General features: G+C 71.0%; 49 protein-coding genes (1 of these 49 running past the window's edge). 33 read left to right on the forward strand and 16 right to left on the reverse strand.

The genetic code is table 11. The annotated features are described in order from the left end of the window. Positions 1-759 precede the first annotated feature (759 nt). Entirely contained in the window at positions 760-1935 is a 1176-nt protein-coding gene (locus ACWGDB_RS23845; RefSeq protein WP_453824250.1) for a cysteine desulfurase family protein, read from the forward strand. 4 nt (positions 1936-1939) lie between these two features. Here the strand turns inward: ACWGDB_RS23845 and ACWGDB_RS23850 are convergent, their stop codons facing one another. Further along, complete coding sequence (locus ACWGDB_RS23850) at positions 1940-2605, reverse strand: N-acetylmuramoyl-L-alanine amidase (RefSeq protein ID WP_383628578.1); 666 nt, start codon at positions 2603-2605, stop codon at positions 1940-1942. A gap of 60 nt (positions 2606-2665) precedes the next feature. Between ACWGDB_RS23850 and mnmA the strand changes: the two genes are divergently transcribed. Then, positions 2666-3796, forward strand: a complete 1131-nt coding sequence (gene mnmA / locus ACWGDB_RS23855; RefSeq protein WP_427839816.1) for a tRNA 2-thiouridine(34) synthase MnmA — start codon at positions 2666-2668, stop codon at positions 3794-3796. A 61-nt stretch (positions 3797-3857) separates the two neighbouring features. On the opposite strand, the gene ACWGDB_RS23860 is transcribed toward mnmA, so the two are convergent. Next, positions 3858-4637: an alpha/beta fold hydrolase gene (locus ACWGDB_RS23860; protein WP_453824251.1), complete on the reverse strand. Its 780-nt coding sequence runs from the start codon at positions 4635-4637 to the stop codon at positions 3858-3860. 37 nt (positions 4638-4674) lie between these two features. After that, complete coding sequence (locus tag ACWGDB_RS23865; protein ID WP_383607507.1) at positions 4675-4998, reverse strand: DUF427 domain-containing protein; 324 nt, start codon at positions 4996-4998, stop codon at positions 4675-4677. Between the two features lie 50 nt (positions 4999-5048). Between ACWGDB_RS23865 and ACWGDB_RS23870 the strand changes: the two genes are divergently transcribed. The 5 genes from ACWGDB_RS23870 to ACWGDB_RS23890 all read left to right on the forward strand — a co-directional run bounded on the left by ACWGDB_RS23870 (position 5049) and on the right by ACWGDB_RS23890 (position 12183). Beyond that, the gene (locus ACWGDB_RS23870; protein ID WP_328879048.1) at positions 5049-5588 is read left to right on the forward strand and encodes an LOG family protein; all 540 of its coding nucleotides are present in this window, start codon (positions 5049-5051) and stop codon (positions 5586-5588) included. 27 nt (positions 5589-5615) lie between these two features. Then, positions 5616-6305 carry an SDR family oxidoreductase gene (locus ACWGDB_RS23875; RefSeq protein ID WP_453824252.1) on the forward strand — a complete coding sequence of 230 codons (690 nt, stop codon included), beginning with the start codon at positions 5616-5618 and terminating at the stop codon, positions 6303-6305. Positions 6306-6457: 152 nt separating this feature from the next. After that, positions 6458-7468: a methionine synthase gene (locus ACWGDB_RS23880; RefSeq protein ID WP_453824253.1), complete on the forward strand. Its 1011-nt coding sequence runs from the start codon at positions 6458-6460 to the stop codon at positions 7466-7468. Positions 7469-7483: 15 nt separating this feature from the next. Continuing rightward, a complete protein-coding gene (gene ligA, locus ACWGDB_RS23885) occupies positions 7484-9676 on the forward strand; it encodes an NAD-dependent DNA ligase LigA (RefSeq protein WP_453824254.1) in 2193 nt (730 codons plus the stop codon). Positions 9677-9948: 272 nt separating this feature from the next. Beyond that, positions 9949-12183, forward strand: coding sequence for a putative bifunctional diguanylate cyclase/phosphodiesterase (locus ACWGDB_RS23890; protein ID WP_453824255.1), 2235 nt, complete (start codon positions 9949-9951; stop codon positions 12181-12183). Between the two features lie 51 nt (positions 12184-12234). Here ACWGDB_RS23890 and ACWGDB_RS23895 read toward each other — a convergent pair whose 3' ends face one another. Beyond that, positions 12235-12822, reverse strand: a complete 588-nt coding sequence (locus ACWGDB_RS23895) for a TetR/AcrR family transcriptional regulator (protein ID WP_453824256.1) — start codon at positions 12820-12822, stop codon at positions 12235-12237. Between the two features lie 87 nt (positions 12823-12909). Here ACWGDB_RS23895 and ACWGDB_RS23900 point away from each other — a divergent pair, with 87 nt between their 5' ends. From ACWGDB_RS23900 to gatB, 6 genes are all read left to right on the forward strand, one after another. Next, positions 12910-13281, forward strand: a complete 372-nt coding sequence (locus ACWGDB_RS23900) for a DUF4267 domain-containing protein (RefSeq protein WP_453824257.1) — start codon at positions 12910-12912, stop codon at positions 13279-13281. Positions 13282-13321: 40 nt separating this feature from the next. Then, a complete protein-coding gene (locus ACWGDB_RS23905) occupies positions 13322-13816 on the forward strand; it encodes a cupin domain-containing protein (RefSeq protein WP_453824258.1) in 495 nt (164 codons plus the stop codon). Positions 13817-13909: 93 nt separating this feature from the next. Then, on the forward strand, positions 13910-14206 hold the full coding sequence (gene gatC / locus ACWGDB_RS23910) for an Asp-tRNA(Asn)/Glu-tRNA(Gln) amidotransferase subunit GatC (protein WP_007384860.1): 297 nt from the start codon (positions 13910-13912) through the stop codon (positions 14204-14206). Between the two features lie 5 nt (positions 14207-14211). Continuing rightward, the gene (gene gatA / locus ACWGDB_RS23915) at positions 14212-15705 is read left to right on the forward strand and encodes an Asp-tRNA(Asn)/Glu-tRNA(Gln) amidotransferase subunit GatA (RefSeq protein ID WP_451177390.1); all 1494 of its coding nucleotides are present in this window, start codon (positions 14212-14214) and stop codon (positions 15703-15705) included. Then, the gene (locus ACWGDB_RS23920) at positions 15702-15941 is read left to right on the forward strand and encodes a hypothetical protein (protein ID WP_328423132.1); all 240 of its coding nucleotides are present in this window, start codon (positions 15702-15704) and stop codon (positions 15939-15941) included. Before gatA ends, ACWGDB_RS23920 begins: the two co-directional genes overlap by 4 nt. Positions 15942-15956: 15 nt before the next feature. Next, positions 15957-17471, forward strand: a complete 1515-nt coding sequence (gene gatB, locus ACWGDB_RS23925) for an Asp-tRNA(Asn)/Glu-tRNA(Gln) amidotransferase subunit GatB (RefSeq protein WP_453824259.1) — start codon at positions 15957-15959, stop codon at positions 17469-17471. A gap of 57 nt (positions 17472-17528) precedes the next feature. Here the strand turns inward: gatB and ACWGDB_RS23930 are convergent, their stop codons facing one another. Then, positions 17529-18335 carry an SAM-dependent methyltransferase gene (locus ACWGDB_RS23930; protein WP_453824260.1) on the reverse strand — a complete coding sequence of 269 codons (807 nt, stop codon included), beginning with the start codon at positions 18333-18335 and terminating at the stop codon, positions 17529-17531. 187 nt (positions 18336-18522) lie between these two features. Here ACWGDB_RS23930 and ACWGDB_RS23935 point away from each other — a divergent pair, with 187 nt between their 5' ends. From ACWGDB_RS23935 to ACWGDB_RS23965, 7 genes are all read left to right on the forward strand, one after another. Beyond that, entirely contained in the window at positions 18523-18948 is a 426-nt protein-coding gene (locus tag ACWGDB_RS23935; protein WP_453824261.1) for a hypothetical protein, read from the forward strand. Between the two features lie 212 nt (positions 18949-19160). Beyond that, on the forward strand, positions 19161-21389 hold the full coding sequence (locus ACWGDB_RS23940) for an MMPL family transporter (RefSeq protein ID WP_453824262.1): 2229 nt from the start codon (positions 19161-19163) through the stop codon (positions 21387-21389). Next, positions 21367-21942 (forward strand): GNAT family N-acetyltransferase, encoded by a 576-nt coding sequence (locus tag ACWGDB_RS23945; RefSeq protein ID WP_453824263.1) that lies wholly within the window; start codon positions 21367-21369, stop codon positions 21940-21942. The genes ACWGDB_RS23940 and ACWGDB_RS23945 overlap by 23 nt, the downstream gene beginning before the upstream one ends. A gap of 55 nt (positions 21943-21997) precedes the next feature. Further along, positions 21998-22576 (forward strand): hypothetical protein, encoded by a 579-nt coding sequence (locus ACWGDB_RS23950; RefSeq protein ID WP_453824264.1) that lies wholly within the window; start codon positions 21998-22000, stop codon positions 22574-22576. A 215-nt stretch (positions 22577-22791) separates the two neighbouring features. Next, positions 22792-22974 (forward strand): hypothetical protein, encoded by a 183-nt coding sequence (locus tag ACWGDB_RS23955; RefSeq protein ID WP_383607493.1) that lies wholly within the window; start codon positions 22792-22794, stop codon positions 22972-22974. A gap of 101 nt (positions 22975-23075) precedes the next feature. Continuing rightward, positions 23076-26150 carry a helix-turn-helix transcriptional regulator gene (locus ACWGDB_RS23960; RefSeq protein WP_453824265.1) on the forward strand — a complete coding sequence of 1025 codons (3075 nt, stop codon included), beginning with the start codon at positions 23076-23078 and terminating at the stop codon, positions 26148-26150. 44 nt (positions 26151-26194) lie between these two features. Further along, positions 26195-26410, forward strand: coding sequence for a DUF6191 domain-containing protein (locus tag ACWGDB_RS23965; protein ID WP_453824266.1), 216 nt, complete (start codon positions 26195-26197; stop codon positions 26408-26410). Positions 26411-26447: 37 nt separating this feature from the next. On the opposite strand, the gene ACWGDB_RS23970 is transcribed toward ACWGDB_RS23965, so the two are convergent. Further along, positions 26448-27587, reverse strand: coding sequence for a PQQ-dependent sugar dehydrogenase (locus tag ACWGDB_RS23970; protein ID WP_453824304.1), 1140 nt, complete (start codon positions 27585-27587; stop codon positions 26448-26450). A 404-nt stretch (positions 27588-27991) separates the two neighbouring features. Beyond that, positions 27992-28990, reverse strand: coding sequence for an aldo/keto reductase (locus ACWGDB_RS23975; RefSeq protein ID WP_453824267.1), 999 nt, complete (start codon positions 28988-28990; stop codon positions 27992-27994). A 76-nt stretch (positions 28991-29066) separates the two neighbouring features. Between ACWGDB_RS23975 and ACWGDB_RS23980 the strand changes: the two genes are divergently transcribed. The 6 genes from ACWGDB_RS23980 to serA all read left to right on the forward strand — a co-directional run bounded on the left by ACWGDB_RS23980 (position 29067) and on the right by serA (position 39096). Next, entirely contained in the window at positions 29067-30017 is a 951-nt protein-coding gene (locus ACWGDB_RS23980; protein WP_453824268.1) for a 2-hydroxyacid dehydrogenase, read from the forward strand. A 453-nt stretch (positions 30018-30470) separates the two neighbouring features. After that, positions 30471-33509, forward strand: coding sequence for a putative bifunctional diguanylate cyclase/phosphodiesterase (locus ACWGDB_RS23985; RefSeq protein ID WP_453824269.1), 3039 nt, complete (start codon positions 30471-30473; stop codon positions 33507-33509). A gap of 237 nt (positions 33510-33746) precedes the next feature. Beyond that, entirely contained in the window at positions 33747-35603 is a 1857-nt protein-coding gene (locus ACWGDB_RS23990) for an acetolactate synthase large subunit (RefSeq protein WP_383607487.1), read from the forward strand. Positions 35604-35624: 21 nt separating this feature from the next. After that, positions 35625-36149, forward strand: coding sequence for an acetolactate synthase small subunit (gene ilvN / locus ACWGDB_RS23995; protein WP_030051183.1), 525 nt, complete (start codon positions 35625-35627; stop codon positions 36147-36149). Between the two features lie 128 nt (positions 36150-36277). Further along, positions 36278-37276, forward strand: coding sequence for a ketol-acid reductoisomerase (gene ilvC / locus ACWGDB_RS24000; protein ID WP_328879026.1), 999 nt, complete (start codon positions 36278-36280; stop codon positions 37274-37276). A 230-nt stretch (positions 37277-37506) separates the two neighbouring features. Next, positions 37507-39096, forward strand: coding sequence for a phosphoglycerate dehydrogenase (serA, locus tag ACWGDB_RS24005; RefSeq protein WP_453824270.1), 1590 nt, complete (start codon positions 37507-37509; stop codon positions 39094-39096). Between the two features lie 63 nt (positions 39097-39159). On the opposite strand, the gene ACWGDB_RS24010 is transcribed toward serA, so the two are convergent. Continuing rightward, complete coding sequence (locus ACWGDB_RS24010; protein WP_453824271.1) at positions 39160-40713, reverse strand: MFS transporter; 1554 nt, start codon at positions 40711-40713, stop codon at positions 39160-39162. A gap of 83 nt (positions 40714-40796) precedes the next feature. Here ACWGDB_RS24010 and ACWGDB_RS24015 point away from each other — a divergent pair, with 83 nt between their 5' ends. Next, complete coding sequence (locus ACWGDB_RS24015; protein WP_427839795.1) at positions 40797-41375, forward strand: TetR/AcrR family transcriptional regulator; 579 nt, start codon at positions 40797-40799, stop codon at positions 41373-41375. Here ACWGDB_RS24015 and ACWGDB_RS24020 read toward each other — a convergent pair. From ACWGDB_RS24020 to ACWGDB_RS24040, 5 genes are all read right to left on the reverse strand, one after another. Continuing rightward, on the reverse strand, positions 41329-42042 hold the full coding sequence (locus tag ACWGDB_RS24020) for an ATP-binding cassette domain-containing protein (protein ID WP_453824272.1): 714 nt from the start codon (positions 42040-42042) through the stop codon (positions 41329-41331). The genes ACWGDB_RS24015 and ACWGDB_RS24020 overlap by 47 nt on opposite strands. Beyond that, positions 42035-43000, reverse strand: a complete 966-nt coding sequence (locus ACWGDB_RS24025) for an ABC transporter ATP-binding protein (protein WP_453824273.1) — start codon at positions 42998-43000, stop codon at positions 42035-42037. The genes ACWGDB_RS24020 and ACWGDB_RS24025 overlap by 8 nt, the downstream gene beginning before the upstream one ends. Further along, the gene (locus tag ACWGDB_RS24030) at positions 42990-44738 is read right to left on the reverse strand and encodes an ABC transporter permease subunit (RefSeq protein WP_453824305.1); all 1749 of its coding nucleotides are present in this window, start codon (positions 44736-44738) and stop codon (positions 42990-42992) included. The genes ACWGDB_RS24025 and ACWGDB_RS24030 overlap by 11 nt, the downstream gene beginning before the upstream one ends. 17 nt (positions 44739-44755) lie before the next feature. Continuing rightward, a complete protein-coding gene (locus ACWGDB_RS24035; protein ID WP_453824274.1) occupies positions 44756-46255 on the reverse strand; it encodes an ABC transporter substrate-binding protein in 1500 nt (499 codons plus the stop codon). 134 nt (positions 46256-46389) lie between these two features. Further along, on the reverse strand, positions 46390-47628 hold the full coding sequence (locus tag ACWGDB_RS24040; RefSeq protein WP_453824275.1) for a PucR family transcriptional regulator: 1239 nt from the start codon (positions 47626-47628) through the stop codon (positions 46390-46392). A gap of 173 nt (positions 47629-47801) precedes the next feature. Between ACWGDB_RS24040 and ACWGDB_RS24045 the strand changes: the two genes are divergently transcribed. Both ACWGDB_RS24045 and pruA read left to right on the forward strand, forming a co-directional pair. Then, positions 47802-48728 (forward strand): proline dehydrogenase family protein, encoded by a 927-nt coding sequence (locus ACWGDB_RS24045; protein ID WP_369273588.1) that lies wholly within the window; start codon positions 47802-47804, stop codon positions 48726-48728. Positions 48729-48761: 33 nt separating this feature from the next. After that, a complete protein-coding gene (gene pruA / locus ACWGDB_RS24050; RefSeq protein ID WP_453824276.1) occupies positions 48762-50393 on the forward strand; it encodes an L-glutamate gamma-semialdehyde dehydrogenase in 1632 nt (543 codons plus the stop codon). Positions 50394-50460: 67 nt separating this feature from the next. Here pruA and ACWGDB_RS24055 read toward each other — a convergent pair whose 3' ends face one another. Next, positions 50461-50667, reverse strand: coding sequence for a DUF5988 family protein (locus ACWGDB_RS24055; protein ID WP_453824277.1), 207 nt, complete (start codon positions 50665-50667; stop codon positions 50461-50463). Positions 50668-50751: 84 nt separating this feature from the next. Here ACWGDB_RS24055 and ACWGDB_RS24060 point away from each other — a divergent pair, with 84 nt between their 5' ends. Continuing rightward, positions 50752-51309, forward strand: coding sequence for a GNAT family N-acetyltransferase (locus tag ACWGDB_RS24060; RefSeq protein WP_453824278.1), 558 nt, complete (start codon positions 50752-50754; stop codon positions 51307-51309). Positions 51310-51568: 259 nt separating this feature from the next. Continuing rightward, positions 51569-51709 (forward strand): hypothetical protein, encoded by a 141-nt coding sequence (locus ACWGDB_RS24065; RefSeq protein ID WP_383827991.1) that lies wholly within the window; start codon positions 51569-51571, stop codon positions 51707-51709. A 37-nt stretch (positions 51710-51746) separates the two neighbouring features. On the opposite strand, the gene ACWGDB_RS24070 is transcribed toward ACWGDB_RS24065, so the two are convergent. After that, complete coding sequence (locus tag ACWGDB_RS24070; protein ID WP_453824279.1) at positions 51747-53321, reverse strand: purple acid phosphatase family protein; 1575 nt, start codon at positions 53319-53321, stop codon at positions 51747-51749. Positions 53322-53463: 142 nt separating this feature from the next. On the opposite strand from ACWGDB_RS24070, the gene ACWGDB_RS24075 reads away from it, so the two are divergent. After that, positions 53464-54507 (forward strand): 3-isopropylmalate dehydrogenase, encoded by a 1044-nt coding sequence (locus ACWGDB_RS24075; RefSeq protein ID WP_453824280.1) that lies wholly within the window; start codon positions 53464-53466, stop codon positions 54505-54507. A 275-nt stretch (positions 54508-54782) separates the two neighbouring features. Next, complete coding sequence (locus ACWGDB_RS24080) at positions 54783-55871, forward strand: branched-chain amino acid aminotransferase (RefSeq protein WP_453824281.1); 1089 nt, start codon at positions 54783-54785, stop codon at positions 55869-55871. Positions 55872-55933: 62 nt separating this feature from the next. Here the strand turns inward: ACWGDB_RS24080 and ACWGDB_RS24085 are convergent, their stop codons facing one another. Beyond that, positions 55934-57269, reverse strand: partial view of a cytosine permease gene (locus ACWGDB_RS24085; RefSeq protein ID WP_453824282.1) — the 3' portion only. The gene runs 107 nt beyond the window's last position; only the last 1336 of its 1443 coding nucleotides appear in the window; its start codon lies off the right edge, out of view; its stop codon occupies positions 55934-55936.

The following is a 57269-nucleotide window of genomic DNA, read 5'->3' on the forward strand; positions in this document are numbered from 1 at the left end:
CGGTTGCTCGCCGCCCACCGCGGCCGACCAGCAACCTCGGCCCGCTGTCTGCCGTCCGTCGGTCAGGCTGCCGGGACTGCGGGTGCGTGTCGCGCGCTGCCTGCCGCCCGCGGTCGGCCCGCCACGAGGCGCTGCCTGCTCTCCATCGTCCGCGCGCCTGCTGGCTGCTGGCTGCCGCGTGCCGTCGGGGTCGAGCGCCGACCGGACTGCCGGAGTTCTGCGGGAGTGGTGTGTGCGCTGCCTGGTGCCCGCCGTCGGTTGCTCGCCGCCCACCGCGGCCGACCAGCAACCTCGGCCCGCTGTCTGCCGTCCGTCGGTCAGGCTGCCGGGACTGCGGGTGCGTGTCGCGCCTTGCCTGCCCCATCGTCAGCGGCGCCGCCAGTAGCGACCGTGCCGTCTCCCGGGCCTCGGCTGCCGGTCGCGTACCTAGCCCTGATGTCCGCCGTGGCCATGGCGCCCTCGGCCGGCAGATACAGCTGCGCCCCCGGCGCGTCGGGCAGCCCGGTCGCCGTCGTCAGTGAGTCGAGGTAGTCCCGGAACCCCCGCGCGCCCCGTCGGCTGACCGTCGCGGGCCGTCGCCCGGACCCTCAACCCCCGGCCCCCACCCGTTCCGCGGGGCGGAACGGGTGGGGGCGGGGCTGCAGTGCCGGGTGGGGTGCCACCGAGGTCGGCCGGAACGGGGCAAGGCGCAATCCGGCCACACCCCGCGGCAACCTGGGCACGAGGCCACGTGGCGGCGCCCGTAGAATCGGGCTCACCATGGCTTACCTCGACCACGCCGCGACGACCCCCATGCTCCCGGAGGCGGCAGAGGCCCTGACCGCCCACCTGAGCGTCACCGGCAACGCCTCCTCCCTCCACGCATCCGGCCGCCGCGCGAGGCGATCCGTCGAGGAGGCCCGCGAGACCCTCGCGGAAGCGCTCGGCGCCCGCCCCAGCGAGGTCGTCCTCACCTCCGGCGGCACCGAGGCCGACAACCTCGCGGTCAAGGGCCTGTACTGGTCCCGCCGGGACGCCGACCCGGCCGGCACCCGCACCCGCATCCTGGCCAGCCCCGTCGAACACCACGCCGTCCTCGACGCGGTCCACTGGCTCGGAGAGCACGAGGGCGCCGAGGTCGAATACCTCCCGGTCGACTCCCACGGCCGGGTCCACCCGGAGGCCCTGCGCGAAGCCGTCGCCCGCGACCCCCACGACGTCGCCCTCGCCACCGTGATGTGGGCCAACAACGAGATCGGCACCGTCATGCCGATCCGCGAACTGGCCGACGTGGCAAAGGAGTTCGACATCCCCCTGCACGCCGACGCCGTCCAGGCCTTCGGCCAGGTCCCCGTCGACTTCGCCGCCTCCGGCCTCGCTGCGATGACGGTCTCCGGCCACAAGATCGGCGGCCCGTACGGCATCGGCGCCCTGATCCTCGGCCGTGATCACACCCCCGTCCCCGTCCTGCATGGCGGCGGCCAGGAACGCCACGTCCGCTCCGGCACCCTCGACGTCCCCGCCATCGCCTCCTTCGCGGTCGCCGGCCGCCTCGCCGCCGAGCAGCGCGAGTGGTTCGACCGGGAGATCGGCGCCCTGCGCGACGCCCTGGTCGACGCGGTCCGTACGGCCGTCCCGGACGCGATCCTCGGCGGTGACCCGGCACCCGGCGGCCGTCTCCCGGCCAACGCGCACTTCACCTTCCCGGGCTGCGAGGGCGACTCCCTGCTCCTGCTGCTCGACGCCCAGGGCATCGAGTGCTCCACCGGCTCCGCCTGCACCGCGGGCGTCGCCCAGCCCAGCCACGTCCTCCTGGCCACCGGCACCGACCCCGACCTGGCCCGCGGCACCCTCCGCTTCTCCCTCGGGCACACCTCCACGGAGGCCGACGTCGAGGCGGTCGCCAAGGCGATCGGCCCGGCGGTGGAACGCGCGCGGGCGGCCGGCCTCACCTAGAGCGCTATGCGGGCGCCGTACGCGCCGCCCGCACCAGTTTCATGTACCGGTCCCAGTCCCAGTGCTTCCCGGGGTCCGTGTGGTCGGTCCCCGGCACCTCCACGTGCCCGATGATGTGCTCGCGGTCGACGGGGATGTCATAGCGCGCGCATATGCGGGCCGTCAGCCGCGCCGAGGCCTCGTACATCTCGTCCGTGAGGTCCTGCGGCCGCTCCACGAAGCCCTCGTGCTCGATGCCGACACTGCGCTCGTTGTAGTCGCGATTGCCCGCGTGGTACGCCACGTCCAGCTCGCGGATCATCTGCGTGACGTGACCGTCCTTGCGGACGATGTAGTGCGCGGCCGCCCCGTGTTCCGGGTCCTGGAACACCTTCACCGCGCTGTCGAAGCTGCCCTGGGTGACATGGATGATCACCATGTCTATGCCGTAGTCGTCGGGCCGGTCAGCCCGCCGCCAGTTCGCGTCCGACGCCGCCACCCACCGCGCGCCGGTGTAGTCGACCTCGCCCTCCTTGCGCGGCTTCTCCACGCCCGGCACCCGCCACCACAGCCGCGCGAGCTCGTCGCGGGCCAGCACGGCCGAGCCCGCCGCCGCCACTGCCCCACCGATCAGCAACGCGCGACGGCCGACCTTCCGGTCGCCGTCCTTCGGAGCCTTCCGCTGTCCCATGTGATCGTCAACGGATACTCGCGGGTCCTGGTTCCCACGCCCCCGTACCCTGGAAGGGTTATGACTGACACCGCGCAGCCCTCCCGCCCCCTCCGTGTCCTCGCCGCCATGTCCGGCGGGGTCGACTCCGCCGTCGCCGCCGCCCGCGCGGCCGAGGCGGGCCATGACGTCACCGGCGTCCACCTCGCGCTCTCCGCGAACCCCCAATCCTTCCGCACGGGCGCGCGGGGCTGTTGCACCATCGAGGACTCCCGCGACGCCCGCCGCGCCGCGGACGTCATCGGCATCCCGTTCTACGTGTGGGACCTCGCCGACCGCTTCCGCGAGGACGTGGTCGAGGACTTCATCGCCGAGTACGAGGCCGGCCGCACCCCGAACCCCTGCCTGCGCTGCAACGAGAAGATCAAGTTCGCGGCCCTGCTGGACAAGGCCCTGGCCCTCGGCTTCGACGCGGTCTGCACCGGCCACTACGCGACGGTCGTGCTGACCGAGGACGGCACCCGCGAGCTGCACCGCGCCTCCGACATGGCCAAGGACCAGTCGTACGTCCTCGGCGTCCTGGACGAGCAGCAGCTCGCCCACGCGATGTTCCCGCTCGGCGACACCCTGACGACGAAGGACGAGATCCGCGCGGAGGCGGAGCGCCGCGGCCTGGCGGTCGCGAAGAAGCCCGACTCGCACGACATCTGCTTCATCGCCGACGGTGACACCCAGGGCTTCCTCGCGAACCGCCTCGGCAAGGCGGAGGGCGACATCGTCGACGAGGCGGGCGCGAAGCTCGGCACCCACGAGGGCGCGTACGGCTTCACCATCGGCCAGCGCAAGGGCCTGCGCATCGGCACCCCGGCCCCCGACGGCAAGCCTCGCTACGTCCTCGACATCTCGCCGGTCAACAACACGGTGACCGTCGGCCCGGCGGACTCCCTCGACGTCAGCGCCCTCACCGCCATCAAGCCCCGCTGGTGCGGCACCGCCCCGACCGGCCCCGGCACCTACACCGCCCAGCTCCGCGCCCACGGCGGCGAGACCGAGGTGACCGCCGAGCTGGTCGACGGCACCCTGGAGGTCACCTTCACGGACCCGGTCCGCGGAGTGGCCCCCGGCCAGGCGATCGTCCTGTACGACGGCACGCGCGTGGTGGGCTCGGCGACGATCGCGTCGACTCAGCGGGCGACGACGGCGGCCGTCTGAGGCGAGGCGCCCGGGCGCGGCCGGACTCCAGGCACACGCGTGTGCCCGTATCCGGCCGCGATCACGCCCCGAAGAACTCCGCGAGCACCGGCCCGAGAACGTCCGGCTCCACCATGTGGGTCTGCCCCTCCAGGCTTCGGTACGTCCCCTCGGGCACGGTCTCCGCGACCGTCCGCGTCGCCTCACGCATCCACGCGGGGCTCACGCTGCCCGCGACCGCCAGCACCGGCACCCCGATCGAGGCCAGCCGGTCCTGGGGCAGCAGACCGTCGCCCATCACGGCGTCGTCGTACGCCAGGCTCGGCGCGATGGTCTCCAGACCGGGCCACATGGGCGACTGGCGGGCACCCTGGATCATCTGCTCGGCCATGCCCGTGAGCCGCAGGAAGAGCTCGACGGCGTCCCCGCGCCGGTCTTCCGCCAGCGCCTCGGTCAGCCGCTCGGTGTACTCCGCCCGCTCCTTGGCGCCGCCCTCGTAGACGGCGAACGGCACCTCGTACACGGCGACCTGGCGCACCGGCAGCCCGCTCGCCGCCGCCTCGAGCGCCAGGGCGCCGCCCGACGAGACACCGTAGAGCGCCGCCTCGCCGCCCACCGCCTCGATCAGCGCTGCAAGATCCTCGACCTCGCGCTCCACCGCGTACGGCTGGGTGTCACCGCTCTCGCCGCGCCCCCGACGGTCGTAGGAGACGACCCTGAAGCGATCCGCGAGAGGCACGGCCAGCGGCGCGACAGTGGCCCCGGTGGACATCGCCCCACTGACCAGGATCACCGCCGGCCCCTGCCCGCTGCTCTGGTACGCGATGGAGGTGCCGTCGTGCGAAATGGTGTTCTTGTCCATGCCTGTGGAGATTGCCGTATGGGGCGGCCCTAATCGTTTACGACACCTCGACTTCGTAGAAGCACAGGTGGTCCTTGATCTCGGCCACGTCCGGCTTCGGGTCCGGATAGGCCCAGACGAGGTCGGCCGCGTCGGGCAGCGACCAGTAGGAGGCCGTTCCCTTGAAGGGGCAGTAGGAATGGGTCTCCGAGGGCGTCAGCAGGTCCAGGCGTACGTCCTCCGGCGGGATGTAGTAGCGCACGGGACAGCCCGTCTCCCGCAGGAGGAGAGGGCGGTCGGATTCAGCCAGGATCTGGTCGCCGCGGACGACCCGCACCCGTCGCGTGCCCTGCTCGATAGTGATCGTGTGTCCTTGAGCCATATCGGAAAAGCACTCGCGGGCCCCCGGTTCTTCCCGCGTACGGTGGCTGCATGCGTATCTGCGTCTTCCTTTCCGCCGCCGACCTCGACGACCGTTACACGCGACCCGCGCGTGAGTTCGCGAAACTGCTGGGCAAGGGCGGGCACACGCTCGTGTGGGGCGGCTCCGACGTCGGGCTGATGAAGGTCGTCGCCGACGGGGTGCAGGAGGCGGGCGGCCGGCTGGTCGGGGTCTCCGTGCAGTTCCTGGCCTCCAAGGTCCGGCCGGGCGTCGACGAGATGGTGATCGCGAAGGACCTGGCCGAGCGCAAGAAGCTGCTGCTGGAGAAGGCCGACGCAGTGGTGATCATGGTCGGCGGCACCGGGACCCTCGACGAGGCGACGGAGATCCTTGAACTGAAGAAGCACGGCCACACGGACAAGCCGGTCGTCCTGCTCAACACCGCGGGCTTCTACGACGGCCTGAAGGAGCAGTTCCGCCGCATGGACGACGAGGGCTTCCTGCCCCGCCCCCTGACCGACCTGGTGTTCTTCGCGGAGGAGCCGGTGGGGGCGCTGGCGTACCTGGAGGAGAGCCAGGGAGTGGAGTGACCGGGCACTGATGCGAGCATGGCGGGCATGGCAACTCATGTGATCACCGGAGCGGGCTCCGGCATCGGCGCGGCCGTCGCCCGCCGTCTGCACGCGCGCGGGGACGATCTCGTCCTCCACGCGCGCGACGCGGGCCGTGCGAAGGAGCTGGCGGCGGAGTTCCCCGGCGCGAAGACGCTGGTCGGCGACCTGGCGGACCCGGACAAGCTGTCCTGGGCCTTCTCCCACCAGACGCTCCCGGGCCGGGTGGACTCCCTGCTCCACATCGCCGGGGTCGTGGACCTCGGCGCGGTGGGCGACCTGACCCCGAAGTCCTGGCGCCATCAGCTGAACGTCAACCTGATCGCCCCGGCGGAACTGACCCGCCACTTCCTTCCCCAGCTCCGCACCGCCCGTGGCCACGTGATCTTCGTGAACTCGGGCGCGGGCCTGCGCGCGAGCGCCGAGTGGTCCGCGTACGCCGCGTCCAAGCACGGTCTGAAGGCCCTGGCCGACTCCCTGCGCAACGAGGAGCACGGCAACGGCGTCCGGGTCACGTCCGTCTACCCCGGCCGCACCGCCAGCCCGATGCAGGCGAAGGTCCACCAGCAGGAGGGCAAGGAGTACGACGAGTCGCAGTGGATCGACCCCGAGTCGATCGCCACGACGATCCTGATGGCCCTGGACCTCCCGAGGGACGCGGAGGTCAACGACCTGACGGTCCGGCCGGGAAACTGACGGCACCATCCGGATACTTCAGCCCGTCCGGCGTTTGAGGATGAGGCCCGCAGGGCCGAAGCGGGGGTCTGGGGGCGGCAGCCCCCAGGCACGGCCCCACCGCGCAGGCCCACCGCGCAGGAACCCCCGGAGGGGTTACGTAGGCTTCGGGGGTGAGCGACAACACCACCCAGGCCGGCTTCGGCGGAGCCACCGGCATCGGTTCCATGCCCGGCGGCGATGCCCGTGAGGCCGCCAAGACCGTCACCGGGTCCTTCGAGGACTTCCCGTTCCTCGCCGAGCTGCCCGCCCGCGGCCCCGGCGCGGACATGATCGGGCGGACCGCGGGGATGCTCGTCGAGCTGTACGCGCGCGTGGAGCCCAGCGGATGGCGGATCGGGGACCGGCCGGGGCGGGACACCAGGCGGGCGAGGTCGTGGCTGGGGGAGGACCTCGACGCGCTGGAGGAGTTCACCCAGGGATACGAGGGGCTGCTCAAGGTCCAGGCCGTCGGGCCCTGGACCCTGGCCGCGGCCCTGGAGCTGAGGAACGGCGAGGTCGTTCTCTCCGACGCCGGCGCCTGCCGCGACCTCGCCGCCTCGCTCGCCGAGGGGCTGCGGCAGCACCTGGAGGAGGTCGCGCGCCGGGTGCCCGGCGCGCAGCTCGTCCTCCAGCTCGACGAGCCCTCCCTCGTCGCCGTACTGCGCGGGCAGGTCAAGTCGGCCAGCGGCTACCGGACCCACCGTGCCGTGGACCGGCAGATCGTCGAGGCCACCCTCCGCGACGTCGTCGGGGTTCACGGCGGCGGCCCCGTCGTGGTCCACTCATGCGCACCGGACGTCCCGTTCGCCCTGCTGCGCCGGGCGGGCGCTGCGGCGGTCTCCTTCGACTTCTCGCTCCTCACCGAACGTGACGACGATGCGATCGGCGAGGCCGTGGAAGGGGGCACCCGGCTCTTCGCAGGTGTCGTCCCCGGCACGGACGGCCCGTTGTCAGACCCTGCCGGTAGCGTCATGGGTGTCAGGACGTTGTGGCGCAGGCTGGGGCTGTCACCGGGGCTTCTCGCGGAGGCTGTCACGGTCACGCCGTCGTGCGGACTCGCGGGGGCCTCCCCGGAGTACGCGCGCAAGGCACTCGCGCACTGCGCCCGGGCGGCGAGATCCCTCGCGGACAACCCAGAGTAACGGGAGGACCATACGGTGGCCGGCGACAAGCAAGCGGAGACGACGGTGCCCGCAGAGGCACGGGAGAAGCACGCGAAGCTCGCTGAGCAGATCGAGGAGCACCGCTTCCGGTACTACGTGAAGGACGCTCCGGTCATCAGCGACGCGGAGTTCGACGAGCTCCTGCGCTCGCTCGAAGCGCTGGAGGACGAGTATCCGGAGCTGCGCACCCCGGACTCGCCGACCCAGAAGGTCGCCGTCGAGTACGAGACGGACCTCGCCGAGGTGGAGCACCGCGAGCGCATGCTCTCCCTGGACAACGTCTTCGACGACGCGGGCCTCGCGGCCTGGGCGGAGAGAGTGGCCAGGGACGTCGGCGGTCCCGACTACCACCTGCTGTGCGAGCTCAAGGTCGACGGGCTCGCGGTCAACCTGACGTACGAGGACGGCCGGCTCACCCGGGCCGCCACCCGGGGCACCGGACGGATCGGCGAGGACATCACGCCCAACGTCATGACGATCGCGGAGATCCCGCACCGGCTGCAGGGCGACCGTGTGCCGCGGCTCGTCGAGATCCGCGGCGAGGTCTACTTCCCGATGGAGGCCTTCGCGGACCTCAACGCCCGGCGTGTGAAGGCCGGGGAGAAGCCGTACGCCAACCCGCGCAACTCCGCCTCCGGTTCGCTGCGGCAGAAGGACCCCAAGGTCACGGCCACGCTGCCGCTGCACATGGTGGTCCACGGCATCGGCGCCCTGGAGGGGTACGAGGGCATGACCCGCCTCTCCGAGGCCTACGACCTGCTCAAGAGCTGGGGCCTGCCCACCTCCACGCACGCCCGGGTGGTCGACGGCCTCGACGGCGTCCGGGAGTTCATCGCGTACTACGGCGAGAACCGCCACTCCGTGGAGCACGAGATCGACGGCGTCGTCGTCAAGCTCGACGAGATCCCGCTCCAGGGCCGCCTCGGTTCGACCTCGCGCGCGCCGCGCTGGGCGATCGCGTACAAGTACGCGCCGGAAGAGGTCAACACCAAGCTCGTCAACATCCGTGTGGGCGTGGGCCGTACGGGCCGGGTCACGCCGTACGCCCAGGTCGAGCCGGTCACGGTCGCGGGCTCGGAGGTCGAGTTCGCCACCCTGCACAACCAGGACGTCGTCAAGGCGAAGGGCGTCCTCATCGGTGACACGGTGGTGCTGCGCAAGGCCGGTGACGTGATCCCGGAGATCCTCGGGCCCGTGGTGGACCTGCGTGACGGCAGCGAGCGCGAGTTCGTGATGCCGTCCGAGTGCCCGGAATGCGGTACGGCGCTCAGGCCGATGAAGGAGGCCGACGTCGACCTGCGCTGCCCGAACGCCCGCAGCTGTCCGGCCCAGTTGCGTGAGCGCCTGTTCTATCTCGCGGGCCGCAAGGCGCTGGACATCGAGCATTTCGGCTATGTCGCCGCCGCCGCGCTCACCAAGCCGCTGGAGCCGTCCGAGCCGCCGCTGCTGGACGAGGGCGACCTGTTCGACCTGACCGTCGAGCAGCTGCTGCCCATCAAGGCGTACGTCCTGGACCAGGACAGCGGCCTGCCCAAGCGTGACCCGAAGACCGGCGAGGAGAAGATCGTCACGATCTTCGCCAACCAGCAGGGCGAGCCCAAGAAGAACGCGGTCGCGATGCTGGAGAACATCGCCGCCGCGAAGGCCCGTCCGCTCGCCCGCATCCTCACCGGCCTGTCCATCCGTCACGTCGGACCGGTCGCCGCCGAGGCGCTGGCCCGCGAGTTCCGCTCGATCGAACGTATCGAGCAGGCCGGCGAGGAGGAGTTGGCGAACACCGACGGCGTCGGCCCGATCATCGCCGCGTCACTGAAGGAGTGGTTCGCCGAGGAGTGGCACCAGGAGATCCTGCGCAAGTGGAAGGCGGCCGGCGTACGCACGGAGGAGGAGGGCTCCGGGGAGGACGAGGGACCGCGTCCGCTGGAAGGGCTTACCGTCGTCGTCACCGGCACTCTGGAGCACTTCACGCGCGATGGCGCCAAGGAGGCGCTGCAAACTCGCGGAGCGAAAGTGACCGGTTCCGTTTCGAAGAAGACATCTTTTGTTGTCGTAGGTGACAACCCTGGGTCCAAGTACGACAAGGCAATGCAGGTCAAGGTGCCAGTTTTGAACGAGGACGGCTTCAACGTCCTCCTGGAGCAGGGGCCCGACGCGGCGGCCGAAGTTGCGCTACCCGCAGAGGAGTAGCGGTTGAAGGCGCCCCGATCGGCGCATATCAGATGCATACGGGTGGCTGGGGCGCATTCGGGCAACCGTCGACGACCGCTGCCCGTGGAAGCCTTCTGCGGCCTACTGTTGAGGTGTGCGCCTGCCGTGCCCAGCTGCGGTCGGGGCATCCCCTTGGCTCTGCAGAGCTTTGAAGGGCGAGGGGAAGGGTTTTCCAACGCGGTGCCGTTGAAGGTTGTTGTCGGGCATCGGGCCGCGTGGCGTGGGCACCGCCGGCTGTGAGAGGGACGGGAATGGAACCGACCGAGAGCGCCGCCCCCGACTCACGGCTGCGCCGGATGGCCGGCGCGTGGCGGGGGTGGGCGGCACGGACCGCGGAGCGTTCGCGGGCGGAAAGAGGTGCGGGGAGCGCCGCCGGGCGGAAGGTCATGACGGAGGACCGCACCGCCGTGCCATTCAACGCCGAGCGCGCCGACGGGTTGCCCGGCGCGGATCACGAACGGCACCTGTCCTGGCCCGCGCTGCCCGCGGCGGTCGTCGCTGCGGCCGGGTTCGTTCTCGGCGCCGGGTTCTACCGGGCGTTCTCCGGCGACCACGCCCTCTTCCCGTCCGGCACCGTCGGCTGGTCCCTGGCCGTGCTGACCGGCATCATCGTCGGCCACCTGGTGGCCCTCGGCCGCGCCCGCTGGTGGGGCGGCACCGGATCCGGCGCCGCCCTCACCCTCGCCGTGCTGATGCTGTACGGCTGGGTGCCCGCCGGGATGGTCAGCCTCACCGTCGTCGTTCTGGTCGGCATCGCCCGGCGGGGGCGCTGGCTGCAGGGTGTGCTGCACGGCGCGGTGGACATCCTCGGCATCGCCGCGGGAGCCCTCGTGCTGGCCGCCTTCGGCCGGGTGCCGACCGTCGAGCACCCCTGGGACCCGGACACCTGGACCCTCTACACCGCGCCCGGCGTGGTGCTCGTCGCCGTCTCCTATCTCGCGGTCACCCGGGTCCTGCTCTGGTACCTGCACGCCCCGCGCGGCGGCCTGCCCACCGTCGCCCGCACGGCCCTGGTCAGACAGGGGCTGGTCGCGGTCGCGCTGCTCGGCATCGCCCCGCTGGTGTGCGTGGTCGCCACCGCCAAGCCCCTGCTGCTGCCGCTGTTCTCCATCCCCCTCGTCGCCCTCGACTCCACCCTGTGGATCGCCCGGGCCCGGGCGGAGGAGCAACTGCGCGACCCGCTGACCGGGCTGCCCAACCGGCAGTGGCTGCTGGAGCGCATCTGGACCGCGCTCGACGACGCCGAGCGCATCGGCGCCCGGTCCGCCCTGATGCTGATCGACCTCGACCGTTTCCGGTCGGTCAATGACACGCTCGGTCATCTCGCCGGTGACCGGTTGTTGTTGCAGATAGCCGACCGGCTGCGGCTCGCCCTGCCGCGCGGAGCGGAGGCCGCGCGGCTCGGTGGTGACGAGTTCGCCGTCTTACTGCCGGTCGCCGACTCCACGACGTCCGCGACCCGGGTGGCCCGCAGCCTCGTCGCCGCCCTCAGCTCCCCGCTCGATCTCGACGGCCTCACCCTGGTCCTGGAGGCCAGCGCCGGTGTCGCGGTCTTCCCCGACCACGCGCCCGACGCCGAGGGGCTGCTGCGCCGCGCGGACGTGGCGATGTACCAGGCGAAGCGGGACCGTACCGGCGTGGAGGTCTACGAGTCGAAGCGGGACTCCAACACCCCGGACCGGCTGGGCCTGCTGGGAGATCTGCGCCGGGCGCTCGACGCGCACGAGGTCGAGCTGCACTACCAGCCGAAGGTCCGCTTCGACGGACAGGTCGCCGGCCTGGAAGCCCTGGTCCGCTGGGTGCATCCCGAGCGCGGGAAGGTTCCGCCGGACGAGTTCATAGCGATCGCCGAGTCGTCCGGGCTGATGCCGCATCTGACGGAGTACGTGCTGGAGACGGCGCTCGGGCAGGTGGCCCGGTGGCGGTCCCAGGGGCTGTTCGTGCCCGTCGCCGTGAACGTCTCGCCGCGTGACGTCCACACCCCCGGATTCGCCGGCTCCGTCGCCGCCCGGCTCGCCCGCCACGGCGTTCCCGCGGGAGCGCTCCAACTGGAGATAACGGAACACGTCCTGCTGGAGGACCCGCAGCGGGCCGCGGACACGCTCGCCGGGCTGACCGGCCACGGCGTGAAGATGTCCCTGGACGACTTCGGCACCGGGTACTCGTCCCTCGTGCACCTCAGACGGCTGCCCGTGAGCGAACTGAAGATCGACCGCTCGTTCGTGGCCCGGCTCGCGGTGGACAACGAGGACGCGGAGATCGTGCGCTGCACCGTGGACCTCGCGCACTCGCTGGGCCTGCTCGTGGTCGCCGAGGGCGTCGAGGACGACGAGACCTGGGAACGCCTGCGGGATCTGGGCTGCGACGCCGTACAGGGATGGCTGGTCGCCGCGGCGATGCCGCCCGAGGAGACCACGGCCTGGCTGCTGGCGCGGGGATCGCGCGGGTGGCAGCGGCCGCGTGCGGCGCTGCCGGCCGCCGAATGAAGTGCCCTGCCGTGCGGGTCGGCTGAAGACAGGCCGTTCCGCGCGGGGCGGCTAGCTGTCCGCCCCCGCCGTGAAATGCCCCGTCAGCAGGTCCAGCCGTCGCGCGTGCGCCTCCTCCGGCAGCCGCCCGCTCCGCATCAGCGTGACCAAACCGTGCAGGCCCGCCCAGTACGTCTCCGTGAGCAGGCCCGGGTCGTCCCCCTCGACGGCGATCGGCTCGACCGCGGCCAGCAGTTCGGCGAAGGCCCGCTGCAGCGGCTCGGGGGCCTCGGGGGTGGCAAAAGGCAGGTCCACCCGGTGCGTGAACATCGCGTCGTAGAGCGCCGGCCGGCGACGTGCGAACGCCGTGTACGTCTCGCCCACCGCCGCCAGCGCCGCGCGCCTGCCCTGCGCCGCCGTACGGGCCGTATGCAACTCGTCGGCCAGGTCCGCGCAGCCCTGCACCGCGACCGCGGCCATGATCGCGTCCTTGCCCTTGAAGTGGCTGTAGAGGACCGGCTGGCTGTACTCGATCTCCGCCGCCAGCCGGCGGGTCGTCACCGCGTCCCAGCCCTCGGCCTCCGCGAGTTCCCGCGCGGCCGTGACGATCAACCGCTCGCGTTCCGCTCGTTCGCGCTCCCTGCGCGTCTGGATCGACATGCCAGAAATTCTAGCAGCGCTAGCACAGCTGTCGATGCTCTGCTAGCTTCGCTCTTGTCCCTAGCAGTGCTAGCGAGGAGTGAAGACATGACCGTGACCGCCTACACCCTGGCCGTCGTGCTCAACCTGTTCTGCGTGTTCCTCGGGTACCGGTTCCTGTTCCAGCCCGCCTCCGCCGCCACCGGTTACGGCGTTCCGGCCCGGCCGGACGGCGACGCCGGCGCCTATCTCTCGATCAAGGGTCTGAGGGACGGCACCTTCGGCCTGCTGGGCCTGGCGCTGCTGTTCTTCGTGGGCGCCCGCGCCGAGGCCTGGTTCATGCTCGCCGTGGCGATCGTGCCGCTCTGCGACACACTGATAGTGCTGCGGCACGGCGGAACGAAGGCCGTCGCGTTCGGGATCCACTTCGCCACGGCGATCGTCGTCCTGATCTCCGCAGCCCTGCTCTTCCTCGTCTGACCTCGCCCGAGTACGTCAAGACCGGCACCGGGGGTTCGACATGTCGCTGTTCGTTCCGAAGTTCGACGAGTCCGTGATCGTCCGCGCGGCCGAGGCGGAGGTCGTCGGCCGCGCGCCCACCACCATGCGGCTGCTGGCCGACAGCAGCCGGACGGGCGGTGCGCTGTCCACCCAGCGCGTCACGCTCGCGAGCGGTGCCGACGGCGCCAAACCGCACTGGCACGCCAACTCCGCCGAGATGTTCTTCCTGCTCGACGGCGCCGCCGAGATCCTCTCCGGCGACGACGTCGTCACCGCCGGCCCCGGCGACCTCGTCGTCGTACCCCCCGGAAAACCGCACGCCTTCGGCGCCGTGCCGGGCGCCGACGCCGACCTCCTGATCGTCATCACCCCCGGCGTCGAGCGCTTCGAGTACTTCCGCCACCTCCAGCGCATCGCCCTCGGCGAGGCCACCCCGGAGAGCCTGCTGGAGGTGCAGGAGCTGTACGACAACCACTTCATGAGGAGCGCGGTCTGGGAGGGGCGCCGTCACTGACGGACGAGGCCCTGGGAAACCGTTTCACGGGCACAGGTCCCCGACCCATAGGATTGGGCCAAACCACACACACTCACCCCAGAGGATCGCTGCATGCCTGGCATCACGCGCGAGGAGGTCGCCCACCTCGCCCGGCTGGCGCGTCTGGAGCTGAAGCCCGAAGAGCTCGAGCACTTCGCGGGACAGCTGGACGACATCATCGGCGCGGTCGCCCGCGTCAGTGAGGTCGCCGACCAAGACGTACCGCCGACCTCGCACCCGCTCCCGCTGACGAACGTCATGCGGGCGGACGAGGTCCGTCCGTCGCTCACCCCCGAGCAGGCGCTCTCCGGCGCCCCGGCCCAGGAGCAGCAGCGTTTCAAGGTGCCGCAGATCCTGGGGGAGGACTAATCGCCATGACGGACATCATCAAGCTCACGGCCGCCGAGACCGCCGCGAAGATCGCCTCCGGCGAGCTCACCGCGGTCGAGGTCACCGAGGCCCACCTGGCCCGCATCGAGGCCGTCGACGAGAAGGTGCACGCCTTCCTGCACGTCGACCGCGAGGGCGCCCTCGCCCAGGCGCGTGCCGTCGACGAGAAGCGGGCCAAGGGCGAGAAGCTCGGCCCGCTGGCCGGCGTCCCGCTCGCGCTCAAGGACATCTTCACCACCGAGGGCGTGCCCACGACCGTCGGCTCGAAGATCCTCGAGGGCTGGATCCCGCCGTACGACGCGACGCTCACCAAGCGGCTGAAGGCCGCCGACGTCGTCATCCTCGGCAAGACCAACATGGACGAGTTCGCCATGGGGTCCTCCACCGAGAACAGTGCCTACGGCCCGACCGGCAACCCCTGGGACCTCACCAAGATCCCCGGTGGATCGGGTGGCGGCTCCTCCGCCGCGCTCGCCTCCTTCCAGGCTCCGCTCGCCATCGGCACCGACACCGGCGGCTCCATCCGCCAGCCGGCCTCCGTCACCGGCACGGTAGGCGTGAAGCCGACGTACGGCGCGGTGTCCCGCTACGGCATGGTCGCCTTCTCCAGCTCCCTCGACCAGGGCGGCCCCTGTGCCCGTACGGTCCTGGACGCGGCCCTGCTGCACGAGGTCATCGCCGGGCACGACCCGATGGACTCCACCTCGATCGACGCGCCGGTCCCGCCGGTCGTCGAGGCCGCCCGCAACGGCAGCGTCGAGGGCATGCGCGTCGGCGTCGTCAAGCAGTTCCGCGGCGAGGGCTACCAGGCCGGCGTCATCCAGCGCTTCGACGAGTCCGTCGAGCTGCTGAAGGAGCTGGGCGCGCAGATCGTCGAGCTGGACTGCCCGTCCTTCGACCTGGCGCTCTCGGCGTACTACCTGATCGCGCCCTCCGAGTGCTCCTCCAACCTCGCCCGCTTCGACGGCCTGCGCTACGGCCTGCGGACCGGCGACGACGGCACGAACTCCGCCGAGGCGGTCACGTCGATCACCCGTGAGGCGGGCTTCGGCCCCGAGGTGAAGCGCCGCATCATGCTCGGCACGTACGCCCTGTCGAGCGGGTACTACGACGCGTACTACGGCAGCGCCCAGAAGGTCCGCACGCTCATCACCCGCGACTTCGAGAAGGCCTTCGAGCAGGTCGACGTGATCGTCTCCCCGACGACGCCGACCACCGCCTTCGCGATCGGCGAGCGTGCCGACGACCCGATGGCGATGTACCTCGCCGACCTGTGCACCATCCCGACCAACCTGGCTGGCAACGCGGCCATGTCCCTGCCCTGCGGTCTGGCTCCGGAGGACAACCTCCCGGTCGGCCTGCAGATCATCGCTCCGGCGTTGAAGGACGACCGGCTCTACAAGGTCGGCGCTGCTGTCGAGGCCGCCTTCGTGGAAAGGTGGGGGCACCCGCTGATCGAGGAGGCTCCGTCGCTGTGAGTGCACTGACCAAGGCCAAGGGCTTCAAGAAGTCCAAGTCCGGTACGTACCTGTCCATGGCCGCCACCGCGTTCGGCGCGTTCGGCGTCGCAAAGCGGCTCAAGACGGCCCGCGCCGAGAAGGACACCCTGGTCCTGATCGACGCCACCGTGTCCGCCGCCGCCATCGTCACCGGCCTCGCCATCCTCTACCGCGAGCTGAAGCGGCTGGGCGACGACGACGTCCTGCTGGGCTGAGAGGGAAGTTTCACCGTGACCACCACGACCGACCTGGTGTCGTACGAGGACGCGCTGGCGTCGTACGACCCCGTCATGGGCCTTGAGGTCCATGTCGAACTCGGCACCAAGACCAAGATGTTCTGCGGCTGTTCGACCGAACTCGGTCAGGACGCCAACACGCAGACCTGTCCCACCTGCCTCGGCATGCCCGGCGCGCTCCCGGTCGTCAACGCGATCGGCGTGGAGTCGGCGATCAAGATCGGTCTCGCGCTGAACTGCGAGATCGCCGAGTGGTGCCGTTTCGCCCGGAAGAACTACTTCTATCCGGACATGCCGAAGAACTTCCAGACCTCCCAGTACGACGAGCCGATCGCCTTCAACGGCTACCTCGACGTCCAGCTGGAGGACGGCGAGACCTTCCGCGTGGACATCGAGCGCGCCCACATGGAGGAGGACACCGGCAAGTCGACGCACGTGGGCGGTGCCACGGGCCGTATCCACGGCGCCTCGCACTCGCTCCTCGACTACAACCGCGCCGGCATCCCGCTCATCGAGATCGTCACCAAGCCGATCGTCGGTGCGGGCGAGCGTGCCCCCGAGGTGGCGAAGGCGTACGTGCGTGAGCTGCGCGAGCTCATCAAGGCGCTCGGCGTCTCCGAGGCCCGTATGGAGATGGGCCAGATGCGCTGCGACGTGAACCTGTCGCTGCGCCCGCACGGTCGCGAGAAGTTCGGCACCCGTTCCGAGACGAAGAACGTCAACTCCCTGCGGTCCGTGGAGCGTGCGGCCCGCTACGAGATCCAGCGGCACGCCGCCGTGCTGAGCGGTGGCGGGACGATCATCCAGGAGACGCGGCACTTCCACGAGGACACCGGGTCGACGACCTCGGGCCGCGTGAAGGAAGAGGCCGAGGACTACCGGTACTTTCCCGAGCCTGACCTGGTGCCGGTGGCCCCCTCGCGCGAGTGGGTCGAGGAGATCCGGGCGGGCCTCCCGGAGCTGCCGCTGGTCCGCCGTACCCGACTCCTGGCGGAGTGGGGCATCTCGGCCGTCGAGATGCAGGCGATCCTCAACGCCGGCGCGCTGGACCTGATCGTCGCGACGATCGACGCCGGTGCCGACGCCGCCTCCGCCCGCAAGTGGTGGATGGGCGAACTCGCCCGCAGCGCCAACGAGTCGGGCAAGGCGCTCGACGAGCTGGCCATCACGCCGGCGCAGGTGGCCCGCGTCACCGAGCTGGTCTCGAAGGGCGACCTGAACGACAAGCTGGCCCGCCAGGTCATCGAGGGCGTCCTCGCGGGCGAGGGCACCCCGGACGAGGTCGTCGACAAGCGCGGTCTGAAGGTCGTCTCGGACGAGGGTGCGCTCACCACGGCCGTCGAGGAGGCCATCGCCGGCAACCCGGCCATCGCGGACAAGATCCGCGGCGGCAAGGTGGCCGCGGTCGGCGCCCTGGTCGGCGCGGTCATGAAGGCCACCCGCGGCCAGGCCGACGCGGCACGCGTCAAGGAGCTGATCCTTCAGCAGCTGGGCGTCAGCGAGGGCTGAGCCGAAGCGCGTACGGCCCCGGAGGCAAGTCCTCCGGGGCCGTCGCCTTGCGCGGCGCTACGGCTTACGGCGTCCTACGAGCCGTACGAAGCCCAGCGCGCGGCCCTCGTCATGGCGCAGCATCTCGCCGACCTGGCGGGCCATCGTGCGATGCCACTCCTCCGGGCTCTCCTCGGCGATCACCTCGCACCACAGCAGCCAGTCCCGCCAGCCGTCGTCCAGCCAGTCGGCGGCCTCGACCTCGACGGCGCCGCTGCGGGTCCACTGGCGTCGCCACCAGTCGGCGGAGTGGAAGCACCAGTAGTCAGGCTCCCACCACGGCTGGAGATGCTCCGGCGGCTCGAGCCCCTCCGGCTCCTCCCGCAGCGCGGGTACGACGACGCCGATCCGCCCGCCGGGCCTCAACAGCCGCGTCAGGGTGGGCAGATAGAGGTCGTCGGTGCCGAAGTACTGGTACGCGTCGACGCTCACGATCGCGTCGAAGCTGCCCTCGGCGAACGGCAGGTCGTGCGCCTCGGCGTGCACGGGCAGCACGCGGTCGGCGAAACCGGCCTCGGCGATGCGCCGGGCGTTGTCGTCGGGCTTGATCCACAGGTCGGCCGCGGTGACCTGGGCGTCGTACTCCCTGGCCAGGAAGACCGAGGTCATCGCCCGTCCGCAGCCCAGGTCGAGGACGCGCGCGCCGGGGCGCAGGGCGTCCAGGCCGAGGGCGGGGGCGAGCCACTCCAGCAGCCAGAGGGCGTTCGGACCCATCTGGTTCTCAACGACCCAGCGGGGGTCGTAGCTGGTGCTGCGTGGATAGCGAGCGTGGGTCAGCCGCTCGGTGAGGTCCTCACTCGAGGTCCTCGGGGTGATGTCCGGCATCGGTGAACGGGCTCCTTGAGTCCGGGAAGGCGGAATGGGATACGGAGGAGCTCGGCCGGACGCTCAAACAATGCACCTGCTCAGGTCGGCGGCGGTGTGCCGCAGCATGGCTGACCTCCGGAAACTAGCAGTGGCAGGTACGGCCCGGCATCCGGTTTCCCGGCGCGACCCGCTACGCTCGCCCGCCATGAGTGGACGCGGTGATTCCGAGATATCCGAGACGGGGGAGGACCGGACCGAGACGCCCGAGGACCCGGACGACGGCAGGGACTTGGAGGATGTCGAAGACCTGGACGACGTCGAAGACCTGGACGACGTCGAAGACCTGGACGACGTCGAAGACTTGGACAACGTCGAGGATCCGGCGCAGGTGGCGCGGCGGGCCCGCTGGACGGCGGCCGGGACCGGGGCGCTGCTCGCCCTTGCCGGACTGGCCGCCGCGATGCTCCGCGCCACCGGCACCGCGCCGGCCCTCGTCCCGGCCGCCTACGCCGTCGGCGCGGCCTTCTGCGCGCTCGCCGCGTTCCTCGGCTCGCGGGGTCGCACCCGGCGGGCGCTGTGGCTGCTCGTCACCGGGGTGATGGTGATGGCGCTGGGGGATCAGTTCGACTGATGTGAACGGCGGCACTCGTGAGCTACAGAGTGACCGTTACTGTCCTGTGATCTGCCTCCCACTCGTGTGAATAAACGCACGAACGGGGCAAACGATCATTTCCGCCTGCGAGAGTTTGCTTCACATCGCTCACGCGTTCTTTGCGGGCTGTTCACTTCACATGAACGACTGTTCCCGGTCAAAGATCCACATATAGCCCTGGGAGCACGTTCGTGGCAGCCCTTGCACGCTGGTGTGTCCAGCGCCGCCTCGTCGCCGTACTGCTCTGGCTCCTTGCCTTCGGCGGGGTGAGCGCGGCCGCCGCCGTGACCGGCTCCGCGTACTCGAACGACTACCAGGTCCCCGGCACCGAATCGGGCCGCGCCACCCAGCTGCTGGAAGACGGCTTCCCCGGGCTCGGCGGCGACAGCGGCACCGTCGTCTGGCACACCACCTCCGGCACCGTGCGCGCCGCCGACGTCGAGCAGACCATGACGCGCACCCTGGACGAGATCGCGGAACTGCCCGGAGTGGCGGCCGTGAGCAGCCCGTACGACAAGCAGGGCGCCGCGCAGATCAGCGAGGACGGGCACACGGCGTACGCCACCGTGACCTTCCACGCCGGAGCCGCGAGCCTCGACGAGGGCGACGCACAGGCCGTCGTGAGCGCGGCCAAGGACGCCGAGGCCGGCGGGCTCCAGGTGGAGCTGGGCGGCAGCGCCGTCGGGCTCACCGAGGCGCCGGGCGGGCACATCGCCGAGGTCGTCGGGGTGGCCGTGGCGGCCGTCGTGCTCTTCCTCGCCTTCGGTTCGCTCGCCGCCTCGCTGCTGCCCATCGCCACCGCGCTGGTGAGCGTCGGCACCGCGTACGCCGGGATCGCGCTGCTCGGGCACGCCATGACCGTCGCCGACTTCGCGCCGATGCTCGGCATGCTCATCGGGCTCGGCGTCGGCATCGACTACGCGCTGTTCATCGTCACCCGGCACCGGCGCGGGCTGAAACGCGGGCTGCCCGTCGCCGAGTCGATCGCGAACGCCGTCGCGACCACCGGACGGGCCGTCGTGTTCGCGGGTGCCACGGTGTGCATCGCCCTGCTCGGCATGCTGATCCTGCAGCTGAGCTTCCTCAACGGCGTCGCGATAGCCGCCTCGCTGACCGTGGTCCTGACGGTCGCCGCCTCCGTGACCCTGCTGCCCGCCCTGCTGTCCTTCATCGGCATGCGCGCCCTGAGCCGTCGCGAGCGGCGCCGGCTGGCGGAGCACGGACCTCAGCCCGAGCTGCCGACCGGGTTCGCCGCCCGCTGGTCGGCGTTCGTGGAGCGCCACCCCAAGGCGCTCGGCGCGATCGCCCTGGCCCTCATCACGGTCCTCGCGCTGCCCACCCTCGGCCTGCGCCTCGGCACCTCCGACCAGGGCAACAACCCCCAGTCCGCCACCACCCGCCAGGCCTACGACCTCCTCGCCGACGGCTTCGGACCCGGCGTGAACGGCCCGCTCACCCTCGTCACCCAGGTCGACGGCGGCGACGACAAGCTCGCCCTGGACAACCTCGACGCCACCCTGCGCACCACCGAGGGCATCGCGGCCGTGACCCCGGTGACGTACAACAGCGGCGGGAACACCGCCTACCTCACCGTCGTACCGGAGTCCTCGCCGCAGTCGCAGCAGACCAGCGACCTCGTCGACCGGCTGCGCTCCGAGGTTCTGCCGCGCGCCGAGACCGGCACCTCGCTCGATGTGCAGGTCGGCGGCATGACGGCCGGCTACGACGACTTCGCCGACGTGATCGTCGGCAAGCTGCCGCTGTTCGTCGGTGTCGTCATCGGCCTGGGCTGTCTGCTGCTCCTGCTCGCCTTCCGGTCCGTCGGCATACCGCTGAAGGCCGCCGCGATGAACGTCGCCGCGGTCGCCGCCGCCTTCGGTGTCGTCGTCGCGATCTTCCAGTGGGGCTGGGGGAGCGAGCTGCTGGGACTGGGCCGCGCCGGGCCGATCGAGCCCTTCCTCCCCGTGATCATGGTGTCGGTGCTGTTCGGCCTCTCCATGGACTACCAGGTCTTCCTGGTCAGCCGGATGTACGAGGAGTGGCTGGAGACCGGTGACAACCGGCGGGCCGTGCGGATCGGCCTCGCCGAGACCGGGCGGGTGATCAACTCCGCCGCCGTCATCATGATCTCGGTCTTCCTGGCCTTCGTCCTCAGCGGCGACCGCGTGATCGCCATGTTCGGCATCGCGCTCGCCGCCGCCGTCGCCCTCGACGCCTTCGTCCTGCGCACCCTCCTCGTCCCCGCCCTGATGCACATGCTCGGCGGCGCCAACTGGTGGCTGCCCCGCTGGCTCGACAGGCGCATGCCCCGCATCAGCATCGAACCGCCCGAGTCCCGCGCCGCCCATGAGAGGCTCACCGACGTCGTGGCGGAACTGGAGAAGGAGCAGCGGGGCGATGTACGCGATATCGCTGGGTGACGACGGAGCCGAGTTGCGGCCCCTGGAGCCGTGGCACGCCGAGGAGTTCCTGGCCCATCTGGAGCGCGGGCGGGAGTTCATCAACGAGTACGTCCCCTTCGGCTCGAAGGCCACGGACGTGGACGCCGCGCGTGCGGTGCTCCAGCGGTACGCCGACATGCGCGCCGCCGACACCGGGTCCCTGCACGGCCTGTGGCTGGAGGGCAAGCTGGTCGGCGGGGTGCTCTTCCTCAACTTCGACGCCGAGAACGCCAACTGCGAGGTCGGCTGCTGGCTGGAGCCCGCCGGCACCGGGCGGGGGCTCGTCACGCGCGCGATGCGCGTACTCGTCGATTTCGCGGTCGAGCAGCGCGGCATCCACCGCGTCGAGTGGATCGCCTCGGCCGGGAACACGGCCAGCCTGAACGTGGCGCGCCGCCTCGGCATGACCCGCGAAGGGGTGCGCAGGGAGAGCTACCCCTATCGTGGGGTGCGGCACGACCTCGAGGTGTGGTCGATCCTGGCCCCCGAGTGGCGTGAGGCACGCACGCGTGCCGTCCACAATGATCAGTAAGAGGCCTCAACGATCATTAAGAGACCTCTCATACTGCGTCCGTACGGTGCGAGGCATGGGAACGAAGACAGTGGACGAGACCGGCGCCGACCGAGGCACTGAGGCGAAGACCGACGAGGAGAAGGTGGACGTCGTCAAGGCGGGCGACGCCACTGACGCCACCGGCTCCGACGAGGTCGAGGAGAACGACGACATCGAGGCCGAGGACGAGGTGACCGCTCAGGCCACGGAAGCGACCCCCTCCGCTGTCGGCCAGGGCGCGGCCGCGGTCGTCTCCGCGGCGCTCGGCCTTGTCTCCCTGACCGGTGGCTGGATCGGTACGGTCGCCGCCGCGCGCGAGACCCTCGTGGGCCAGCTGGAGACCGCCTCGAACGCGAGCGTCTCCCAGCAGATCAAGGAGGTCTACGGCGACGCCTGGCAGACCTCCGCCCTGTGGGCCGGCGTGTTCGCACTGGCCGCGCTGATCGTCGGCGTCGTCGTGCTCGCCCGGCCCGCGTTCGGAGCGCCCGGCAAGCCGCAGGCCCCGTGGATCAAGTCCGTCGCCTGGGGCGGTGTCGCGCTCGGCGTCATCGGCCTGCTGCTGGCGGTGCTCAAGTACACCGACGCCCTGCTCGGCCTGCCCTCAGCAAGCTGAACCACCTGAATCACCGCAGGTCCCGAGGGGCCTCAGGACCGCCGTAGGTACCTTAGACGGCGCCCTGAGGCCCCTCAGGCGCGTCTAAGGCCTCTCGGCCGCCGAAGATGCGGAACTCTCCCGATGTGGCGGACCCGCCTTGGAGACGAAGGTTGACCCATCGCACAAAGCGATGTCGGAGATCGCGTCTCACCAGGGAAAACGAGGGTCCTGTCATGTACGAGTACGAACTTCACCACATCCGCTCCGCCGACCTGATCCGCGAGGCCGAGCACGAGCGCATGGTCCGCGAGGCCATCCGCCTCCGCCGCGCCGCGAAGCGCTCCACCAAGGGCGCGACGGAGGCGGAATCGCATACGTCCCGCCTCCGCAGGTCCCGGCATCCGCGCGCCGCGTGACGGCGGCGGTCACGGGGGCCGACGGTCGCCTCCCGGCGCAGGGGTTTTCCGGGGGCGGCAGCCTCCGGAAAACCGATGCCGGACCCGCAGCGGCGCGTGCGATGCTCGGACCCGTGGAGAGCCGGTCCGTCAGTCCCGTGTTCGTCGGTCGCGCAACCGAGTTGGAGACTCTGAACGACGCCCTCGCCCGCGCCGCCGCGGGCGAACCGCAGGCGTTGGTGATCGGCGGCGAGGCAGGGGTCGGCAAGACCCGCCTCGTCGAGGAGTTCGCCACCGCCGCGGGCGAGGGCGCCGCCGTGGTCGCGCTGGGCGGCTGCGTCGAGATCGGGGCCGACGGGCTGCCGTTCGCCCCGTTCTCCACCGCGCTGCGCGCCCTGCGCCGGGAACTGCCCGGCGAGCTGGCCGCCGCGGCCGCCGGCCAGGAGGAGGAACTGGCCCGGCTGCTGCCCGAGTTGGGCGAGACGGCCCCGACCCGCGGCGCGGACCGTTCCGACGAGGAGGGCATGGCGCGGCTCTTCGAACTCACCGCCCGCCTGCTGGAGCGTGTCGCCACCGGCCGCACGGTCGTCGTCGCCCTGGAGGACCTGCACTGGGCCGACGCCTCCACCCGCCACCTCCTCGCCTATCTCTTCCGCACGCTGCGCACCGGCCGCCTCGTCGTCCTCGCGACCTACCGCTCCGACGACATCCACCGCCGCCATCCGCTGCGCCCGCTCCTCGCCGAACTCGACCGGCTGCGCACGGTCCGCCGCATCGAACTCGGCCGCTTCAACCGCGCCGAGGTCGGCCGCCAGATCACCGGCATCCTTGCCACCGAGCCCGACCCCGCCCAGGTCGACGAGATCTTCGAACGCTCCGACGGCAACGCCTTCTTCGTCGAGGAACTCGCTGTCGCCGCCCACGAGGGCAGTTGCGTCGGGCTCACCGACTCGCTGCGCGACCTGCTCCTCGTCCGGGTCGAGGGCCTGCCCGAAAGCGCCCAGCGGGTCGCCCGGATCGTCGCCGAGGGCGGCTCCACCGTCGAGTACCGGCTGCTCGCCGCCGTCGCCCAGCTCGCCGAGGACGACCTCATCGAGGCGCTGCGGGCCGCCGTCAACGCCAACATCCTCATCGCCGCGCCCGGCGGCGACGGCTACCGCTTCCGGCACTCCCTGGTCCGCGAGGCCGTCGGTGACGACCTGCTGCCCGGCGAGCGCTCCCGCCTCAACCGCCACTACGCCGAAGCCCTGGAGGCCGACCCGACGCTCGTCCCCGCCGGCGAGCGCGTGATGCGGCTGGCCAGCTACTGGTACCACGCCCACGACCCGGCCAAGGCCCTGCCCGCCGTCCTGGACGCCTCCGTCACCGCCCGCCGACGGCACGCCCGCTCCGAGCAACTGCGGCTGCTGGAACGCGCGATGGAGCTGTGGGACTCCGCCCCCGAGGACATCCGGGCCACCCTGCGCCCCGTCGACTACACCGAGGTCTACCCTCCCCCACTGTCCGAAAGACGTGGGGGGACCCCCAGCGGCTGCGACCCCGACACCACGCCCCTGCGCTACCTCGACCTGATGGCCGAGGCCGCCGTCGCCGGACGGCTCTGCGGGGAGCGCGAACGCGCCCTGAAGATCACCAAGCGCGCCCTGCACCTGCTGCAGGACGAGGGCGATCCGATGCGCGCCGCCTGGTTCTGGGTCCAGCGCTCCCGACTCGTCCAGTCCCTGGCCCGCGGTGACGGCTGGAAGGAACTCGGCACCGCCCAGCAACTGGTGCGTGGCCTGCCCCCGTCCGAGGTGCACGCCGAGGTGCTGGCCGCCGCCGCCAACTGGTCGATGCTCCGCGCCCCCGGCCCCGACGCCATGTCCGCCGCCGAACGCGCCGTCGAGTACGCACGCATGGTCGGCGCCGAGGACATCGAACTGAACGCACGCCTCACGCTCGGCAACCTCATGGTCGACGCAGGGCACATCGAGTCCGGACTGGCCCAGATGTACGAGGCCAGGGACGAGGTGCTGGCCCGCGGACTGACCTCCGTGGTGGGCCGCAGCCATGTGAACCTGCCCTCCGTCCTGGAAGGGATCGGCCGCTCCGAGGACGCGGTCGGCATCCTGCGCGAGGGCCTGCGCCTCACCCAGCAGTGGGGACTGCGCGACTCCGAGGCCTGGGTGTGGGCGAATCTCGCCAAGTCGCTGATCTCCTTGGGTCGTTGGGACGAGGCCGACGCGGCCGCGGTGAACGCCCAGCGCACAGGACAGTCCGCCAAACCGCTCGGCGGCGGCTCCAACAGCCTCGCCCACCTCGCGCTCGCCCGCGGCGACACCGCCGCTGCCGCCCGCCATCTGGCCACCAGCCGCGCCTCCTACGGCACCCACGACCCCATGCCGCAGAACGACCTGCGCATGTCCTGCCTCGCCCTCGGCATAGCCGCCGCCGAGGGCCGCCTCCTCGACGCCCGCGCGGAAGCCGACCGGGTCCTGGACGCCGGCTTCCCGCCCGGCACTCAGCGCTACGTCTGGCCCCTGCTGCTGGCCGCCGCCATCGCCGAATCGGACGCCCGCGCCCAGGCACTGCCCGCCGCGCAGGAGGGCCGCCCCGCCTTCCTGGAACGGCTCGGCGACGCCGTCCGCAAGCTCACCACCGGCGCACCCCTGTGGCTGGCCTACGAGAAGTGGACCCGGGCCGAACTCGACCGCGCCGAGGACCGGGCCAACCCCGACACCTGGTCGGACGTGGTCACCGCCTTCGAAGCCCTGGAGCGCCCCTACGACCTCGCCCAGGTCCGCCACCGCCTGGCGGAGGCGCTGCTCGCGATCGGCGGCGACGACGAGCGCGCCCGCGCCACGGAACTGCTCCGCCTGACCCGGGCCGCCGCCACCCACCTGGACGCCCGCCCGCTAGTCGACGCCACGACGCACCTGGCCCAGCGAGCCCGCCTCGCCCTCACGACAGCCCCGCCCCCGACCGACCCGGCCGAATCCCTCGGCCTCACCACCCGCGAACGAGACGTCCTCCGCCTGGTCTCCGCAGGCCGCACCAACCGCCAGATCGCCGAGGAACTCTTCATCTCCCCGAAGACGGCCAGCGTCCACGTGTCGAACATCCTGGGCAAGCTCGGCGTCTCCGGGAGGGGCGAGGCTGCGGCCGTGGCCCATCGGACGGGGATGTTCGCGACCGAATCGCTCCCGTCCGGGACCTGAGCCCGAGGTTTACGCTGTAAGGGACGTTGGCCCAGGGAGGTTGCGTGTTCAACACGTTCGAGGAACTCTTCGCGCCCGGCCGTAAGCACACCCGTGACGAAAAGAACCGCCTGGAACTCACCCGCGTGGACGTCGGGGACAACGACCCCGGGCGCGGACCGATAGATCTCGCGTCCGGGAAGGTCGTCGTACGGCCGCCCGAACCGTCGGCCGAGGGGGACGACGACGATGGTGACGGGAGGCGCGACGGAGAGGGGTGAGGCGGCCGCCCAGGTCGCCTGCGCCTTCAGGATCCGCTCAGGTCACCCGCACCTCCAGGATCCGGTCGTCCCCGTCCTTCGGGCTGCCCCGGCCGTCCGTGTTGCTCGTCGTCACCCACAGCTTGTCGCCGCCCGCCGAGACAACCGTCCGCAGCCGGCCGTACTCGCCCTCCAGAAAGGCCTGCGGGTCGGCTGATACCTCGGTCCCGTCGAGAGGGACGCGCCACAGACGCTGGCCCTTCAGGCCGGCCATCCAGACGGAGCCCTCGGCGTAGGCGATGCCACTGGGGGAGGCCTCGTCGGTGCCCCACTGGGCGAGTGGGCTGCGGTACTTGGCGTTGTCGGACTTGCCCTCGACTTCCGGCCATCCGTAGTTGTCGCCCGGCTTGATCGCGTTGAGCTCGTCCCAGGTGTCCTGGCCGAACTCCGCCGCGAACAGGCGCTGTTTGGCGTCCCAGGCGAGGCCCTGCACGTTGCGGTGGCCGTACGAGTACACGGGGGAGTCGGCGACCGGGTTGCCCGGAGCCGGTTCGCCCTCCGGCGTCATGCGCAGGATCTTGCCGCCCAGGGACTCCTTGTCCTGCGACAGGCCTGTGTCACCGCTCTCACCCGTGCCCGCGTACAGCATCTTGTCGGGGCCGAAGGCGATCCGGCCGCCATTGTGGATGAAGCCCTTGGGGATGCCCCTGAAGATCGTGTCAGGTGCGCCCAGCTGCTCGCCGGTGGGCCGCTGCTCGTCGTACAGCACGCGGACTATGCGGTTGTCCGAGGCCGAGGTGAAGTACGCGTAGATCATGTGGTCCGAGGCGTAGTCCGGCGACAGCGCCAGGCCCATGAGGCCGCCCTCACCCGCTGGGGACACCCCCGGTACTTCGCCCAGCTCGGTCTTCTTGCCCGTCTTCGCGTCGACCCGCGTGATCGTGGCCTCGTCGCGGGAGGAGACGAGCAGGTCGCCGTCGGGGAGAGGGGCCAGGCCCCAGGGGGTGCTCAGACCCTCGGCGACCGTGCGCAACACCTTGACGGAGCCCTTCGCCGGCGGGGTCTCCTGCGCGGCCCGACCGGAGGGCGACGACCCCGCGGCCGTACTACTGCTCGGCGCCCCGGCTCCGCCCTCGGCCGGAGATCCCCCTTCGTCGGAGGAACAGCCGGCCGTCAGCACGAGCGCGGCCGCGGCCATCACGGCCGTCACAACTCGACGTTGCACGATCAAGGTCCCTTCGACGCGGCGGCTTCTACTTTTCTTACACCGCTCGCGCCTCACAGGTTCCCGATCCATCAACCTCGAACCACCGCCGTGCGGGCGTCGCGTCCGTGTTTGGTCGGGATTCGGTGCCTGTGACCTGTGGTCGAGCCCATGCGGAGCGTCGGCGGGGGCAGGGTCCGGCGGCCGAGACTTCGGGACGGGACGGAGCCGCAGCCAGGGCGCGCGGGCCGGCGGGAGGGGTTCGCGGCGGCCCGCAGGTGCGCCCGGCCCCCATCCGATCTGGGTGTCCGGCCGATCTGGGTGTGCGGCTGATCCGGCTTTCCGGCCGATGTCCGCTTCCCGAGCCCGGCGATTGTCGGGTCAGGATCCTCGCATCGTCAGTCCCACGACCCCAACGCCCCCGGCAGCTCCGCCACTTCCGCCAGATCCGTCTCCGTCAGCCGCAACTTCCCGGCCGCCGCGTTCTCGCTCACCCAGCGCTCCTGCTTCGCGCCCGGCACGGTGACCACGTGCCGCCCCTGCGCCAGGACCCACGCCAGGGCCACCTGCGCCGGGGTGACGCCCTCCCCGTGGCGGGACGCGATGCGGCGCAGGCCGGAGACTATCGGCTGGTTCGCCGCCATCATCTCCGCGGTGAAGCGCGGATGGCGGGCGCGGACGTCGTCCGGTTCGAAGCCCTCGCCGGGGGTCAGTCTGCCGCTGAGGAAGCCGTTGCCCAGTGGCATCGCGGCCAGGAAGCCGATGCCGCGGGCCTCGCACCACGGCAGCAGCCCCTCCAGCGCCTCCGGCGACCAGACCGACAGTTCCGCCTGTACGGCGCTCACCGGGAAGACCTGCTGCACCCGCTGCAGCTGGCGGATCGTCATGTCGTGCAGACGGTTTCCCGAGCGGCGGCCACCCCGGGCGCCCACCGCGCACAGTCCCAACGCCCGTACTTTTCCGGCCCGAACGAGCTCCGCCATCGCGCCCCAGGTCTCCTCGACCGGTATTTCGGGGTCCGCGCGATGCAGTTGGTAGAGGTCGATGACGTCCGTCTGCAGGCGGCGCAGAGAGGCGTCGCAGGCGCGCTTCACGTAGCCGGGACGGCCGTTGGCCACGATGTGCTGTTCGCCCACGAGCAGGCCGACCTTGGTCGACACGAACGCGTCCTGGCGGCGCTCCTTCAACACCCGCCCCAACAGCAGCTCGTTGGTGAACGGGCCGTACATGTCGGCCGTGTCCAGCAGCGTCGAGCCCAGATCGAGCGCCCGGTGCACCGCCCTGAGCGACTCCTCGCCCCGCTGCCGCGACGAGCTGTAGGCCCAGCTCATCGGCATGCACCCGAGTCCGACGGCTCCCACCGCGAGCGCCGCCGCGCCGATCGTCCTGCGCTCCACCTGGCCGTAACCCTCCCTCTTTCGGCACCCCAACCTAACCTCTGCACTCCTGTTCGCCTGACATAGCCTCCAAGGCATGACTGCTGACGTGTGGCTCCCCATCCCGCCGGAAGAGATCGAGGGCCTCCCGCAGGGCCCGCGCTACCGCTTCTGGAACGGCGAGGAGACGTTTCCCGCCGACCCGGCCGAGTGCGCCTTCTACGTCGTCCCCTACATGAAGCCGCCGGGAATCGGACAGCGTCCCCTGCCGGAGATGAGCTCCGTGGAGGTCGTGCAGACGCTCTCCGCCGGCATCGATCACGTGGAGTCGGGCCTGAAGCACCTGCGTCCGGGCGTGCGGCTGTGCAACGCGCGTGGAGTGCACGAGGCGAGCACCGCCGAGCTCACGCTCACGCTGATCCTCGCCTCGCTGCGTGGCGTCGCCGACTTCGTGCGGGCCCAGGACAGAGGGGAGTGGCTCAGCGGATTCCGGCCCGCGCTCGCGGACAAGAACGTCCTCATCGTGGGATACGGCTCGATCGGCGCCGCCATCGAAGACCGGCTCGCGCCCTTTGAACTCGCGCGGGTGGCGCGCGTCGCGCGCTCTGAGCGCACCACGGCGCGCGGACCCGTGCTTCCGCTCACCGAACTGTCCGCCCTGCTTCCGGAAGCGGACGTTGTCATCCTCTCCACGCCCCTCACGGCGGCCACCCGGCACCTGGTCGACGCCGACTTCCTCGCCCGTATGAAGGACGGCGCGCTGCTGGTCAACGTCGCACGTGGCGGCGTCGTGGACACGAAGGCGCTGCTGGCGGAGCTGGAGGCCGGGCGCATCACCGCGGCCCTGGACGTCACCGACCCCGAGCCGCTGCCCCGGGAGCATCCGCTGTGGCGTGCGCCGGGCGTACTCATCAGCCCGCACGTGGGCGGACCCACGTCGGCATTCCTGCCGCGCGCCAAGCGGTTGCTGGTGGACCAGCTCACTCGTTACGTGAACCGTGAGCCCCTTCGCAACGTGATCCTTACGACGGGCGCGGCAGGCGCGTGACGCTCGCGGGCTGAGCTTCCCGCGCGTGCCGTGTGCGCCGCGCGCAACAGGTCCGAAACCCGTTTCGAGTACAGTCCGCAACCTTCCGGAAGCGGTCCGTACTCGCATATGCGCTGATCGTTACGGAGCGTAGAGGTGCTATGTCCCTGAGTGACGAGACTGGTGTATCGTCGCCGACAGGGGCTGCGCCGTGCACCTTTCGGCGCCGGGGATGGATATTGCAGATTTGTGAGGGGGGCGACGGGCGATGCACGGCCTATGGACGAGCAATCCGACGCGGCGGGGCCGTCGGCGGCGACCCTGGCGAACGGCCGCGCGCAGACGCGGCCACCACGGCACTCACGGCTGTCGTCACAGCCATCACCACCGCAGGCACAGCAGCCGCAGGCGGCATGCGCACCCAGCGCACCGGGACCCTCGGGACCCGCGAGCGGCGCGGACCGGGAGGGCCCGGTGAGCTCGCCACCGCCCTCCACGACCACGCTGGACGCGGGGCTGCGGGCTCAGCCCTCGTCGGCGGCGCTGCTGCCCCGTCCGTCGTCCTTCGGTGGCGGCTCGGGGCTGGTTCCGCAGCTCGTTCTGGCCCTGGTGTGCGCGGGATACGCCGTCGGTTCCGCGCTCGGCTGGGGTTCGGAGCAACTCGCGCTGATCATGGGCGACTTCGGGCTGGCCGCCGCGGCGGGCGCCGCCGCCGTGTCCTGCTTCCGCTACGCCCGTAGCCGCCGTATCCGCTTCCGACCCGCCTGGCTGCTGTTCGCGCTCTCCTCGGCGATGGCCGCCCTCGGCAACCTGGTCTGGGGATGGTACGAGGTCGTCCTGCAGCGCCCCGTGCCCAGCCCCTCCTACGCCGACGGGTTCTTCCTGTGCTTCGCGCCGCCCGCCATCGTGGGACTCCTGGTGCTCGCCAAGCGGCCGGTGACGAGGGCCGGCTGGGTCTGCCTCGTGCTGGACGCGTGGCTGATCGGCGGCTCGCTGCTGACGCTGGCATGGAGCCTCGCCCTCGCCCAGGCGGCGAAGATCGACTCGAACGGCGGGGCCAGCGTGGCGCACACCGCGCTCTCGCTCGCCTACCCGCTGCTCGACATCGCTCTGGTCAGCATGGTGCTCGCGTTGCACTTCCGCCGCTCGTCGGCGAACCGCACCGCGGTCAACACCGCGATCGGCGCGCTCGCGCTGACCGTGATGTGCGACGCCCTGTTCACCTCGCCGCTGATGCACAACAGCTACCGCTCCGGCCAGTTGCTCGACGCGGGCTGGTTCGCCGGCTCGCTGCTTCTGGCGTACGCCCCGTGGGCCGCGCCCCGGCACGGAGACTGTGAGCGGCAGGAAAGCACGGGGCACACGCGCGTGGTGCACGAGCACGTACCCGGACAGCGTGGCGGAAGCCATCACCACACGCCCGCGCAGGGAGGTGAGCACAGCCGGTACCCGGTCACCCGGCCGATCGCCGGTTCCCTCGCCGCCCTCACGCCCTACCTCGCGGCCGCCGTCTGCACGCTGGGGATCCTCTACAACGTCCTCAACGGCCGCAGTGTCGACCGAGTCGTGCTCATCACCGGCGGCACGGTCGTGCTCGCCCTCGTGATGCGCCAGGGCATCATGCTGCTCGACAACATCACCCTCACCCAGGAACTGGCCCAGAAGGAGAACCACTTCCGCTCCCTGGTGCAGGGCTCCAGCGACGTCATCATGATCGCCGCGCCGAACGGCATCCTCCGGTACGTCTCCCCGGCCGCCGCCGGGGTCTACGGCCGCTCCGCGGAGGAGCTGGTGGGCACGGAACTGGCCAATCTCATCCACCCGGAGGATCTGGGCTGCGTGGTGCACGAGGTGCGCCGCTTCCTCGCCGTCAGCCCACTTGAGGAACCCACTACGCGCATCGAGTGCCGTTTCCGGTCCGGCGACGAGGGCTGGCTCAACGTCGAGTCGACCGTCAACCGTCACCACGGCGGCCTCATCTTCAACAGCCGGGACGTGACCGAAAGAGTGCGCCTGCAGGCGCAGCTTCAGCACAACGCCGAGCACGACCCGCTCACCGACCTGCCCAACCGCGCGCTGTTCACCAAGCGGGTCCAGCAGGCCCTGTCCGGCCGCCGCGCCTCCGACCGGGGCATCGCCCTGCGCAACACCGCCGTCCTGTTCATCGACCTCGACGGCTTCAAGGGCGTCAACGACACGATCGGACACCAGGCAGGGGACGAACTGCTCGTCCAGGCCGCCCGCAGACTCCAGGACGCGGTGCGGGGCGGGGACACGGCCTCCCGGCTGGGCGGCGACGAGTTCGCGGCCCTGATCGCCGGGGACAACACCCGTGATCGCACCGCCCGCGAACGACACATCCTGGAGCTCGCCGACCGCCTCAGGGTGACGCTGTCGCAGCCGTTCCTCATCGACGGCAACGATGTCCGTGTCAACGCCTCCATCGGCGTCGCCTTCGCCGAGCCCGGCCTCGGCGCGGGGGAGCTGCTGCGCAACGCCGACCTGGCGATGTACCGCGCGAAGGCGGGCGGCAAGGGCCGGGTCGAGCTGTACAAGCCGCAGATGCAGCAGGACGTCGTACGGAAGGCGGAGCTGGCCACGCGTCTGCGGGCCGCGCTGCACGACGGGGAGTTCGCGCTGCTGCACCAGCCGGTGGTGTGTCTGGACAGTGGCCGGATCGCATCCGTCGTCACCCAGGCGCGCTGGCGGTCCTCGCAAGGGGTGCTGTTCACGCCCGCCGAGTTCCTGCGGGTGGCCGAGGACAGCGACAAGACCGCCGAGCTGGGCCGCTGGATGCTGGAGGAGGCCGTGGAGCAGGCCGCCGAGCGCACCGCGACTGGCCTCGCCGTACCCGTCGCCGTGCGGGTGGGCGCGCGCCGGCTGCTGGACCGGTCGATGCCGCTCGGCTCGATCGAGGCGTTGCTGACCCGCCACGGGCTGCCGTCCGGGTCGCTGATCATCGAGTTGTCCGATCTGGACCCGCGCGTCTCACTGGACGAACTGGAGCGCCGCCTGAGCGGTCTGCACCGCCTCGGCGTCCGGGTCGCCCTGGACGGCTTCGGCAGCGGATACGCGGCGATCACGGCCCTGCGCCGGCTCCCCGTCGACGTGCTCAAGCTCGACCGAGGTCTGGTCGAGGGTGTCGTCGAGTCCGCGCGGCTGCACAAGATCACCGGTGGGCTGCTGCGGATCGCCGGCGATCTGGGGGTGCAGTCCGTGGCCGACGGCGTGGACCTGCCGGAACAGGTGGTCGCCCTGCGCGCGATGGGGTGCACGCACGGGCAGGGCATGGCGTTCTCCGGGCCGCTGGACGAGTACCGGCTGCGCCGGGCGCTGAGTGCCGGTCACTATCCGGTGCCGCACGGGCCGGCCGAGCCGGCGTTCGCGGGCGGCGTGAGAGGTGAACGAGGCATGGAGAGGGGTGCGGGGGCGTACACCGGTGGTGTGCCCGCTGTTCTCGGAGGCGGAAGTGGCCTGCGCTCACATAATGAGACTCCCGTCCCACCCACTTGACAGTGGATGCGTGCCGGGGGGAGGGTCTGTGCCATGCGCACCCGAATTCTCGTACTTGGAAAGCGCGTCGGCTGAAGCTGGTGACGTCCGGGCAGATCCGGAACTCCCAGCGACCCCACCCGGCGCGCTCCCCTCGCTTGCCTTATGGCACGAGGGGTTTTTTGTTGCACAGGCACCAGTCGTGCAGCACCGAAACTCCGCTCAAACTTCGCAAAAACCCTCAGCATCGAGAAGAGAATGCCGATGACCGAGCAGGCCACCGGGGCCCATCACCCGCAGCCCCGGCCCCGATCCGGAGGACACCAGTCCGCCCCCGAGCACGTCACGGGTGCGCAGTCCCTCATCCGTTCGCTCGAGGAGGTCGGCGCCGACACGGTATTCGGCATTCCGGGTGGTGCGATCCTTCCGGCGTACGACCCGCTGATGGACTCCACCAGAGTGCGCCACGTCCTGGTCCGCCATGAGCAGGGCGCAGGTCACGCCGCCACCGGCTACGCGCAGGCCACCGGCAGGGTCGGCGTCTGCATGGCCACCTCGGGACCGGGCGCCACCAACCTGGTCACGCCGATCGCCGACGCGCACATGGACTCGGTGCCGCTCGTGGCGATCACCGGGCAGGTGGCCTCCAAGGCGATCGGTACGGACGCCTTCCAGGAGGCGGACATCGTCGGCATCACGATGCCGATCACCAAGCACAACTTCCTCGTCACCAAGGCCGAGGACATCCCGCGGGTGATCGCGCAGGCGTTCCACATCGCCTCCACCGGCCGCCCGGGCCCGGTGCTGGTCGACATCGCCAAGGACGCCCTGCAGGCGAAGACCACGTTCTCCTGGCCGCCCGTGATGGACCTGCCCGGCTACCGGCCCGTCACCAAGCCGCACGCCAAGCAGATCCGCGAGGCCGCCAAGCTGATCACCGCCGCCAAGCGGCCCGTGCTCTACGTCGGCGGCGGCGTCCTCAAGGCCGGTGCCACCGCCGAGCTGAAGGTCCTCGCCGAACTCACCGGAGCGCCCGTCACCACCACCCTGATGGCGCTCGGCGCATTCCCCGACAGCCACCCGCTGCACGTGGGAATGCCGGGCATGCACGGTGCGGTCACCGCCGTCACCGCGCTGCAGAAGGCCGACCTGATCGTCGCCCTCGGAGCCCGCTTCGACGACCGCGTCACCGGCAAGCTGGACAGCTTCGCCCCGTACGCCAAGATCGTCCACGCCGACATCGACCCGGCCGAGATCGGCAAGAACCGCGACGCCGACGTGCCGATCGTCGGTGACGCCCGCGAGGTCATCGCCGACCTGGTCCAGGCCGTGCAGAAGGAGCACGCCGAGGGCCACCAGGGCGACTACAGCGCCTGGTGGAAGGACCTGAGCCGCTGGCGCGACACCTACCCGCTCGGCTACGACCAGCCCGGCGACGGCTCGCTGTCCCCGCAGCAGGTCATCGAGCGCATCGGTCAACTCGCGCCGGAGGGCACGGTCTTCGCCGCGGGCGTCGGCCAGCACCAGATGTGGGCCGCGCACTTCATCCAGTACGAGAAGCCGGCCACCTGGCTGAACTCCGGCGGCGCCGGGACGATGGGCTACGCCGTTCCGGCCGCGATGGGCGCCAAGGCCGGCGCGCCGGAGAAGGCCGTCTGGGCGATCGACGGTGACGGTTGCTTCCAGATGACCAACCAGGAGCTCACCACCTGCGCCCTGAACAACATCCCGATCAAGGTCGCCATCATCAACAACGGCGCCCTCGGGATGGTCCGCCAGTGGCAGACCCTCTTCTACAACCAGCGCTACTCCAACACCGTGCTGCACAGCGGCCCGGAGGCGGACGGCAAGCAGCCGAGCGCCGGCACCCGGGTCCCCGACTTCGTGAAGCTGTCGGAGGCCATGGGCTGCTACGCGATCCGCTGCGAGTCGCCTGAGGACCTCGACAAGGTCATCGAAGAGGCGAACTCCATCAACGACCGCCCCGTCGTCGTCGACTTCATCGTCCACGAGGACGCGATGGTCTGGCCGATGGTCGCCGCCGGCACCTCCAACGACGAGATCATGGCCGCCCGGGACGTCCGCCCCGACTTCGGCGACAACGAAGACGACTGAGCGAGAGAGACGTAAAAGATCATGTCCAAGCACACGCTCTCCGTCCTGGTGGAGAACACGCCCGGCATCCTGGCCCGGATCGCCGCCCTGTTCTCCCGCCGCGGCTTCAACATCGACTCGCTCGCGGTCGGCGTCACCGAGCATCCCGACATCTCCCGCATCACCATCGTGGTGAGCGTCGCGGACCTGCCGCTGGAGCAGGTGACGAAGCAGCTCAACAAGCTCGTCAACGTGCTGAAGATCGTCGAGCTGGAGCCGGGTTCGGCCGTTCAGCGCGAACTCGTTCTGGTGAAGGTGCGCGCCGACAACGAGACCCGCTCCCAGATCATCGAGATCGTCCAGCTGTTCCGCGCCAAGACCGTCGACGTCTCCCCGGAGGCCGTCACCATCGAGGCCACCGGCTCCAGCGACAAGCTGGAGGCCATGCTGAAGATGCTGGAGCCCTTCGGCATCAAGGAGCTCGTCCAGTCCGGCACGATCGCCATCGGCCGCGGCGCGCGCTCCATCACGGACCGCTCGCTGCGCGCGCTCGACCGCTCGGCGTAGGACGCGTTCGGACGGCCGGGTGACACCGGCCGTCCGGACAGCGCCCGTATGGCGAGACCCCGAGACTTCCCTTCCGCCCCCCGTCATACGGTGGGACGCAACACCTGCACACAAGGAGAGAACCCAAAGTGGCCGAGCTGTTCTACGACGCCGACGCCGACCTGTCCATCATCCAGGGCCGCAAGGTCGCGGTCATCGGTTACGGCAGCCAGGGCCACGCCCACGCGCTGTCGCTCCGTGACTCGGGTGTCGACGTCCGCGTCGGTCTGCACGAGGGCTCCAAGTCCAAGGCGAAGGCCGAGGAGCAGGGCCTGCGCGTGGTGACGCCGTCGGAGGCCGCCGCCGAGGCCGACGTCATCATGATCCTCGTCCCGGACCCGATCCAGGCCCAGGTGTACGAGGACCACATCAAGGACAACCTGAAGGACGGCGACGCGCTGTTCTTCGGTCACGGCCTGAACATCCGCTTCGGCTTCATCAAGCCCCCGGCCGGCGTGGACGTCTGCATGGTCGCCCCGAAGGGCCCGGGCCACCTGGTGCGCCGCCAGTACGAGGAAGGCCGCGGCGTTCCGTGCATCGCGGCCGTCGAGCAGGACGCCTCCGGCAACGCCTTCGCGCTGGCCCTGTCGTACGCCAAGGGCATCGGCGGCACCCGCGCCGGCGTCATCAAGACGACCTTCACGGAGGAGACCGAGACCGACCTGTTCGGTGAGCAGGCCGTCCTCTGCGGTGGTACGGCCGCCCTGGTCAAGGCCGGTTTCGAGACGCTGACCGAGGCCGGTTACCAGCCGGAGATCGCGTACTTCGAGTGCCTGCACGAGCTGAAGCTGATCGTGGACCTCATGTACGAGGGCGGCCTGGAGAAGATGCGCTGGTCGATCTCCGAGACCGCCGAGTGGGGCGACTACGTCACCGGTCCGCGCATCATCACGGACGCCACCAAGGCCGAGATGAAGAAGGTCCTCGCCGAGATCCAGGACGGCACCTTCGCCCAGGCCTGGATGGACGAGTACCACGGCGGTCTGAAGAAGTACAACGAGTACAAGCAGCAGGACTCCGAGCACCTGCTGGAGACCACCGGCAAGGAGCTGCGCAAGCTTATGAGCTGGGTGAACGAGGAGGCGTAAGCCTCAAGGCCACGGGGCCGGAGCAGCTGCTCCGGCCCCGTTGTCCACCTCGTCCAGCCACGGACGAGTGATCCTTCCGCGGAGGCGTAAGACGACTTCCGCCGCGCCACTACACTGGCGCACAACATACGCGTCAGGCCCACAGCGTCGTGCGTCTTCCACGCGGCCAGTACCCTCCACCGCCTGCGGCCGTCGGGACGGCCGTCCGCATTGGACATGTGAGGACTCACGTGAGCTCGAAACCCGTCGTACTCATCGCTGAAGAGCTGTCGCCCGCCACCGTTGACGCGCTTGGCCCCGACTTCGAGATCCGCCACTGCAACGGAGCGGACCGAGCCGCCCTGCTCCCGGCCATCGCCGACGTGGACGCGATCCTGATCCGCTCCGCCACCAAGGTCGACGCCGAAGCCGTCGCAGCCGCGCGCAAGCTCAAGGTCGTCGCACGAGCCGGCGTCGGCCTGGACAACGTCGACGTCTCCGCCGCCACCAAGGCCGGCGTCATGGTCGTCAACGCCCCCACCTCGAACATCGTGACCGCCGCCGAGCTCGCCTGCGGTCTCCTGCTCGCCACCGCCCGCAACATCCCGCAGGCCAACGCCGCGCTGAAGAACGGCGAGTGGAAGCGCAGCAAGTACACCGGTGTCGAGCTGGCCGAGAAGACCCTCGGTGTCGTGGGCCTGGGCCGCATCGGCGCCCTCGTCGCGCAGCGCATGTCGGCCTTCGGCATGAAGGTCGTCGCCTACGACCCCTACGTGCAGCCCGCGCGGGCCGCGCAGATGGGCGTCAAGGTGCTGACGCTGGACGAGCTGCTCGAGGTCTCCGACTTCATCACCGTCCACCTGCCCAAGACCCCCGAGACCCTCGGCCTGATCGGCGACGAGGCGCTGCGCAAGGTCAAGCCGAGCGTGCGCATCGTCAACGCCGCGCGCGGCGGGATCGTCGACGAGGAGGCGCTGTACTCCGCCCTCAAGGAGGGCCGGGTCGCCGGTGCCGGTCTCGACGTGTACGCGAAGGAGCCCTGCACGGACTCCCCGCTGTTCGAGTTCGACCAGGTCGTCTCGACCCCGCACCTCGGTGCCTCCACCGACGAGGCGCAGGAGAAGGCCGGTATCGCCGTGGCCCGCTCGGTGCGCCTCGCCCTCGCCGGTGAGCTCGTGCCCGACGCGGTGAACGTCCAGGGCGGCGTCATCGCCGAGGACGTCAAGCCGGGTCTGCCGCTCGCCGAGCGTCTGGGCCGCATCTTCACGGCGCTCGCCGGCGAGGTCGCGGTCCGCCTCGACGTCGAGGTGTACGGCGAGATCACCCAGCACGATGTGAAGGTGCTGGAGCTCAGCGCCCTCAAGGGTGTCTTCGAGGACGTCGTCGACGAGACGGTGTCCTACGTCAACGCCCCGCTGTTCGCCCAGGAGCGCGGCGTCGAGGTGCGGCTGACGACCAGCTCGGAGGCCACCGACCACCGCAACGTCGTCACCGTGCGCGGCACGCTCGCGGGCGGCGAGGAGGTGTCGGTGTCCGGCACGCTGGCCGGCCCCAAGCACCTGCAGAAGATCGTCGCGGTCGGCGACTACGACGTGGATCTCGCGCTCGCCGACCACATGGTCGTCCTGAGGTACGAGGACCGTCCGGGTGTCGTCGGCACGGTCGGCCGGGTCTTCGGCGAGGCGGGTATCAACATCGCCGGCATGCAGGTCTCGCGTGCCGTCGCCGGTGGCGAGGCGCTGGCCGTCCTGACCGTCGACGACACGGTCCCCGCCGGGGTGCTGACCGAGGTTGCTGAGGAGATCGGGGCGACGTCGGCTCGTGCGGTGAACCTGGCCTGAGGTTGCCGTGGCTGGGGGCTGCCGCCCCCAGACCCCCGCATCGGCCCTGAACGGGCCTCGTCCTCAAACGCCGGACGGGCTGAGGTGACTCGGCTCGTCCGGCGTTTCGCATGCCGGCTCCCGGAGCTCGACCCGGCGCAGCGTGACCGCGGCCAGCACCGCCGCCCCCGCCAGCAGGACCGCGCCCGCGATCGCCGCCCCCTGCATCCCGCTGGTGAACGCCTCCCGGGCGAGCGTGGCCAGACCCGGCACGCGGTCGGCGACCGCCAGGGCTCCGCCCAGCGTCTCGTGGGCCACATCCGGTGCCGACGCGGGGATCTCGTGGCGGTAGACCGCCGTACCGATCGAGCCGAGCAGCGCCATGCCCATGGCACCACCGAACTCGCCGGCCGTCTCCATCAGGGAGGACGCCGAGCCTGCCCGCTCCACCGGGGCGGTGCCCAGCGCGAGGTCCATGATCTGGGACATCACGACGACGCCCCCGACCGCGAGGACCGCGCACGCGGTCAGCACCAGCCACAGCGAGTCCGTCCCGGCGAGGGCGAGCAGCGCGAACCCGCCCGCGGAGATCGCGAAGCCCACCGTGACGACGTAGGCACGATTGACGCCCCGCTGCACCAGCTGGGTCGCGACCGGCCCCGCCACGCCGATCGGCACCGACGGCAGCAGCGCCCACAGGGCCGCCTCCAGCGCGCCCATGCCCAGCACCGACTGCAAGTACTGCGTGGTGAAGTAGGCCGACCCCATCACCCCGAACATGCAGACCAGGTTCAGGACGACCGACGGCGCGAAGCCCCGTCCCCGGAACAGGGCCGGGGAGATCATCGGTGAGACGGCCGTGCGCTGGCGGTGCACGAACAGCGCCGCGAACAGCAGGCCGACGGTGATCGAGACGACGTAGCGGACGTTGAAGCCCTCGGAGGGGATCTCCTTCAGGCCGTAGATCACGGGGAGCACCGCCGCCATCGACAGCGGGACACTCAGCCAGTCGAAGCGGCCGGGGGAAGGGTTCTTCGACTCGGGGAGCAGCAGCGGGCCGAGGACCAGCAGCAGCGCCATCGCGGGCAGGTTGACCAGGAACACCGAGCCCCACCAGAAGTGCTCGACCAGCACACCGCTCATCACCGAGCCGAGGGCGATCCCGGCGGTCATCACGCCGGACCACACGCCGATCGCCTTCGCGCGCTGGGCGGGGTCGGTGAACATCGTGCGGAGCATGGCGATCGTCGACGGCATCAGGGTCGCGCCGCCGATGCCGAGGACCGCGCGGGCCGCGATCAGCATCTCGGCGCTGTTCGCGTACGCCGCCAGCAGCGAGGCGGTGCCGAAGGCGGCGGCGCCGATCAGCAGGAGCCGGCGGTGGCCGATGCGGTCGCCCAGCGAGCCCATCGTCATCAGCAGACCGGCCAGCACGAAGGCGTAGATGTCGAAGATCCACAGCTGCTGGGTGCCGCTCGGCTCCAGGTCCGCGCTGATCGACGGGACGGCGAAGTACAGGACGGAGACGTCCATCGAGACCAGCAGCAGCGGCAGCATCAGCACGCCGAGTGCGGTCCATTCACGGCGCCCGGCGCCGGGAGAAGGCGGCGTGGTGGTGCTCGTCGGGTTCGTTGTCATGGCGGTGAATGTACGCGCGTATTAAACGCTTGTCTAGAACGGCTGTATAGGACGGTTGTATGGATCGGCGGTAGGGTGGACTCATGGGACACCGTGAGGATCTGCTCGAGGGCGCCAAGCGCTGCCTGCTCGACAAGGGGTTCGCGCGCACGACGGCGCGGGACATCGTCAAGGAGTCGGGGACCAACCTGGCCTCGATCGGCTACCACTACGGCTCGAAGGACGCGCTGCTCGCCCAGGCCTATGTGTCGCTGGTCGAGGGGATGGGCGACGATTTCGAGGGCACCACCGGGATCACGGCCGAGCCCGGCTCGATCGAACGGTTCCGTGAGGTGTGGTCGAACATCATCGGCACCATGAGCGGGCCCGGCTCCATGTGGCGGCTCAGTATGGAGATCGTCGTCATGGGCGACCAGCTGCCGGAAGTCCGCGACCATCTGGCGCTGGCTCAGCGGGAGGCCTGTCGCGGACTGATTCCGCTGCTCATGGGCGGACGGGAGGAGGACGTCCCGGACGAGAGCCTGGACACCCTCGGCAGGTTCTACGTGACCCTGATGACCGGTCTCATCGCGCAGTGGACGTTCGACCCGAAGACCGCGCCCGACGCGGATCAGCTCAGCGAGGGCCTGCGCCAGGTGATCGAGGCCGCCACTCGGAAGTGACCCGCCCGTCCCGCATCTCGATCACCCGGTCCGCGAAGTGCCGTACGACCGCCCGGTCATGGCAGATGAACAGGTACCCGAGACCGAGATCGTCCTGCAGGTCGGCGAGCAGATTCAGCACGCCGGCGCGCACCGACGGGTCGAGGGACGAGACCGGTTCGTCGAGCACCAGCAGGCGGGGCTGTGAGGCCAGTGCGCGGGCGATCCCGACGCGCTGGCACTGACCGCCGGAGAGTTCGTGCGGGCGACGGTCGCCGTACGACGGGTCCAGGCCGACCCGGTCGAGGAGTGCGGCGACGCGCGCGGGACCGTCGGCGGAATTCCAGCGGCCCTGCACCCGCAACGGTTCGGCCACCGCGTCACGGATGCGGTGGCGAGGGCTGAGGGAGCCGTACGGGTCCTGGAAGACGGGCTGCATGCGCGGGCGGATCGGGCGCAGCTCGGCTTCGGTGAGGGTCGTCAACTCGCGTCCCTCGAAACGGACTTCACCGGCGTCCGGGCGGCGCAGTTGCAGCGCCGCCAGGGCGGTCGACGACTTGCCGCAGCCGGAGGGGCCGTTCAGGGCGAGGGTCTCACCGGCGGCCAGGGTGAAGGAGACATGGTCGACGGCGGTCGTGTCGCCGTGCCGGACCACGAGTTCGCGGACGTCCAGCAAAGCGTCAGTCATGGAACAACTCCATGGCCGGATACGGGAGTTCCGGCCATCGGTGGCACGCGACCAGGCGTCCCTCCACGTGCTGCGGTGCTGGTTCCGTCCGATGGCAGGGATCCGCCGCCGACGGGCAGCGCGGCGCGAAGGCGCAGCCCGGTGGGAGAGTGCCCGGGGCTGGTGGGGTGCCGCGCAGGGTGGGGAGGCGGCGGCCGGGGGGTGCGTGCTGGGGGAGCGAGGCCAGCAGGCCCGCCGTGTACGGGGCGCGGGGGCGGCCGAGCACCTCGGCCGCCGGGCCGAGTTCGGTGAGGCGTCCCGCGTACATGACCAGCACGCGGTCCGCGTGGTCCCGTACGACGTCCATGTCGTGGGTGACCAGGACCAGCGCGGCACCGACGGCCTCCCGTCGCTCGGCGAGCACCCGCAGCACCTGGTCGCGGTGCTCCTCGTCCAGGGCGGTGGTGGGTTCGTCGGCGACGACCATGTGGGGCTCGTTGATCGTCGCCATGGCGATGACCGCGCGCTGCCGCATGCCGCCGGAGTACTCGTGGGGATACGCCCGCGCCTTGCGGGCGGCGTCCGGGATGCCGACCCGGTCGAGTGCGGTGACCGCCCGGGCCCGGGCCTCTTTGCGGGAGACGCGGGCCACCGAGCCTACGGCGGCGGCGAGTTGATCGCCGACCGAGTGCACGGGGGAGAGGGCGGACAGGGCGTCCTGCGGGACGAGCGAGATGCGGCTGCCGCGGTGGGCCGAGCGGTCCGGCTCGATCGTCCCGCCCGTCGTCGCGCCCCGCGGCAGCATGCCCAGCAGCGCCCGTGCCGTGAGGGACTTGCCCGCCCCCGACTCGCCGACGATCGCGAGGACTTCGCGCGGGCGGACATCGAAGGACAGGCCGCGCACGGCCTCGACGCCGTCGAAGGCGATACGGAGCTCGCGTACCGAGAGGAGCGCCTCGGGGCTGTTCTCAGGCTGCAACGGGGGTCTCCTTCGGTACGGCACGCGCTCCCCGGCCCGGTACCGCCGCCGCTCCCGTCACCGCCAGCCCCGCCAGCAGGGCCAGTGCGACGGCCGGGGCGAGGGCGGCCCACGGCGCGCGTTCGACGTAGGCGCGGGACTCGTCCAGCAGCAGGCCCCACTCGGGCGCCGGCGGCTGCGCGCCCAGGCCCAGGAAGCCGAGGGAGGCAAGGGCGAGGGCGATACCGGGCAGGCGCAGCAGGGCGTGGCGGGCGACCGGGGCGGCGACGGACGGCAGGACGTGCCGGGTGAGGATCCGGAACGGGGTCGCGCCCATGGCCCGTTGGGCGGTGAGGAACGCCGACGCGCGCACCTCCTGCACCAGCGCCGCCGCGTGCGCGGACAGCGCGGGCCACGAGATCAGCGCGACGGCGAGGGCCGCGCCGCCGGCGCCCGGGCCGGTCGCCGCCGCGACGAGGATGCCGACGATCACCGGGGGCAGGGCGTTGGCGATGTCCGCGGCGCCCGCCGCGATGCCGGGCAGGAAACCCAGCGCGAGCGCGAGGAGCAGGCTCAGCGCGCAGATGGCGGCGGCCGTGCCCACGGTCGGAGCGGCCCCGTGCCCGAGCCGGGCGAGCACGTCACGGCCGAGGGCGTCGGTGCCGAGCGGGTGCGCCCAGGAGGGGGCGGTAAGGCGGGCGGCCGTATCGACCGTGTACGGGTCGCGCAGCAGGCCCCAGCCGATGGTCACGGCGAGGGTGGTGAACAGTGCTGACGGGATCGCCGGGTGGGTACGGACCGGGCGGGCCGGGGGCAGCGTCAGGCCGGCGTCCCGCAGGGCGGGGCCGAGCAGCCGGCGCCGGGTGAGCGCCGCGGCAGCGCCGGCGACCAGGCCGAGCAGCAGCAGTGCCAGCACCGCGCCCTGGAGCAGCGGCAGGTCCTGCGACTTGGCCGCGCCCAGAGCGGTACGTCCGATGCCGGGCACCGCGAACACCAGCTCCACGGCGACCGCGCCGCCGGTCAGGCCGACGGCGACCATGCCGAACTGCGGTACCAGCGGCGGGAGTACGCGCTTGAGGGCGGCCGCCGAGATCGTCGTACGGTTCACTCCAGCGCCCCGCCACAGGTCCACCCACCGTTCGTCGAGGACGGCGGGCAGCGCGTCCGCGACCAGCCGGCCGAGGAGGCCGCCCGCCGGGACGCCGAGGGCGAGCGCGGGCAGCACCAGGTACTCGGGGCCCGCCCAGCCGGCCGTCGGCAGCCGGCCCAGCCACACCCCGCAGACCAGCAGTGCGACGGTGGCCAGCAGGAACTCCGGTACTGCGGCGAGCATGGCGGCGAAGGCGCCGGCCGACCCGCGACCGCGCACCAGCACCGGCGCCACCAGCACGGCGGCCAGTGTGACCGCCACGCCGAGCGCCGCGCCCATCAGGCCCAGTGACACCTGGAGGCCGGCGACGACGGAAGGCAGCACGTCGGTGCCCGACACCCAGGAGGTGCCGAAGTCGCCGCGCAGCAGGTCCGAGGCCCAACTCCCCAGCAGGGAGAGGGGGCCGGCGTCCAGGCCGAGGTCCTCGCGGATCGCGGACAGGGCCTCGTCGGTCGCCTCCCGCTCGGCCGACCGGGCGCGCAACACGGTGAGCGCCGGGTCCTTGTGGGAGAGCCAGGGGAGCAGGCCGACGGTGGCCAGGACGGCGACCAGGCAGACGAGGCGGGTCAGGGCGGCGGGGCCGATCGACTTCCGTGCGGGGGAGTGCACTTGGCGCAGACGGAGCTTCACCTGACGTACGTGTCCGCCGTGACGAGCTCCCGCTCGCGCGGGTCGTGGGCGGCGTCGACGACACCGGCGGCGTCACCCTGGATCACCCGCTCGTGGAGCATCGGCACGGCCGCGTCCGCGGCGAGCACGGCGGCCTCGGCCGCGATGATCGCCGCGCGGCGGGCGTCGCCCACCTCGGTGTCGGAGGCCTCCTTCAGGGCCGCGTCCACGTCCGGGTCGGCGAACCGGGACAGGTTGAAGGTGCCGTCGGACGCGAAGTCGCTGTAGAGGTAGGCGGCCGGATCGCCGGAGTCGAGGACGGTGGCGCGGGAGAGGACGAAGGCGTCGAACCTGCCCGCGAGGGCGTCGGCCTCGATGTTGGTGTACTCGCGGACGTCGAGCTTCACCCTGAACCCGGCCTTCTGGAGCTGCTGTTGCAGCGTGGCGGCGACCTCGGGCATCTCGGCCCGGTCCGTGTACGTCCCGATGGTGATCGCCTCGCCGTCAGGCGCCTTGGCCTCGGCGTCCCGCGTCACCGGCCCGCGCAGCTCGGCGGCCCAGGGGAGTGCGGGCCCCAGCAGCCCCTCGGCGACATCGGCGCGCCCCTCGTACACGCCCTTGACGAGCGCCTCGGCGTCGATCGCCTCGCGGGCCGCCGCCCGCAGCGAGGCGTCCTTGAAGGGGCCCTTTCCGGTGTTCAGGTACAGCGTGTTGGTGCGCGGCATCGGGACCTCGGTGATCAGGTCCTGGTCGAGGACCGCGGCCTGCGACACCGGTATCGCCTCGACGATGTCGGCCTCGCCGCTGCGCAGTGCCGCCGCGCGAGCCGTGCCGTCGGGGACGAAGGTCACGTCGATCCCGGGTGCCTCGGCCTTGCCGCCCCAGTACGCGTCGTAGCGGTCGAGGGCGGCGGAGGCGGTGCCGTTGACCATCGTGAGCTCGAAGGGGCCGGTGCCGGCGCCGACGGGGTCGACCGTCTTCCCCCGGTAGGCCCTGGCGGCCAGGACCGACAGCTGCGGGGAGCTGAGGCGCTGCGGGACCAAGGGGTCCTCGGCGGCGGTCGTGACGGTGAGGGTGTCGGCGTCCGTGGCCTCGGCGGTCAGGTCGACGCCGTCGAGGATGCGGGGTTTGGGGGAGGCGGTGGCGGCCCTGGTGAGGGAGCCTGCGACCGTCTCGGCGGTGAGCTTCGTGCCGTCGTGGAAGGTGACGCCGTCGCGTATCTCGAAGGTCCAGGTACGGCCGGACCGCTCCCACGCGGTGGCGAGCGCGGGCTGCGCGTCGCCGTCCTCGTCGAGCTTCACCAGGGTCTCGGCGGTCGACCACCGCGACAGCTTGAACGCGTCGTCGGACAGCGGGGACAGCCCGGAGCGCGGGGGCTGCATCATCGCGACCCGGACGCGTTTGCCACCGGCCCCCACGTCCTCGGCGGACTCCGCACCGGCGAAGCAGCCGGTGAGCAGCGCGGAGGCCGCGGTGAGGGCGGTGGCGGGGAGCAGGTGGCGGGTGGGCAGGCGCACGGGGCCCTCCGGGTAAAAGGGTGGTCAAGAGAGCGGTTGCTGCGACCGTAGCACGATGACAATCATTTCCAATAGCCAGGGATGGGTCGTCAGCCCTGGGAGATGACGCCGATGCCGCCGATGACGTGCTCGATCTACAGGCGTGCGCCCTTCAGAGCCATGTGCAGCAGCAACCGGTCCTCCCCGTCGTCCAGGTCCAGGCCCGTGAGTTGTTCGACGCGGGAGAGGCGGTAGTACAGGGTCTGGCGGTGGATGCCGAGTTCGGCGGCGGTGCGGCCGGCCTGGCCCGCGCGGTCGAGGTAGATCTCGGCGGTGCGGGCGAGTTCGTGGTGGGTGGGGGAGAGGAGCTGCGTGATGGCGGGGTCCCGGGCGGCGTCCGGGGGGAGGGACGTCAGCAGGCGGTACGGGCCGATGTGCGCCCACTCGGCGACCGGGCCGAGGCGGGGTTCGGCCAGGGCGGCGCGGGCCGCGGCCGATGCCTCCTGCCAGGTGGCGGCGAGGTCGGCGAGGCCGGAGCGGGGTGCGCCGATGCCGGCGGCTGCCTGTACCGCGCCCTCCTTGAGCAGCCGGGACGCCGCCGCCTGGGCCGGCGTCCGTACCTCCGGCGAGCGCAACCGGACGAGGATGGCGAGGCTCTGGCCGCTCTCCCCCTCCGCCTTGAGGGCGTGGGAGGTGCCCCCGCCCCACGGCACCGTGCACAGCGCCGTCGCGTGCGGCACCGTTCGGACGGACGGGGCGTCGTCGGGATCGGCGGACGGCCACGGGGCCACGCAGACCACGGTGTGCGTGCCCTCGCCCCGCGGGCCGAGTGCCGTGCGCAGGGCCGCCAGCGCCTGGTCGCCCTGCCAGCCCCGCTCCGCGGTCAGCGCGGCCCGCAGTTCCCGGCTCAGATCCGCCCCGTGCTGCGCCTCGTCGGCGAGCAGTGCGCCGATCCGGGCGGTCACCTCCATGGCGGCCGACAGCTGCTGGTCGGTGGGGCCCGGATCGTCGTCCAGGAGCCAGACGTAACCGAGGGCCACCCCCCGATGGCGTACGGGAAGGCAGACGCGTCCCCGGTAGACGCCGGCCTCCGGGGTGGGCGGGATGCGTACCGGGCCCGTCGCCCGGGTGATGCCGAAGCCCTCGAACCACGTTCGCACCGCCGCCGTGGAGCGCCGCGTCAGGATCGAGCGGGCGCGGACGGGATCCAGGGCGGACGCGTCGAGATCGCCCTCACTGTCGTACGCACCGAAGGCGATCAGCTCGAAGTCGCGGTTCTCCAGCGTGGCGGGCGCACCCAGCAGCTCGGAGATCTCGTCGACCAGCTCCTGGTAGTCGTCCTTGTGGTCCTTGTGGTCCTTGAATTCCGGCGTCACCCGGGCATTCTCCCGCATTTTCGCGCCGCCTTCATACATCTGTCTGAGATCTGAGGCACCGATGCGTGACAGCTGTCGATGGCCGCCGTTCGGAGGGATCCTTAGGTTTCACGGTGGTTCTCCGTGCCGTACCCGGAACATCACTTACCGGGGAGTCGGCCGTCATTCGGCAGTGTTTGTGGAGGTGCCCCGTGCTGGGTCCCGTGATTCTCGCCGCGTCGCGCAGCGACCGGATGCGACGCCTGATCTCGGCGGCCCCGGTGACCAAACAGGTCGTCGACCGGTTCATCCCCGGCGAGACCGTCCACGAGATCGTGCCGATCATCGAGGAGCTCACGGGCAACGGCCTGGAGCTGACGATGGACGTCGTCGGCGAGGACATCACCCGCCCCGAGCAGGCCGAGGCCGCGCGGGACGCCTACCTGGCGCTCGTCGACCGGATCAAGGACCTTGAGCTCGGCGAGCGCGTCGAGATGTCCGTCAAGCTCTCCATGTTCGGCCAGGCGCTGGAGGGCGGACACGAGCTCGCGCTCGCCAACGTCCGCCCGGTCGTCGAGGCCGCCGCGGCCATCGGTACGACGGTCACGCTGGACGCGGAGGACCACACCACCCTCGACTCGATGTTCGCCATCCACGAGGAGCTGCGGAAGGACTTCCCGCAGACCGGCTGCGTCATCCAGGCCTACCTCTTCCGCACCGAGGCCGACGCCCGCCGCCTCGCCGCGAACGGCAGCCGGGTACGCCTCGTGAAGGGCGCCTACAAGGAGCCCGCCGAGGTCGCCTACCAGCAGAAACAAGAGATCGACAAGGCGTACGTCCGGATCCTCAAGGTTCTGATGGAGGGCGCCGGGTACCCGATGATCGGCTCCCACGATCCGCGACTGATCTCCATCGCCCAGGAGCTCGCGCGGCGTGCCGGGCGCAAGCTGGACGAGTACGAGTTCCAGATGCTGTACGGGATCCGCAGCGACGAGCATCTACGGCTGGCCGCGGAGGGCCACCGCATGCGCGTCTACACGGCCTATGGCACCGACTGGTACGGATACTTCATGCGCCGGCTCGCGGAGAAGCCCGCCAACCTGCGGTTCTTCGTACGAAGCATGATCACCAAGGGCTGAACCACCACCGCTCAGTAAGGAGTTACGGAACTCATGGACGCTGTGACCCAGGTCCCCACCCCCGTCAACGAGCCGGTGCACGGCTACGCCCCCGGCTCGCCCGAGCGCGCCCGGCTGGAGGTCAAGCTCAAGGAGCTGGCCGAGAACCCGATCGACCTGCCGTGCACCATCGGCGGCGAGCGACGGCTGGGCGGTGGCGAGCGCGTCGACGTCGTGCAGCCGCACAACCACAAGGCCCGCATCGGCACCTACGGCAACGCCACGCAGCAGGACGCCCAGGACGCCATCGACGCGGCCCTCGCCGCCGCGCCGGCCTGGCGTGCGATGTCCTTCGACGACCGCGCGGCGATCATCCTGCGCGCCGCCGAGCTGCTGTCCGGCCCGTGGCGCGAGACGCTGGCCGCCTCCACCATGCTCGGCCAGTCGAAGACCGCCCAGCAGGCCGAGATCGACACGCCCTGCGAGCTGATCGACTTCTGGCGCTTCAACGTCAAGTACGCCCGTGACCTGCTCGCCGAGCAGCCCCCGGCGAACTCCCCGGGCGTGTGGAACCGCCTCGATCACCGACCGCTGGAGGGCTTCGTCTACGCGATCACGCCCTTCAACTTCACGGCGATCGCCGGCAACCTGCCCACCGCGCCCGCGCTGATGGGCAACGTCGTGGTCTGGAAGCCGTCCCCGACGCAGACCCACGCCGCCGTGCTGCTGCTTCAGCTGCTGGAAGAGGCCGGTCTGCCCAAGGGCGTCATCAACCTCGTCACCGGTGACGGCATCGAGGTCTCCAAGGTCGCCCTGGAGCACCGCGACCTCGCCGGCATCCACTTCACCGGCTCGACCAAGACCTTCCAGTACCTGTGGAAGACGGTCGGCAACAACATCGAGAAGTACCGCTCCTACCCGCGCATCGTCGGCGAGACCGGCGGCAAGGACTTCGTCGTCGCCCACCCGAGCGCCGACAAGGCCGTGCTGAAGACCGCCCTGACCCGCGGCGCCTTCGAGTTCCAGGGCCAGAAGTGCTCGGCGACCTCCCGGGCGTACATCCCGGCGTCGATCTGGAACTCCGGCTTCAAGGAGGAGTTCGCGGCGGAGGTCGACTACATCACCATGGGCGATGTGTCGGATCTGTCGAACTTCATCGGCGCGGTCATCGACGAGCGGGCGTTCGCCAAGAACAAGGCGGCGATCGACCGGGCGAAGCAGGACCCGACCTGCACGATCGTCGCGGGCGGCTCCTACGACGACTCCGTCGGCTACTTCGTCCGCCCGACCGTCGTCGAGTGCACCGACCCGGAGAACGAGGTCTTCACGACCGAGTACTTCGGCCCGTTCCTCGCCGTGCACGTCTACGAGGACGACAAGTACGACGAGATGCTGGAGCAGATGGAGTCGGTGTCCGCCTACGCGCTGACCGGCTCGGTCATCTCGGGCGACCGGGCGGCTGCGGCGTACACGATGGACAAGCTGCGCTACGCGGCCGGCAACTTCTACATCAACGACAAGTCGACCGGCGCCGTCGTCGGCCAGCAGCCCTTCGGCGGCGGCCGTGCCTCCGGCACCAACGACAAGGCCGGCGCCCCGCAGAACCTGATGCGCTGGACGCTGACCCGCGCCATCAAGGAGACGCTGGTCGCGCCGACCGACTACGCGTACCCGCACATGGGCTGACACCCCAACTCAACGCAAAGGGCCGGGTCTTGACGGACCCGGCCCTTTGCCGTGCGGGGAGAGTGCGCTACTCGGCGATCTCCGTGCGCTCCCACCACTCGTAGACCGGCAGCGCGCCCTCCGGGGTGTCCTCCTGGCGCGAGGTCGGCCTGAAGTGCTCGTATCCACCGCGGAGCTTGATCTTCACATCCGGACCGGGGGACGGGGCCCCGACGATCCGCTCGGGCAGATCCTCGGGGCCGCCCTCGAGGAACACTTTCGACGTGTCGTTCATGACCTCACCGTTCCCCTCGACGTGACTCCGTCTCCCGGGCGGCGCGGAGGATCAGCCGAGTGGGCGATGCCGAATACTGGTGGGATGACCACCGACGCACCGGCGGGCACCCCGCGCACCGCGCACACCGCCGACCTCACCCCCGCCGAACTGAGCGAGATCCGCGCCCTGTTGGACGACGCCTTCGAGGGGGACTTCTCCGACGAGGACTTCGAGCACGGGCTCGGCGGCATGCATGTCCTCGTCCGGGACGACGCCGGGCGGATCGTCGCGCACGGTTCGGTGATCATGCGGCGGGTGCGGTACCGGGACCGGTGGCTGCGCGTCGGGTACGTCGAGGCGGTCGCCGTGCGGGCCGATGCACGGCGGGGCGGGCTCGGGGGCCGGGTGATGGCGGAGCTGGAGCGGGTGATCGACCGGGCGTACGACGCGGGGATGCTGTCCGCGAGCGACGAGGGGGCCGCGCTGTACGCCGCTCGCGGCTGGGAGGTGTGGCGCGGGCGGGTCTGCGCGCTGGGGCCGGAGGGCGTCGTGCATCTGCCGGACGAGGAAGGCACGACCTACGTGCGGCCCGCGCTCGCGGGTGTGCCGGACCCCGCGTTCGAGCTGGTCTTCGACTGGCGGGACGGGGATGTGCTCTGACGGGGGCGACGACGGAAAGCCCAGGTCAGTGCGGTGTGACCTACTCGGCCGTCTCAGATAGTAGGAAGTCCGAGTAATTGTGGAGACAGACGCGCCGTCCTCCCTTAGCTTTGTAGAAGCCGAACGTCTCGCTCGATCAAGCGAATGGCGGTCGTGAGCCGGGCCCCTTGCAGGCAACCCCTGCGGCACCGCTCCCCGCCCCATCCGGCGTCTCGTATCCCCTGTCTGCACTCCCGGATTTCGAAGGAGTCGATTTCCCATGGCCGAGACGACCGCCCGCCGCCGAGTCCGTCACCTCTCCCGTACGACCGAGTCCGACCGCAAGAACGCCGCCGCGGCCCTCCAGCGCGCCCTCGACCGCAGGGACAACGGCGGAGCCACCGGCCACCAGGCGGCGTAGCGCTCCGCGGTCGTGCCGCGTACCGACCTCACGTCGATCAGCCGCCGCGCCGCACCTCGAAGTGGTCGATGCGCTCCCCGTTCTGGGCCAGTGCCGACACCTTCAGCCGGGGCTTCGCGCCTCCCTGCGCCTCCACAGTGAGGAAGGAGAAGCCCCGGTAGCGCACCCGCGACCACTGCACGCTCTCCGCCTTGGTGTCGCGTGACTTGGTCCACTTGAAGGTGTCGACCGACTCCCGCTCGGTCACATGCCCCTCGTAGCTCTCCTCGACGCCCGCGGGGAAGCCGTACAGCTCCTTGCCGCCCCCGCCCGCCGTGACGTACACGATGCCGTCCCGCGTCGGGTCCGTCGAGGCGCCGATGGGCACCTGCCTGCCGACCTCGCCGTTCCTGATGGCGTCCGTCCGCTCGTAGACGTGGTTGTGCCCGTTGATCACCAGGTCCACCTGGTACCGGGCGAACAGCGGCACCCACTCGGCCCGCACACCCCCGTCGGACGCGTGCGAGGACGTCGAGTAGGCGCAGTGGTGGAAGAAGACGACGATGAAGTCGACGCCCTTCGCCGCCCGCAGCTCACCGAGCCGCTCGTCCAGCCACTTCGTCTGACGGCCGTCCGTGTGGCCCCGGTTGGCGGGAATCTCGTACGACACGTCGTTCGCGTCCAGCGCCACGAAGCCGACGTTGCCGTAGGTGAAGGAGTACACGCCCGGGGCCGTACGGGAGTCGAAGCCGCTGTCCGGCAGGGACCAGCGGGCCAGCTGGCCGCCGTAGCCGTCCGGCGAGTACCAGGCCTCCATGTCGTGGTTGCCGGTCGTCACCATCCACGGCACCGACTTGGCCACCGACTCGGTCTGCTTGAGGTAACCGTCCCAGAAGCCGGGGTCGTAGGCGTCCGACTCCTTGCCCAGGCCCTTGACGTTCGCATAGCAGATGTCGCCGGCGTGGAGGTGGAAGGCCGGGTTCTGGCCCAGCAGGAGTTTGTCGTTGGTGGCGGCCGCCTCGCTGACGCCCTGGTCGCCGAAGGCCGTGAAGGTGAAGGTCTCCGGGCTCGCGGGAGCCGTGCGGAAGGAGGCGATCGTCGCGCGGTTCTTCGGGGCCGCCGGGTCGAAGCCGTCATGGCCCACGCCGTAGTAGTACGTCGTGCCGGGGCGCAGGGAGTCCAGTGCCGCGTGGACGTAGTACTGCTCCAACGCCGCGCGGATGCCCTGCAGTTCGGGGGTGTACAGATCGCGGATCTCGGCGTCGATCCTGCGGCTCAGGTCGTCGGGCCGCAAGCCGATCCGGACGTACGGCTTCTTCACCGCGGCCGGGACCTGCCAGGAGATCCGCATCTGCGACTTCGGGTCGGCGCCGAAGGCGAGGTGGCGGCCGAACGGGGCGACGGCGGAGCCCGGCACCTTCGTGAGGGTTGACGCGGGCGCCGATACGGAGGGCTTCGTACCGGGCGTGCCCGGCCCCGACCCCGAGCAGCCCGTCAGCAGACCGCCCGCCACCGCGCCCGCCGTCACCAGCGTGCGGCGCCGGGTCAGTTTCGTACGCAGGTACTCGTGCTGTTCCGCCATGCTCATACGGCGGGCGAGCTGGGGCGGGATGCCGAAGTCGGGGAGGTCCATGGTGGGAAAGTTCCCAGCAACGGCCAACACCCGGCATACATGCGGGTGAACGCCGGTCGACACCCAGACGCCGTCCCTCATCAGGGTGTCCGTATCGCGGACATCGTGTGTCATCCCATGGGACGAAGAGTAGGGTGCCGACATGTCTCGCAGCCTCAATCTCGCAGTGATTCCCGGTGACGGCATCGGCCAGGAGGTCGTGGCCGAAGGCCTGAAGGTCCTCTCCGCCGTCCTTCCGCAGGATGTGAAGCTGGAGACCAAGGAGTACGACTTCGGCGCCAGGCGCTACCACGCCACGGGTGAGACCCTCACCGACGCCGACCTCGACGCCCTGAAGAAGCACGACGCGATCCTGCTCGGCGCGATCGGCGACCCGGGCGTGCCGTCGGGCGTCTTGGAGCGGGGCTTCCTGCTGAAGCTCCGCTTCGCCTTCGACCACCACGTCAACCTGCGTCCGTCGAAGCTCCTTCCGGGTGTCGCCACCCCGCTCGCCGGACAGCCCGAGATCGACTTCGTCGTGGTCCGCGAAGGCACCGAGGGCCCGTACACCGGCAACGGCGGCACCATCCGCAAGGGCACCGAGCACGAGGTCGCCACCGAGGTCTCCGTGAACACGGCCTTCGGTGTCGAGCGCGTGGTCCGCGACGCCTTCGCCCGCGCGCAGGCCCGCCCGCGCAAGAAGCTCGCGCTGATCCACAAGAACAACGTGCTGACCTTCGCGGGTCACCTGTGGACCAACATCTTCAACAAGGTGGCCGAGGAGTTCCCGGAGGTCACCACCGAGTACATGCACGTCGACGCGGCGACCATCTACCTGGTCACGCAGCCCGAGCGGTTCGACGTCATCGTCACCGACAACCTCTTCGGCGACATCATCACCGACCTCGCCGCGGCCGTCTCCGGCGGCATCGGCGTCGCCGCGTCCGGGAACATCAACCCGTCCGGCGCGTTCCCGTCCATGTTCGAGCCGGTTCACGGCTCGGCCCCGGACATCGCAGGTCAGGGCAAGGCCGACCCCACCGCCACGGTCCTGTCCGTCGCCCTGCTCCTGCGCCACCTCGGCCACGACGCCGAGGCCGCGCGCATCGACGAGGCGGTCTCCGCCGACCTCGCGGAGCGCACCGGCAAGCCCGCCCGCAGCACGTCGGAGATCGGCGACGCGCTGGCCGTACGAGTAGCCGGCTGACACCCGTCGCGCTACTCGAAACAACTTTCGAAGCCGTCGGGTCACTCGCACCCGGCGGCTTCCCCATGTCCGCCGCCGGGTGACACCATCAACCCCTGGATCGCGATTTCGCGCCGATCACGTCGAACAGGCCGATTTCTTCCACGGCACCCGCTTGAGATAATCGAACGCGGAGCCGCGATACGAAGGAATGCTCGGACGTCCTAGCACTGGCCACAGGCAGTACTGGCGTGATCGCGGCCCGCCACAACGAAACCGGTGAAGGACATCTACTCATGACGACGCCCACGATCGAGCTCAAGCCGTCCGCCAGCCCGCTCGCCGCCGCAGACCGCGAGGCGATCCTGGCCAACCCCGGGTTCGGCCGCCACTTCACCGACCACATGGTGACGATCAAGTGGACCGAGGGCCGCGGCTGGCACGACGGCCAGCTCGTGCCGTACGCGCCGCTCTCCCTCGACCCGGCCACGATGGTCCTGCACTACGCGCAGGAGATCTTCGAGGGTCTCAAGGCCTACCGGCAGCCCGACGGGTCCGTCGCCACGTTCCGTCCCGAGAAGAACGCCCAGCGCTTCCAGTCCTCCGCCCGCCGGCTCGGCATGCCCGAGCTGCCGGTCGAGACGTTCATCGAGGCGTGCGACGCGCTGGTGAGCCAGGACCGGGCGTGGGTGCCGACGCACGGTGGCGAGGAGTCCCTCTACCTGCGTCCGTTCATGTTCGCGACGGAGGTCGGCCTGGGCGTGAAGCCCGCGAGCGAGTACCTCTTCATCGTCATCGCCTCCCCGGCCGGCGCCTACTTCCCGGGCGGCGTCAAGCCGGTGTCCATCTGGGTCTCCGAGGACCACGTCCGCGCGGTGCCCGGCGGCATGGGCGACGCCAAGACCGGCGGCAACTACGCCGCCTCCCTGCTGGCCCAGGCCGAGGCCGCCGCCGAGGGCTGCGCCCAGGTCTGCTACCTGGACGCGGTCGAGCGCAAGTGGGTCGAGGAACTCGGCGGCATGAACCTGTACTTCGTGTACGGCGACAGGATCGTCACCCCGTCCCTCACCGGCTCCATCCTGGAGGGCGTCACCCGCGACTCCCTCCTGGCCGTCGCCCGTGACCTCGGCTACGAGGCCGAGGAGGGCCGCGTCTCCGTCGACCAGTGGCAGCGCGACTCGGAGAACGGCACCCTCACGGAGGTCTTCGCCTGCGGTACGGCCGCCGTCATCACCCCGGTCGGCACCGTGAAGCGCACCGGCGCCCAGTGGCAGCAGGGTGACGGGGAGCCCGGCGAGGTCACGATGAAGCTGCGCCAGGCTCTTCTCGACGTCCAGCGGGGCACTGCCGTGGACCAGCACGGGTGGATGCACAAGCTGGGCTGATCCGTGCTCGGCGTCGAGGCCGGGGTCCCTGGGGGCTGCCGCCCCCAGACCCCCGCTTCGGCCTAAACGGCCTCGTCCTCAAGCGCCGGACGGGCTGAGAACGCCGTCCCCGGGCTCTGCTGAGAGAGAGCCCGGGGCTGCAGCAGCAGGGATGCCGTGCCCCCCACCAGCCCCGACAGCAGGAAACTGCAGTCCACCCCGCCGGTCAGGGACAGCAGCGGCCCCTCGTACGACGGGAGGGAGACGGCCAGCAGGCCGACCGTCGCGCCCAGTGCCCACGCCACCGTCGCCGGGATGTTCCAGCCGGCCCGGTACCAGTAGATCCCGCCCCGCGCCCGGCGGTTGAAGACCTGGAGGGCCTCCGCGTCGTACAGGCCACGGCATCGGACGAAGCCGATCAGGGTGATGACCGCCCACGGGGTACCGATCGCCGTCAGCAGCAGGACGAAGGACGTCATCGCGTCCTGTGCGGACGAGTAGTAGTGGCCGGCGAAGACGCAGGCGGTGGCGATCACGGCGACCGTGTACGTGGCCGTCGCCCGGGAGGCGCGCGGCAGGATGGCGTCCAGGTCGAGGCCCATGGAGTAGAGCATCAGGCCGGCGTTGCCGACCGACCCGGCGGACGCGGCCAGCAGCAGGGGGACGAGGTACCAGCCGGGGGAGGCGGAGACCAGCGGTCCGGCGTAGTCGAGGGCGGCTCCTGCCGCGTACGCCGTGAAGGTGCCGAAGAGCTGGGGGATCAGCAGGCCGAGGGAGAGGCCGAGCCAGGTCGCGTGCAGCACCCGGCGTGAGGAGTGGCGGGCCGGGGAGATGTAGCGGGTGTAGTCGCCGAGCAGCGTGATGAAGGCGATCGGCCCGGACAGGCCCGCGGCCACCGTCGCCAGGAACCAGGTGGGCCAGAAGCCGCCCAGCAGATGGCCGCCCGCCTCCGGCAGCGCGCCGGTCGTGAAGTGCGGGGCGTAGGCGATCACGCCGAGGACCAGCAGGGCCGTCATGCCGATCGCCAGGACGCGGGACATGGCGAGCAGCACGCGGTAGCCGTACACCGCGCCCGCGACGGTGGCCGCGGCCAGCAGCCCGTAGACCACGCCGTAGGAGATCCCGCTCGCCGGCAGTCCGACCAGCCGGCCCAGTACGCCGACCATCACATCGCCACCGATCCACACGGTCAGGGCGGTGTAGCCGAGGGCCAGCAGCAGGCCGACCACCGAGCCGACCAGGCGGCCGCGCACGCCGAACTGGGCGCCCGAGGACGTGGACAGGTTCGTCGCCGTGCGCAGCGAGATCAGGGCGAGCGGGGCGGTCAGGGCCGTGCCGGCCACCGCGCCGACCACGATCGAGCTCACCGACGCCCACCAGTCCAGGCCGAACGACGGCGGCAGCCAGCCGAAGACGATC

Source organism: Streptomyces sp. NPDC055013 (assembly GCF_053608645.1).

Coding starts and splice junctions, on each gene's coding strand:
- ACWGDB_RS23845 (WP_453824250.1), top strand. CDS start 760: ATGGCTTACCTCGACCACGCCGCGACGACCCCCATGCTCCCGGAGGCG.
- ACWGDB_RS23850 (WP_383628578.1), bottom strand. CDS start 2,605: ATGGGACAGCGGAAGGCTCCGAAGGACGGCGACCGGAAGGTCGGCCGT.
- mnmA (WP_427839816.1), top strand. CDS start 2,666: ATGACTGACACCGCGCAGCCCTCCCGCCCCCTCCGTGTCCTCGCCGCC.
- ACWGDB_RS23860 (WP_453824251.1), bottom strand. CDS start 4,637: ATGGACAAGAACACCATTTCGCACGACGGCACCTCCATCGCGTACCAG.
- ACWGDB_RS23865 (WP_383607507.1), bottom strand. CDS start 4,998: ATGGCTCAAGGACACACGATCACTATCGAGCAGGGCACGCGACGGGTG.
- ACWGDB_RS23870 (WP_328879048.1), top strand. CDS start 5,049: ATGCGTATCTGCGTCTTCCTTTCCGCCGCCGACCTCGACGACCGTTAC.
- ACWGDB_RS23875 (WP_453824252.1), top strand. CDS start 5,616: ATGGCAACTCATGTGATCACCGGAGCGGGCTCCGGCATCGGCGCGGCC.
- ACWGDB_RS23890 (WP_453824255.1), top strand. CDS start 9,949: ATGGAACCGACCGAGAGCGCCGCCCCCGACTCACGGCTGCGCCGGATG.
- ACWGDB_RS23895 (WP_453824256.1), bottom strand. CDS start 12,822: ATGTCGATCCAGACGCGCAGGGAGCGCGAACGAGCGGAACGCGAGCGG.
- ACWGDB_RS23900 (WP_453824257.1), top strand. CDS start 12,910: ATGACCGTGACCGCCTACACCCTGGCCGTCGTGCTCAACCTGTTCTGC.
- ACWGDB_RS23905 (WP_453824258.1), top strand. CDS start 13,322: ATGTCGCTGTTCGTTCCGAAGTTCGACGAGTCCGTGATCGTCCGCGCG.
- gatC (WP_007384860.1), top strand. CDS start 13,910: ATGCCTGGCATCACGCGCGAGGAGGTCGCCCACCTCGCCCGGCTGGCG.
- gatA (WP_451177390.1), top strand. CDS start 14,212: ATGACGGACATCATCAAGCTCACGGCCGCCGAGACCGCCGCGAAGATC.
- ACWGDB_RS23930 (WP_453824260.1), bottom strand. CDS start 18,335: ATGCCGGACATCACCCCGAGGACCTCGAGTGAGGACCTCACCGAGCGG.
- ACWGDB_RS23935 (WP_453824261.1), top strand. CDS start 18,523: ATGAGTGGACGCGGTGATTCCGAGATATCCGAGACGGGGGAGGACCGG.
- ACWGDB_RS23945 (WP_453824263.1), top strand. CDS start 21,367: ATGTACGCGATATCGCTGGGTGACGACGGAGCCGAGTTGCGGCCCCTG.
- ACWGDB_RS23950 (WP_453824264.1), top strand. CDS start 21,998: ATGGGAACGAAGACAGTGGACGAGACCGGCGCCGACCGAGGCACTGAG.
- ACWGDB_RS23955 (WP_383607493.1), top strand. CDS start 22,792: ATGTACGAGTACGAACTTCACCACATCCGCTCCGCCGACCTGATCCGC.
- ACWGDB_RS23960 (WP_453824265.1), top strand. CDS start 23,076: ATGCTCGGACCCGTGGAGAGCCGGTCCGTCAGTCCCGTGTTCGTCGGT.
- ACWGDB_RS23970 (WP_453824304.1), bottom strand. CDS start 27,587: ATGGCCGCGGCCGCGCTCGTGCTGACGGCCGGCTGTTCCTCCGACGAA.
- ACWGDB_RS23980 (WP_453824268.1), top strand. CDS start 29,067: ATGACTGCTGACGTGTGGCTCCCCATCCCGCCGGAAGAGATCGAGGGC.
- ACWGDB_RS23990 (WP_383607487.1), top strand. CDS start 33,747: ATGCCGATGACCGAGCAGGCCACCGGGGCCCATCACCCGCAGCCCCGG.
- ilvN (WP_030051183.1), top strand. CDS start 35,625: ATGTCCAAGCACACGCTCTCCGTCCTGGTGGAGAACACGCCCGGCATC.
- ACWGDB_RS24010 (WP_453824271.1), bottom strand. CDS start 40,713: ATGACAACGAACCCGACGAGCACCACCACGCCGCCTTCTCCCGGCGCC.
- ACWGDB_RS24015 (WP_427839795.1), top strand. CDS start 40,797: ATGGGACACCGTGAGGATCTGCTCGAGGGCGCCAAGCGCTGCCTGCTC.
- ACWGDB_RS24020 (WP_453824272.1), bottom strand. CDS start 42,042: ATGACTGACGCTTTGCTGGACGTCCGCGAACTCGTGGTCCGGCACGGC.
- ACWGDB_RS24040 (WP_453824275.1), bottom strand. CDS start 47,628: ATGCGGGAGAATGCCCGGGTGACGCCGGAATTCAAGGACCACAAGGAC.
- pruA (WP_453824276.1), top strand. CDS start 48,762: ATGGACGCTGTGACCCAGGTCCCCACCCCCGTCAACGAGCCGGTGCAC.
- ACWGDB_RS24055 (WP_453824277.1), bottom strand. CDS start 50,667: ATGAACGACACGTCGAAAGTGTTCCTCGAGGGCGGCCCCGAGGATCTG.
- ACWGDB_RS24060 (WP_453824278.1), top strand. CDS start 50,752: ATGACCACCGACGCACCGGCGGGCACCCCGCGCACCGCGCACACCGCC.
- ACWGDB_RS24065 (WP_383827991.1), top strand. CDS start 51,569: ATGGCCGAGACGACCGCCCGCCGCCGAGTCCGTCACCTCTCCCGTACG.
- ACWGDB_RS24070 (WP_453824279.1), bottom strand. CDS start 53,321: ATGGACCTCCCCGACTTCGGCATCCCGCCCCAGCTCGCCCGCCGTATG.
- ACWGDB_RS24075 (WP_453824280.1), top strand. CDS start 53,464: ATGTCTCGCAGCCTCAATCTCGCAGTGATTCCCGGTGACGGCATCGGC.
- ACWGDB_RS24080 (WP_453824281.1), top strand. CDS start 54,783: ATGACGACGCCCACGATCGAGCTCAAGCCGTCCGCCAGCCCGCTCGCC.